The following is a 45,172-nucleotide window of genomic DNA, read 5'->3' as shown; positions in this document are numbered from 1 at the left end:
CAAAACCTTCGCGTTATAAGCCAAGCGACAAGCTCCTCGCATTCCTCGAAACACTCTGATTATGCCGAACAGGATGCGCCGGAATTCGTTGCAAACGTCGGCGCATTCCCACCCTTATCGGCATAATCCGGCGGTCGGCATTATGCGCCATCTCGTGACTGAGGACAGCGACGTAAGCAGCATGATCCTTGAACGTGGCGAGATGCGGCATCTGTATATAGTCGTGAGCTGCTGCATAGTAGGCAGATGATCCGCCGTGGCGGATAAGTGCCCCTGTGTTGGCGAAGAAGCGACCGGCGGTACCGATGCGATCGAGGGGATCTGAAAAATCGGCATCGCGCTGAATGCGACCATCGAGGCCATTGATCTGGTCGGCGTTGAAGACGGTATAGGCCTTGATGAAGGGGATCGTGCGCTCGACGTCGTCACCGGCCCCGGTTAGTTCGGTGCGAATGATGGCGCTGGCAAAGACCACGGTGGTTCCGGTCTCACCCTTGCGCACGGCCCCCCCGAGTTCGAGTGCCTGGCGAAAGGTCATCCAGGCTGAGGAGCAGAAGCCTCGCGCGATGGCTTCGGACCAGAGGAGAAGAACGTTGATCCCACTATAGGGCTCGCCATTGTGGCGAAGCGGACGGGAAACCGGCTCTGTAGAACAGGCATTCTGCCAGGGTTGGACCCAGGGGCGCACGCCCTGTCGGAGTTCGGCGATGATTTTGTCGGTGATACGGCTGTAGATGTCGGATCGCTGGCTGGTTTGCTCTCTGGTCATGTGGGCCTCCGCTTGAGGTCGCGACAATCGCGACCTGCTACGGCGGTCCGAAAGCCGGGCTAGGAGTGCCGGCCAGCACCCACAGGGCCGCAACGAAGTGTAGGGCGGCAAAGCCGTTGCGGACGGCGCGAGCCTGGCAGGACAAAAGCCGGGGCAGGCCGCAGTGTCGTCTCTGCAGGGGCGTGGACAGATCGAGAGAACGCGCGCGACCCTTGCCAACGTTCAAGGAGGCGCGAGATTGCCTCTCGCTCGCCAAAAAAGCGCGGAGAAACTGCTGACCCTCCCGCGTGTCAGTGCATTGGTATCGGTGCTGGTACCAATCGCGACGTTACCAACCTAGGGGGAGCGCCCGAAACCATCCCGGCTACGATTGCGGCGGAGGTGGCAAGGGGTTAAAATTCGGGGCCGATAGACAGGCTGGCAGCCTCCATCATTTCGCATCGGTGCGGAAAAACGCGCGAAAATGAGCCCTGATATCCTCGGCGCGCGCCGGTGGCTTTATCGACCGTATCGAGTGGCCATGCATGACGCCGGCGGATTTTCCGAGCGAGGCATCAATCGCGGGCGTACCTGGTTTGAGAGTCATAGGTTCGAACGGAACGCGTCGGTCGCGTTCGTGGTGAAAGGGGACACCATCGCCATCCTGCGCATCCTGGCACGCCGCATGGACGGTCCTTCGGACCGGACGGAGCAATAAAGGAATTGCCCCGTGGCCTTGTCATGTAGAGGCGCTGGGGGTGCTCGCAGCCGTGAAGATGGCCCATGGCATAGCAATCGCCAAGCACACTTGTGTAAAATCGGATTCCGACGATTAAAGATTGTCCCTCAAGTGGCTACCCATGAAGACGGCCGATATAGTATCAGAAAGTCCAGGTGAACGCGCGGGACGGCTCTGCCAATGCCACTCATTTCAGTTCACAAGTTTACAGCCACTGCCGGGGCGTTCCATGCTCCAAGCTTGGCCGCGAGCCCATCGTGAGGCCCTGTCGAACCGCCCGCTCCCGGCAATGATCGAGCTTTTTGAAGACGCTTTGACATTCAGCTGTGCATCCTGATTATCAGCATCCGTGACGGGCGATTGGAACCCCCAAAACGTGCATAGGAGCACCGCCATGCAGGGTGAGCGAGAACCGTTGCCTGTCGAGACGCTGGAACAAGATCGAGGGCGCGATGCCAACTCCCCAACGGAGATCCCGGCCAAGGGGCTTCGCGATGTCTTCTGGCGTGTCGTCCACTCGGTGATGGCCGACCGCGTGACGTTGATTGCAGCAGGGGTGACATACTTTTTGCTTTTGTCATTATTTCCCGGCCTGGGTGCACTGGTCGCCCTTTATGGTTTTGTGGCCGACCCGACGACCATTATGGGTCATATAGGCTTTGTCGCCGGCGTTTTTCCGCCTGGATCGTTCGATCTCATTCTCAACCAGTTGACCGCGCTGACCCAACAGAAGACATCGACGTTGAGCTTCGCCTTTGTCACCGGTTTGGTGGTTGCGATCTGGAGCGCCAATAGCGGGATGAAAGCTCTGTTCGACGCGATGAATGTCGCCTATCAAGAAGACGAAAAACGCAGTCTTGTCCGCCTCAACCTATTGTCTCTCGCCTTCACCTTCGGGGCTTTAGTGATTGCCATCATCCTCATCGCCGCCATTGGCATCCTGCCGGCAGCTCTCGCCTACCTGTGGCTTGACCGGTGGCAGGAGCTTCTTGCGCGCTTCGCGCGTTGGCCCTTTATTCTGATCTTTGTCGGCTGCGGAAACGCTGTCATCTACCGCTACGGCCCTAGTCGAGAGCAGGCAAAGCTCAGATGGTTAAGCTGGGGTGTCGTATTCAGCACAGCGCTGTGGCTTGCGGCGTCGGTTATGTTTTCCTTCTATATCGACAACTTCGCCAACTACAACGCCACCTATGGCACGCTCGGCGCCCTTATGGGTATGATGGTCTGGGTATGGATCTCGGTGGTTATCCTCATCGTCGGCGCAGAGATCAATGCAGAGCTGGAGCGTCAGACCGTTCGTGATTCAACGACTGGACCGCCAAAGCCGATGGGCGAGCGCGGCGCGTTTGTCGCCGACACAGTCGGGAAGGCAGCGGACTGAAATCGAAGACGAACAGAGCTCGCTCGTAGGCCATCGGCTGCAATCGCTGGTTCTCCGTCAGATGGATGACTTTCGACGCGAAGCCAATATAATCTAAGGTTGCGCGCACAATATCATGCGCGTAAAAGGCAATGGTGCGAAACAGCAGCGGAGCCACTACGATGGATGAGGCGATTCACAGCGAAGGCTTCGATGCAGCTTTGACCTTGACTGATCCACTCGATCATCTGCCGGCGAACAAACGCCGCGAGCTTGCACGTGTGCTGGAGATCATCTTCTTCGAGGCCGAACGGTTCCGTGCGACCAAGCTGTCGGCCAAGCGGGCGGATGGCAAGATCCTCAAGGTCATCCTCTATGGTTCCTATGCCAGAGGAGACTGGGTGGAAGACCGGGTGAGCGGTTACCGTTCCGACTACGACCTGATGGTCGTCGTCAACTCGCAAAGCTTTGCGGATGAGGACGAACTATGGCTTGCACTCGATGAGCGTCTAATCCAGGAACAGATCGCCAACCGCATCAAGACTCCTGTGCTGCCGGTCGTTCATTCCCTTCACGACTTCAATGACCAGCTCTCTCGCGGCCGGCCGTTCTTTGTTGATATCGCCCGCGATGGCATCGTTCTCTACGAAGAGCCCGGCCATCCGTTGGCGCAGCCGAAGCCGCTATCAGAAGCGGAGAAGCACGCGGAGGCACAGCGGCATTTCGATCAGTGGTTCAAGCTGTCGAAGGAAGCGTTGACAGGCGCGCGGCTGATGATTGAGCGCGATATCTTTCGCCACGGCGCCTTCATGCTGCATCAAGCGACAGAGGAAGCCTATCACTGCCTGCTTCTCACCCTCACCCTTTATAGCCCGAAGTCACACCGCATCAAAAATCTCCGATCGAAAGCTGAAGATCTCGACACCCGGCTGGTCGAGGCCTGGCCGCGTGATGGCCGCGTTGCCCGACGCCACTTCGAGCTGCTATCGCGTGCCTATGTCGAGGCACGGTATTCTGCGAGCTACGAGATCACGGCCGAGGAGCTCAACTGGCTGATCCAGCGCGTGAACGTTCTGCAGGATCTGGTAGGGGTGATCTGCCGGGAGCGGTTGGGTCAAAAGAAGGACAGCTGATGCCCGCCGGCACTTTCAGGCGCGTTTGAGCCCGGGAACGCTCGTCACAGTGGCTCACTGCTTCGATTCCGGCAACGCCTCCACACCACTGCCTCTACGCGTCTCTCGATTATGCCTTGCCCTTTTTGCCGACTGCAAAGTAGCTGAAGCCGTTCTTGCTGACTTCGGCGGCTGGATAGATGTTGCGCAGGTCGACGATCGTGGGCGTCTTGACCGTGGTCTTCAGGCGCTTGAAATCGAGGGCGCGGAACTCATCCCATTCGGTGACGATGACGATCGCGTCGGCACCCTCGGCGATCTCGTAGGGATCCTTGCCGTAGGTGACAGGTCCGAGCATGCCCTTGGCGTCTTCCATACCTTCCGGGTCATAGGCATGGACTTCGGCGCCGCCATCGAGCAACGCCTGGATGATGGTGATTGACGGGGCGTCGCGCATGTCGTCGGTATTCGGCTTGAAGGTCAGGCCGAGGACGGCGATCTTCTTGCCGCGCACGGTGCCGTCGCAGGCGGCGATGACCTTGCGGCCCATGGCGCGCTTGCGGTTGTCGTTGATGGCGACCGTCGTCTCGATCAACCGCATCGGGCTGTCATAGTCCTGGGCGGTCTTGACCAGCGCCAGCGTATCCTTCGGAAAGCAGGAGCCGCCATAGCCGGGACCTGCATGCAGGAACTTGTCGCCGATGCGCTTGTCCATGCCGATACCCTTTGCGACCTTCTGCACGTCGGCGCCGATCTGCTCGCAGAGGTCGGCGATCTCGTTGATGAAGGTGATCTTCATCGCCAGGAAGGCGTTGGCGGCGTATTTGATCAGCTCGGAGGTGCGGCGTTCGCAGAAATAGAGCGGCGCTTCGTTGAGATAGAGCGGACGATAGACTTCACGCATGACTTCCACGGCGCGCGGCTCTTCGGTGCCGATGACAATACGGTCAGGGCGCTTGAAGCCGGTGATCGCGGCGCCTTCACGCAGGAACTCCGGATTGGAGACGACGGCGATATCCTTACCCGGGAACTCGTCGCGGAAGATCCGCTCGATCTCGTCGCCGGTGCCGACGGGCACGGTGGATTTGGTGACGATGACGGTGAAGCCAGTGACGGCAGCGGCGATCTCGCGGGCTGCGGCGTAGACGTAGGTCAGGTCGGCATGACCGTCGCCACGGCGCGACGGTGTGCCGACGGCAATGAAGACGACGTCGGCAGCGGCGATCTCGCGGGCTGCGAGGTCCTTGGAAAAATCAAGGCGGCCAGCCGCCCGGTTGTGCTCGATGATCGCATCGAGGCCCGGCTCGAAGATCGGCACTTCGCCGCGCTCCAGGGCATCGATCTTGGCTTCGGACTTGTCCACGCAGGTGATGTGGTGGCCGAAATCCGCAAGGCAGGCGCCGGACACCAGGCCGACGTAACCAGAACCGATCATAACAATACGCATGGGTTCAATCCGTAAAATAGCAATCGCAGTCCAACCGAGCGGCAGGGCTGCGATGGTGTTACAGGGGTAATTTTATAAGTTCAATACAACCAGTAATCGGGCTGCGGCGCATGCGTGAAATAAAACTGAACCGCAGTCGGCGATAGACTGGCGCGCAAGCCTCGCATGCTCGTCGCGATCGCCCTCGCCAACAAAATGGCTCGATCCATCTGGGCAATGATGACCAAGAACGAAGTTTATGAGGATTCTGTTCTACCTGCAGCATACCAAGTGATCCGCTACAGTTAGGACGGATCGTCGGCGTGTGAGGAGGTCAGCGAACGGTAAGGACGATAATCGGTGAGAGTGGGTCTGGTAATGCATCCGGGTCAATGAGCTAAGAGCTCGTAGAGTTGATTTTGCACCAGGTCCGCGTAGCTCCATACCGGCCAGCGGTCGTACTCAAGCCGCACAACAGGCCTGATACATGACCGCGCCCGATCACACGTTCAAAATCGCTTGAAGAACTGCTTGCATGAGCGGGGGCATCCATACATGACCCGGCGGCTACACTTCGGGTTGCCGTTAGGTTTTATAAAGCTTGCCACGCCACGGCGATGCGGCTTATTTGCATGACGACTGATGCTGGGCGATGCGTCTCCAGCTCTTGAATATTGGCATGTGAGGCGGCGATGTTTTCCAAGGTGCGGGCGGTTCTGGACGATGGGTTCATCGTCGGATTGGTATTCGCGCTTTTCCTTGCCGGCAAGATAGTCCCATATCTAGTCGTCGTCGGTGTCGTGCCGATTATGCTCTTCTGGAACAAATCGGACTACGCAAAATCGCGGAGTGCGATCCTGCGGTTTGCGCTGCCGACAGCGGGTTATTTTGCTCTGTGCCTCTTGCTTCTAGTTTTCTACCCAGGTCTTGAGCCCGGTGAGAAGCCGCCGCGAAACCCCGATCTAGAACTCTATGTAGTGGCCGTTGCCATGCTGGCGATCGGTTTTCTGCGCGGCCAGCAGATCAAGAATCTATATGTTCGGTTTCAGGCGATCGCACCATGGGCGCTTACCGCTGCTTTCGCCGTGCTCAGTGGCTACATGTTTCTCGGCATCCGCGATGACTGCCGCGTGCGTGCGGAAGCTGCTTGGCCATTCATCCCTGCCGTTATCTTCACGACGCTGGCCTTCTTGCTACTCCTTGGCTGGGAGAACTTGTCGAAACGTGCACGTTTTCTACGCCTTGCGCTGCTCTCTCTTAGCGTCGTTGTCGTGCTTGGATACACGGGCTCGCGCGGTGTCGCCGTCGCACAGTTTGGAGTACTCGCAGCCTTTATCCTGCTACGGTTGTCGCGCAAGTTTCGAGCTGCACTGCCAACGGCAATTGAGCTTTTCGCATCGGCGGCTATCGGCGCGTTGCTTTGCTTGCCAGTCCAAGCCGCAACCGGATGCAATAATTTTGGCAGGCTTCCGGCCGTTCTCGATATTTTCAAGAATGCTTATGCGATCGATACGCAAGTGTCGGCGAACGATGCCAAGCCTGGGGTCGTAGTTCAAGTCGGAGCCAACCAGGGCGACGGGGTTGCTTTACGTGCTGAGGCCGAGCGCAATGCAGCCCAGCGGCCCGGGGATCCTTCAATAACGCTGCGTCTGGATATGTGGGCTGCGTCGATCGAGGCCATTCGGAAGGCGCCTTTGTTTGGTCATGGTGCGCTGTCACTTCGGCCGATCATTCAAGATAGGTTTGGCTTCGAGCACAATCATAACCAGTATCTGTCGTGGCTGGTAACCGGCGGCGTTGTCTTCTTATGTTTTGGCCTGCTGTTTCTATTTACGCCATATTTGGTCTCTTACGGTCTCCCACCCGCTAATCGTGCGGTTTTGACATTGTCAGTCACTGGGCTTTGGGGCATAGCGATGGTCTTCGATTCTTTTCTAAGTCTCGATTTCTACCTGCATTATTTCAGTTTGCTGCTCGGCTTCTTGTTCGCTCTGACAAGCGATATGGTCCGAGCAAAACGCCCGCACAACGAGCGCACCTGATGCTGAAAGATACCGTTTTCTTCGATGTTACAGAAGCTTTGCTGTCTGCTTCGGCCCGGAGCATCCAAAATTATGGCATATGCCACTGCATAATGGTGCAACAAAGCGGTTCCGTCCTTTCGACCGCAATTTCTTGCCGCACAACCGCTTCGTTATCGAGCGGTCGAGACTGATCCTCGCCAATTCCGAATTCACAAGGGACGAACTGGGACGCTTTGCTGCGGCAAGAACGCTACCGAAACCGGGGCCGGTCGCGGTCGTCCGGCTGCTTTACCATTTTCCTGATGGTGTCGAGCTCAGCGCGTTGATCACCAGCGCTCGTTCGCAAGCCAGCTCCAGCCGATCGGGTCGGTATCGGAGCACTCGAGAAAGAACGCCTTGAGGAGGATCTCGTGGCTCGATTGATCGATGCCTGGCCGCGCGACAACCGTTTTGCCCGGCGCCACTTCGAGCTGCTGTTGCGTGCCTATGTCGAGGCGCGATATTCGGCGAGTTACGAGATCACGGCCGAGGAGCTCAACTGGCTGATCCAGCGCGTGAAAGTTCTACAGGATCTGGTAGAGGTGATCTGCCGGGAGCGGTTGGGTCAAGGCAAGCCCAGCTGATGCCCGCTGGCAATTTCAGGCGCGTTTGAGCCCGGGAACCTCGTCCCAGTCGGATATCAGCAAGCTCATTTCGCTACTGCGGCATGTCCATGGCCATCGGCTGGCTGCAGCCTCCGCAGGTCAGATCGTCCCTCGCTTAGGCCAGTAGCCACGCCATCTTTCCCGACCCCGACCCGGGCGCGAGTGTTGGCAAGGAAGGCTCTGACGCAGGAAGTTGTTGAATCTAGGTACGATCAACTGGCTGCCCCGAAGTATCACACTTGCCTGCGGCGTAAGAGCGCGGACTATTTCCGCGCGGCGTCGCCTTTTCCCTTGCCCATGACTGAACCGAGGATCATGGCGATGTCGTGCCAGAGGTTGGCCGTCTTGACGTATTCGGCATCAGCGGCTGCAAGCTTCTCCGGCGTCGACATGTCGATGCCCGCAATCTGCGCGAGACCGGTTATCCCTGGGCGAACAGTAAAAACTCCCTTAGCTCTACGCGCGGCGATGACATCGGATTGCGTGGGCAAGCATGGTCGCGGCCCGACCAGGCTCATCTCGCCCTTCAACACGTTGACGAGCTGCGGCAGTTCATCGAGCTTGTAGGCGCGAAGTGTCTTGCCTATCGGCGTTATCCAGGCTTCCGCCGCATCATGTGAGCCGACATCAGGCGTTCCGGCCGCCATCGTCCGGAACTTCAGGCAAGTGAAGGGGACCTCATTTCGCCCTACCCTTAACTGCTGGAAAAAAGCGCCGCCGGCCGATGAGCGCCGGACCATGATGGTGAGCACAAGCAGCACGGGAGACAGAACAATCAGCCCCGCCAACGCGGCGCAAAAATCAAACGCTCTCTTTATTCCCTGGTTCAGCGCCGATGTCATGTCAGTCTTTCGGGGATCTTGTCGTGCCGAGTGCGCGCGACAGACCCTCGCGCATCTCGAATGGAGGCGTCCAGCCGAGGCAACGGCTGGTTTCGGCGATGTCCACTTCGAGTGATCGCGTCAGACGATTGACCAATTCCCGCTTTCCGGTGAGGCCTCCAGCAAGCTCCAAGAGCGCTGGTGGAAACGGCAGCAGCAAGGTCGATGATCCAGTCGCTGAAGCAATCAAGCGTATCAGCTCCGGCGTCGATGGGCTCCTCGAGTCGGCAACCATGAACGTCCCGCCTGCCGCGTCCGGGTGACTTGCAGCGGTTACGATCAGATCAGTCAGGTTTTCGAGATAGACCATCGATCGGCGGTTATCGATCGAGGCGAAAGGCAAAGGCAAGCTGCGCTGAGCAAGCCGTACCAAGGCCGGGAAGCTCCCACGCATGCCGGGGCCGTAAACGAGCGGAGACCTGATAGTGACGACGTCCATTTCAGTGCCATCGGACAACTCTTGAAGCCCCTGCTCTGCGGCAAACTTTGTCCGGCCATAGTCGGTTTCCGGCGCCGGCGCGTCCGTATTTCTGAAGGGCTTGCCCTTCGCGGTCGCCTCGCCGTTCACCTTAATCGAACTCACGAATATGAACCGCTTGACGCCGGCCGCCGCAGCCTGCCGCGCCAGATTAAGCGTCCCATCGACGTTCACAGATCGATACTCCGCGAGAACGGCCGTCGAACCCTCGACAACGTTCTGGTTGACCGCCGCCAGATGGACGACGGTATCGATGCCGGCGAGAGCGGCCGACCAATCTGTGCGACCGTTAATATCTCCTACGGCAACGAGCCCGTCCCCGCCATGTCTGCTCGTTGCCCGAAACGGAATTTCGCGCTGGCGAAGGGTCTGCATGAGACCCCGCCCCACAAAGCCCGAGGCGCCGGTTACAAGAAGCATGTAAGTCTCCAGTTGAAAGCGCTTTTTTGCGAAGCAAATAACGTCATTGCGATACTTCCTGCCTGAGAGCGACAAGATCCACGACGCGATCCATCGGGCTATATCCCGCCACGAGATCGCTCAACGCTGCCTTCAGACGCTTTGCGTCGCCATCGCGTGCGAGCTCGGCGAGTTCATCGAGCCTGGCCGACAGTTGCGGCCAGCCAAGAAATTGTTCGCGGGCGCGCCTGATCTTTGGATGGTCAGTCACTTCAGGATTGTCGTTGATCAACAGCTCTTCGTAAAGCTTCTCACCCGGGCGCAGGCCAGTTGTTACGATGCTGATGTCTCCGCTCGGGTTCTGCTCGTCCTGGACCGTGAGACCCGATAGTTCGACCATGCGGCGCGCGAGATCAATGATCTTTACCGGCTCGCCCATGTCGAGCAGATAAACATCGCCGCCGGTCGCCATCGCGCCAGCCTGGATCACGAGTTGCGCGGCCTCTGGCACGGTCATGAAGAACCGTGTGATCTCCTCATGCGTCAGCGTGATCGGACCACCCCGACTGATCTGCTGGCGAAAAAGCGGAACGACCGAGCCGGATGATCCGAGCACGTTGCCAAACCGGACCATCGAGAAAGCCGTCCTCGTGCGCTCCTCGGCGAGCGCCTGCAGAATCATTTCAGCCAACCGCTTTGTGGCACCCATAACATTGGTTGGGCGAACGGCTTTATCGGTGCTGACAAGGATCATGCGCTCAACACCGGCCGACAAGGCAGCCTTGGACACAGTTAGCGTTCCGAAGACATTGGTTTTCACGCCTTCAGCCGGGTTCTGCTCGACGAGCGGCACGTGCTTGTAAGCTGCCGCATGATAGATGGTGGCGGGCTTCCAGGTCTGGATAATCGTGTTAATGCGATATACGTCGCAGACATTGGCAAGTAGTGGGACAATCGGAAATGGCGGCTCCGCATCTTCGCCAGCCAATTCGCTCTGCAGGGCGTAGATGCCGAACTCGTTCTGATCCAACAGCAAGAGCGCCTTGGGTTGCAGCTTCGCGATCTCACGACACAGCTGACTCCCGATTGAGCCGGCCGCACCGGTTACGAGCACGATACGATCGCGAACGTTTTGCTCCAGCAACGCGATGTTTGGCAGCACCGCAGTGCGGCCCAAAAGGTCCTCGACATCGAGGTCCTGAAGGTCGGTCAGCTGCGCCTGGCCAGTTGCCAATGCGCTGATATCGGGAACTGTACGCACCGCGACCTTTGCCGAGCGTAGACGCTCGATAATCTCATTTCGTCGAGCACGATCGATTTTTGGCAGGGCGAGAAGAACGGTCTTGACCTCAAGATCCGCGCAGACCTTCTCAATGGTGAGAGGGCTGTAGATCTTCACACCGTTCAGCGACATGCCCTTCAGGCCGTGATCGTCATCAAGGAAGCCCACAACCTTAAACTCGGCCGAATGACCCAGGGCACTGACCAATTGCCTCCCTTGGGTGCCGGCGCCGTAGACGAGCGTTCGGATCGACGCAGCCTCACTGAGAATTTCGCTATAGGCATCGTAAAGGAAGTAGCGCGCCACGAAGCGCGACAGACCGACGGCAAGCAAGAGCAGCATCGGCTGCAGAATCCCGACAGTGCGCGGGATGGTCGGCACGCTGATGACCGTGAAGATCACCATGTACACCACCCCGTAGATCAAAACGCACTTGATTATTGTCGAAAAGGCCGCCCAGCCCATAAAACGGAAGATGGCTCGATAAAGCCCGAAAGTGATGAACAGCGGCAGCGCGATGACGAGCGATACCGGAATCGTTAAGAACTGGATGTCCGTGAGCAGGTACCAGTCGTTGAAGCGAAAGCAGAAAGCAAACCATACCGTCAGGATGCAAAGACAAGCATCGAAGAGCAGCGCGATGACCCGCTTCGCTGGCCGAGGTAAGGCAAGTACGCGTTGAGCGTGTCTATCAAACATCCGTACGCCCTGTCGCAAAACCTTGAGGGTCACGAAAAGTCACAAGGACGAAAAGGCATCCATAGAGATAACGGCATCCGTATGCCGATACCGGACATCGGGTGTCAGGGGACTTCAACATCATTCACCGCCTGATTCCCATTATCGACCGAATACTTCCCCGTAAAAATGCACACTCGACAGCAAACTACTGAGATAGCATCACGGACGCATACTCAAGGCAGCTTGCAAAAACAACCGTAAAGCATGCGGTGTCAACCGCGGTCGAAACTCATTCCTCCGAGTTCCAAAAGGAATGCTCGATTTTTGCGAGCCCCTCAGCAACGGCGATCTCCGGATTACGACGTGGCGAAGCCCGCCACTATGCCGGAATCGTCGCCGCAACCGGCTCCAACGCTACGCAATGGGAAAGGTCCGCGTTTTCGCCGGTTGCTCCCATCGCGCCATTTGGCGTATCAAAAACCACCGAGGCTCTGATCGCAGCCGGATGAAACTTTAGTGGCAGGTCAGGGGCACGTCACGATCTCGCTTACCCCGTTTTCCTTTCACACGTCATGGCAGGCGGAATTCTTCGAATTCTGGCACCATCCATGGACCGCTCCAGCGTGGAATTTCTTGTGCTGATGCTTGCGATCTGCTTGGTCCTGTCAGGGCTCTGGATATGGTTCTAGCGCGTCCATATCGCGCCAATAAGGGATCACGTCCGGGGTCTGAGGCCCCGGCGTGATAGGGCGGAACACAGTCCTAGAAGCTGAAGTTCTTCTCCCTGTCATCGGGCGTAGTCGTCCTACGTGAAATGGCAGTGCGGTCACCTCGGCCGATCTGCCATCACATGGTGACTGCTGCTTTCGATCGTTCGGCGGATATTGGTAAAGCCGGCTCGCTGTAGCCAAAGCTGGATTTCGTAAAATGAATAGGTGTCGTTGATTTCCGGCGATACGGCGTCGAACCAACCTCCCGCATCGTCGCCCTTCATCCGTTGCAGGTACTGCATCCGTTCATCGAAGCTCATGCTCACCGTATGACGGCGCAACTTCTCTACGTCATGGTAGTAGACGAATTCGCCCGGCTCCGCTCCTGTAGGCTCACCATAGAGCATCAGGAAAATGCTGCCGCCCGGCTTAACCAGTTTTTGAACATTGGAGAAAGCGCCGAACGTATTGCCGGTGTGATGGAGGACGCCGAATGACCAGACCAGATCGAAATCGCTTTCAAGTTCGATCGGCTGGGTAAGATCCTGTTGCCGGCCGGTGACCCGACCGCCAAACTCGGAGCATGCGTCCAGCGTATTCTGCAATCCCGCAGGAGATTGATCCAGGGCAACAACGGTTGCGCCCATGGACGCCATTGCCCAGGAAAAACGTCCGGAACCGCAGCCGGCATCCAGAACCTTTTTGCCGGCAAACCACTCCTTGGGCAGGCCCGTATACTTGCAGACAAGCGCGGGCTCGCGCTCCCTTATTTCCGGATGGTTCACCATCCAGTTTCCGTCTGAACTGCTCGCCCACTGAAAGTCGAAACTTTGCTTCGTCTGGCGCTGCATGGGCAGATCGTGAATGACATCCGCCACAAGGTATCGAACGAGCGACCTCAGGCGACTGACCTCGAGTTGGAGATAGTTGCTTTCATACCGCAGCCGGCGCAACTCCTCCTCCATCCAGGAGGGAGGAGGATTGCGGTTCAGCAGCTTCAAAATCAAGCTTTTCGGCGACATTACCTACCTCAAATCCGAGTGAATCCCCGCACCCGCCGCAATGTTGAGAATACGGTCCATCTTGTCTGAAAGTCCTAGAGCCTGCCGTCCACCGAGTCCGCCGGCAATATGCCCTTCACGTCGTAAAGCACGGCATCTGGTTCGCCAAAAGCTCTGACGCCATGAACGCCGAGTTCGATGAACTCACGGTGACCGACAGCCAGGATGATGGCTGCATATTGGCCCTGGTCCGGCGGCGAACTCAGGCAATCGAGGCCGTATTCGTGGCGCGCTTCCTCGACATCGATCCATGGGTCATAGACATCGACCTGCGTGTGGTAAGCCTTGAGCGTGGCGATGAGATCGACAACCTTCGTGTTGCGCAGGTCGGGGCAGTTTTCCTTGAAGGTCAGCCCCAGAACGAGAACACGCTGGTTCAGCACCGGCTTGCCCTTGCGCAACATGAGCTTGACCGTATCGTCGGCGACGTGACTGGCCATGAAGTCGTTGATGCGGCGGCCCGCCAGAATGACTTCCGGATGGTAGCCGACCTCCTGCGCCTTGTGCGTCAGGTAGTAGGGGTCCACACCAATGCAATGGCCGCCGACAAGTCCTGGGCGGAACGGCAGGAAATTCCACTTCGTTCCTGCTGCCTCGAGCACCTCAAGCGTATCGATCCCGAGCCGGTGAAAGATCAGGCTCAGTTCATTCATCAATGCGATATTGAGGTCGCGTTGGGTGTTTTCGATGACCTTCGCCGCTTCGGCAACGCGAATGCTCGCTGTCTTGTAGGTGCCGGCGACGATGATTTCCGAATAGAGCTGATCGAGTTCCTCGGCTATCTCCGGCGTGCTTCCACTCGTGACCTTCCGGATGTTCGGAAGGCGCCGCTCGGTGTCGCCCGGGTTGATGCGCTCCGGGCTGTAGCCGCAGAAGAAGTCCTCGTTGAACTTGAGCCCGCTGGTTGCCTCGAGGACCGGCACGCAGACCTCTTCTGTCGCGCCGGGATAGACCGTCGATTCGTAAACGACGATGTCGCCACGCTTCAGGACGCTTCCAACCGTTTCGCTGGCCTTCACGAGCGGTCGCAGATCAGGGCGCTTCGCCTGGTCGATGGGCGTCGGCACGGTCACGATGAAGATCTGACATTCGGCAAGCGCGGATTTCTCATTGGCGAAACTGAGCCCTTTAGCCGCCTGCAATTCGTCGGCAGGCACTTCCAGTGTCGTATCGTTGCCTGAAGTCAATTCCTTGATGCGCCGGTCGCTGATGTCAAAGCCGACAACATCTCGTTTACGTCCGAATTCGACTGCCAGCGGAAGCCCAACATAACCCAGGCCGATCACGGCAATCTTTTTTTTCGCCTGCTCCACTAACAACCCCTATGTCCATCCCAAGCCGTATCAACCCGGCAATGGCCCAATTGCGCGGCCCAGGTCTACAAATCATAGATTGCTGAAGGGGCCACCTGTTCATCCTGCACGGATATAGCAGTTCAGATCGAACCGTAAACTCCAAAAGTGCACCCGACACCCCCGGCCGCTGCCGAAGACGCTTCAGTTCGAGGTGGTGACATCGCACTATTGGCTGTCAAGCCAGGCCTCGAACATCAGCACATCCCAGAGATGATAGGCCCAGTTCCTTTCGCCGCTCAGATGCTCGCTCCATTTCCTGACAATAGGGGCGGGATCGAAAAAGCCGCCCTGCCGCAGCCTGTTTTCGTCGAGAAGGTGGCTTGCCCAATCGCGCAGCGGGCCTCGTAGCCAGCTGTCGATCGGCACTCCGAAGCCGACCTTCGGACGCTCAATCAGCTGGCGCGGCACATATCGGTCCAGAACTTCGCGCAACACCCATTTTCCACGCCCGTCCCTGAGCTTCAGTGAAAGAGGCAGCCCCCAGGCGTATTCTATCACCCGGTGGTCGAGCATCGGCACTCGCGTTTCGAGACTTACCGCCATGGCGGCCCGATCGACCTTGGTGAGGATGTCGTCTGTCATGTAACTCAGGAAATCGAGCGCCATCATCTGCTCGATCGGGTCGAGCGCGGCGATGTCCGGCCTGTTTCCGGTGAGGAAGGTCGGCGGTTCCCGGCTTCCGAGTACCACGCTTGCTGGATCGTCCCAATGAGAAACGAGGCCGGTATAGAGACCATCGATCGTCGCGCTGCCGAGCACATTCGCTCCCTTATGCAGCCTGTCGCCAAATGCTCTTTCCGAATCCTCCCGACGAAGGGCCTTGTGTATCCTTGTCCAGGCCTGGGGGCTGATCGATGTCATCGCGCGAGCTGCGGCCCAGCGCATGGGCCGCGGGATTCGTGCAATACGAGCCCACATCGACTGTGCCGTGGTATAGCGGGAATAGCCGCCGAAAAGCTCGTCTCCCGCATCACCGGAAAGCGATACGGTAACGCTCTGACGTGCAAGCTGCGCGACGAGGAAGGTCGGTATCTGCGAAGAATCGGAGAAGGGCTCGTCATATATGGTCGGCAGCTTTGGGATGACGGCCATCGCTTCATTGGCGGTGACATAGAGTTCCGTATGATCCGTGCCCAGATGCGCCGCGACGGCCTTGGCATAGTGAGCTTCGTTGTATCCGTCCTCATTGAAGCCGATGGAAAACGTGCGCACCGGCCGATCGCTTTGGGTCTGCATGAGAGCAACGATCGTCGAGGAATCGACGCCGCCGGACAGGAAGGCGCCCAGAGGTACATCCGAGACCATCTGCTGGCGAACGGCATGCGAAAGCACTGCCTCGAGTCCGTCCACCGCTTCCTTCGGCGTGAAAGGCCCGGCGCGTGATTTTTCCGGCTTCAGCTGCTCCTGGAAGGACCAGTAGCTTTCCTCGCGCATTTCGCCTGATTGATCGATGCGAAGGAACGTTCCCGGCATCAGCTTCATCACACCCCGAAAGATCGTGTAGGGCGCTGGGATATAGTTATGGCGCATATACAGCGCGAGAGCATTGCGATCGATCTCGGTGGTCATGCTTGGATGCGCTCTCAACGCCTTCAGTTCCGAGCCGAATGCCAGAACGCCATCCAACCGTCCGTAGTAAAGCGGCTTTTCACCGGCGCGGTCGCGTGCCAGATAAAGCGCGTGCTCACGTCGATCCCAAAGTCCGAGCGCAAACATGCCCACCATTCGCTGAAGTGTGGCCTTGACACCCCAAAGACCGAATGCGGCAAGAATGACCTCCGTATCCGAGTGGCCGCGCCAGTTGCCGATCACCTCGGCGAAATAGCGGTCCGCTTCGATCTCGGCACGGATATCCTGGTAATTGTAGATTTCACCGTTGAATACAATGACGTAACGCCCACAACCCGATTCCATCGGCTGGGCGCCGGCAGGGGACAGATCGATGATGGCCAGGCGTCTGTGCCCGAAAGCGACCGGACCTTCATGCCAGCTTGCGTGGGAATCGGGACCGCGATGCGCTATGGCCTGCGCCATGGATGTCACGACATCAGCGGAAGCCCCGCCCTTGAAGTTGAGAAACCCTACAATCCCACACATTTTGCTTTAGAACCCTGTTGATGGAAGTGCTTGAGCACAGGTGGCGCATCGTGCGCGGATTCAGGCCGAAGGTTTGCGGAGCTCGCATGAGATTGCGATGTTCAAATCGACAGGTCGAACCTGCCCTCACAGCCTTTCCCCCGAGGACGCGCCGTCAGGCGCGGTAGTATTCCCGGTACCACTTTACAAATGCTTTGACACCTGTTGCGACGTCTGTCTGGGGCCGGTAACCCGTGAGCGCCTCAAGCAGTTCGGCGGCTGCCACGGTTTCCCTCACATCTCCCTTTTGCATCTCCATCATGTTCCGGATGGCTGGTTTGCCCAATTCCTTTTCCATTTGCTCGATGAATTCGAGCAGGCCGACAGGCATCCCACCGCCGATATTGACCACCCGGTAAGGTGCAACGGGAGACAAGGAATCTTCGGCCCCCTGGACTGGCAGCCCTGTCTGCGGGACCGCCTGGGTCAGACGTGCGATGCTTTCGACGAGATCGTCGATATAAGTGAAATCCCTGCGCATCTGGCCCTGCCCATAGACGTCGATCGGCTCGCCGGCGAGGGTTGCCTTCACGAACTTGAAGAGAGCCATGTCCGGACGACCCCAGGGGCCGTAAACGGTGAAGAAACGGAAAACGGTCGTGGGTAGACTCCACAAGTGAGCGTAGGAATGCAGCATGGACTCATTGGCTTTCTTCGTTGCTGCATACAACGTCAATACATGATCCGTGCGCTGGTTTTCGGTAAATGGCATAACCGTATTGCCGCCATAAACAGAGCTTGTCGAGGCAGCGAGAAAATGCTGGGGTCTGAACTCCCGCACACCTTCCATCAGATTGAAGGTGCCCACCAGATTTGCATCGATGTAGGCCCGAGGGTTTTCCAGCGAATATCGGACGCCGGCCTGGGCGGCAAGATGGACGACGATATCCGGGCGAAACTCTCCGAATATCCGGACGATGCTGTCGGCATCCTCGAGCATGACCTGGTGGAACTGGAAGTTGTTCGACCCCGCGCCGCCTGCGCCACGAAGGATTGAGAGGCGATCGCGCTTCAGATTGACGTCGTAGTAGTCGGTGAGGCCATCGATGCCGGCAACGACCCAGCCAGCGTTCAACATGTATCTTGCAAGATGAAACCCGATGAATCCCGCAACGCCGGTTATGAGGATCTTGCGGGATGTCAGTTGCGCAGTTGCATCGGGAGTAGTCGAGGTCTGGCTCATCTATCTTTTTCTCGCAGGAAGTTGCCGACGCACGAGGCGTTTGCAAGCAAGTCTCTTTCAGCGCGTCGGGCCTGAATTGGTCTGCCGCACCTATTTTCACAACCGGCTTTAGCAGGAAAGAAGCAATAATGCCAATCGCGCCGGTTGAACATGTTACAGCAAATTCAGTGGCCCTCAGAGCCCGACTTCAAGAGCCCGATAGAGTGCCAGCGTTTCTGCAATGACGATCTCGTTGGCGAACCTTGCTTCTGCCAGGAGCCTGGCGTTCTTGCCGAATTGTGTTCGCATCGCGGGTGTCACCGCGAGCATTTCCAGCGCGTCGGCGAGAGCGACCGCGTTCTTGACCGGCACGAGTATTCCCGATTCTCCGGCTATGCAGATTTCCCGGCAGCCGGGCACATCCGTTGCGACGATCGGTCGACCGCAGGCAGCGGCTTCCAGAAGCGATTTGGGTAGACCTTCGCGATAGGACGGCAACACAGCGATGTGGGCCATGGAATACTCATCTGCGATCCGGCTAGAATGGCCGGCAATCTCGACCACGCCCTCGGCGGACCATTCGGCCATGGTCGCTGGGTCGATGCCGCTCGGGTTGAGGTCCGTGCCTCCGACCAGCCGTATCCGAATCGCTACGCCGCGCTGTTGCAGCAATCGAGCCGCTTCGACCAACTCTCGAATACCCTTGTCCTTCAGCATGCGTGAAACGCAGAGCGCCACAGGCACGCCGTCCGGTTCGGCACTTGCTGGATATTGACGCAGATCGACGCCCGAGCCTCTGATCAGCGAAACGCGGTGACCCGGCAGTCCTGCATCGATGAATATCTGCCTGTCGTCCCCGTTCTGGACAATCAGGTTGCGGCCACGGCTACGGCCGAGTGCAACAAGCATGCGCATGAACAGGGACCTGGCCACGCGGGTCTTGAAGCTGTCGTTGCTGAAAAGGAAGCCCATTCCGGCCATCGTGTTGACCACGACGGAAATCCTGCATAGCCATGCGGCGATCGTACCGTAGAGCACAGGCTTTGCTGCAATGTGGTGAACGAGACGAGGCTTCAGCCTTCGGTAGAGAAGGACAAGAGCAAGCAGCATCTTCATATCCCGCAGGGGATTGAGACCGGAACGATTGAACTCCAACTCATGAACCTGGAAGCCTTCGGCTTCAATCAGCGCCCGGTGACCCGTGATCCGGGTCGCGACATGCACCTGCCAACCCGCATCGCGCGCTGCCCTTGCGATTGGCAGCCGATGCGACCAGAAATACCAATCCTCCGTGACGACATAGAGAAGCGGTTTGAGCGTCGTCGAGTCGTGACTGCCCTTTTCCATGCTATAGGTCATTCCGAGGCGCCGTGGCGGTCGCGCGATCCAGACCGTAGATGAGAAGCGTTTCCGCGATCATCCGGTCAATGCCAAAGCGCTCACTCACGAAGTTCGGTCCGAGCCGCGCCGATCTGTTCTGCTGATCGCTGCCAAACATGGCCAGTATTGCTTCCGCAAGGCGATCAGGCGTCGCTTCTGCGACGACGGCGCCGGTCTTGCCGTCATCGATGGCCTCCGCTGCGCCGCCGACATTGACGGTCACCGCGGGCACACCCATCATCTGTGCTTCGAGCAGAACGTTCGGCAATCCTTCATGTATGGAAGTGAGGAGGAATGCCTGCATAGCCGAGAGAGCCAGCGCAACGTCTTCCATTCGTCCTGGCAGGCGGAATCTGTCGGTAAGACCATGTTGAGCGATCCGCGTCTCCGTTTCCTGTCGCATGGGACCGTCGCCGATGATCAGGAAGTGAGCTTCCGGACGCATTTTTGCTATGGCGGCGGCGGTATCCACCCACAGGAGAGGGCGCTTGAACTTGTAGATCGTGAATATCGTTCCCATGACCGGCGCATCGGTGGGTATTCCGAGCGATGCGCGGAATGCCGCCGTAGCTGCCTGCCCGGGCTTTTCAAGCTTGCCGAGATCGACGCCGTTGCGAATGACGTTGATCAGCTTGCGGTCTATACCGACCCAGTTTGAATAGTCATCAGCGCCGGTGGAACTGTTGTTCAGAATCGTGATCTCGGGCCGCGAGGCGAATGCCCGGTAGGCCGGGCGCTGATTGAGTTGGAAAAAGCCGAAATTGTATGGCGCGACGCTGCGTGTCGAAAGAACGATCTTTGGAATGCCGGACAGCAAACCCGCCAGGCCGCCGATGACATTGCAATGATCTTGCCAGCAATGCAGAATCTGCGGAGGCGCTTTCTCAAGCCAGGCACTCAATGCAACAGCCTCCATCAGGACCTCCCTTGGAAGATCTGACGCCCTTCGCAATTTCTCCACCGATAAGGCTGCAAGATGGTCGTTCGATCCGGTGGGATCACTGCCAACACTTTCGACCGGAATACCCGCGGCGTCCAGTACCGGCCGGTAGAAACCGTTGGCGTCACCTGCGCAGGCAACCCTGATTGGCCCTATGCCGAGTTCCTTGAGCGCGATGATCGTGTTCACCATCTGCCGTTCGGCCCCCCCGGAGCCGAGGGAACCCGTATAAAAGGCTAAGCCCTGCGATTGTGCGGGATTGGACTGAGACGGAAGGGAGGAAACGAAACCGGCTATGTTCCTTCCTCCGTTGAGCGCTTTTGCCAAGCCGCGGGCCAGGGGAAGGCGCGCGCCGTATTGGTCGAGTTTGTGCACGCCCATGCGGTAGGGTCCGTAAATCAGTCCGGCTCGCATGTGCCGCTCGGCCAAAAGCTTCCAGGTCGGCTGTAGCCTCCACGAGCCCCGGTTAAGCGAGGCGACGCGCTTCACGCCGCCACGCAGTGCCGACGTCAGCATGCCGTAGGGAATGCTCGAGGTAAAACCGATGAAAAGCAGCGAACTCGCGTTGCGCCATATGGCAGGATCAGGCTTTTCCACGGGAGAAAACGACGTGATCGGCTTCATGGCATCTTCCACCGACGTTTCCTGTCCCCGGATCGATACGATAAGGGCAGAGATTTCCGGTCGGGACGAAAGGTGACGAACAACGCCGCTATCGACGGCAAAGGGAATGCAGACGACATGGGGGCGGCCCGTCCGCATGAAAGGCGAGTTCAGCGCATCGGCAATCAGGGCGGGAATATTGTTAGGTGTCATATAATACACTTCCGTCGCAGGGAGTCGGCAACCCGCTCAGCCGTCCTGCCGTCCCAGAGCGCCGGTGGTTGGCGGGGGCTCCGGTTGGATGAGAGCGTATCGTCGAGTGCTGCCGGCAAACTTGAAAAATCGACCAGCCGGTTGGTACCCTCCGTGATCGTGATTGGCCTTTCGGTGTTCTCCCGCAAGGTGAGGCACGGTATGCCGAGATAGGTGGCTTCCTCCTGGATGCCGCCGGAATCGGTCAGCAGCACGCGGGCACGACTTACGAGCCCCATGAAATCGACATATCCGAGGGGCTCCGAGACATGCAGCGCGGGAATCCCTTGGATTCGATCGAAAAGATTGAATTGTTGCAGCATTTTCCTGGTTCGTGGATGCAGCGGGAAGACAATCGGCAGCTTCCTGGCGACATCTTCAAGCGCATCTATCATGGTCGACAGGCTGGAGGGTTCATCCACGTTGGAGGGGCGATGCAGGGTAACCACGGCGTAGGTGCTTGGCGACAGCCCGAACCGCCGATAGGTCGATGTCTCCTCGATGCGGCTGCGCATCATTTCGACCGTGTCGATCATGATGTTGCCGACCCGCTCGATCCGGGCTGGATCGATATTCTCACGCAGCAGATTGGCATCGCCATCCGGAGAAGGCGTCCACAGAAGGTCACAAATGGCATCGGTCAGTATTCGGTTGATTTCCTCCGGCATCCGTCTATCGAAAGACCGCAGCCCCGCTTCCAGATGCGCGGTCTTTATGCCGCGCTTGACACAGACCAGCGCGCAGGCAAGCGTCGCATTCACATCTCCCACGACGATGACCCAGGAAGGCTTTGCCGTATCGCAAATCCTGTCGTAGGCAAGCATGACCTGGGCCGTCTGTTCAGTGTTGGAACCGCCTCCTACGCCGAGATGGTGGTCGGGTGCCGGTAGGGACAGGTCGTTAAAAAAGGTATCCGACATATTCGGATCATAATGCTGTCCCGTGTGAACAAGGGCGACACGACACCAATCGGCTTTGCTCAGCACATGATAGAGGGGAGCGACTTTCATGAAGTTGGGACGCGCTGCCGCAATGATGTGAACGAGAGGCAGTTCCGTCGATTTCATTTGTTCATATCCTCCTGCCGGTCTGTCCTGAAGGCCGTTCGCCTTCATTAGCGGATATCGGGAATTTTAGCTACGGAATGACAACCGGACAGTCGGTCAACGGGGTTTGAGTGAGGGTGGTATGCCCTTTCCCGACAACAGGCTGCGATAGAGTTCGTCATAGTTCATCAGGCACTGCGCGTAGGAGAATCTGGACATAATCCGCTTCCGTCCGGCCAGGCCCATTTGCCGGCGCAGTTGCGGATCTGTGAGGCGTTGAATTGCTGCGGCCATCGCGCCTGGATCTCGTGAAGGTACCAGCCAGCCCGTCATCCCATCCTCCACCGCTTCACTGGCTCCGCCCACCGATGTGACGACGACCGGCAGTTCCGCGGCCATGTATTCCAATATGCTGTTGGAGAAGCCTTCCTCATGGGACGCAAGTACCCCGATGTCGGCAAGGTGAAGCAGGCGTCCGACATCGGTCCGCTGCCCGAGCCATACAATCCGGTCCGCGATGCCGGCCGACATGGCATGGGACTTCAGTCCAGCCAATATGCCGGAATCACTGCCGATGCAAAGCAGCCGCCATTCCACGCTCCTGTCCACGAGCGCAAGCGCATCGATGAGGTCGCGGTGCCCTTTGTAGGCGATGAGATTTGCGACCTTGACGAGGATCAAGGCGTCGTCTGGCAGGTCGAGCATGGCGCGGTTGATCGTGGTGTCCTGGGCCGCCGCCACTTCGTCTGGAGCCAGCGCGTTATAGATGAGCGCCAGCTTGTCTTCGCCAACCTGCTCATCGCGCAGGTCGCCGATCACTTCCCTCGAATTGCCAAGCACGGCCGTCATGAACCGGTGCAGAATGCGCTCGATTTTAGCGGTAAGAGGATATTTGGCCTGATAGAAATTGCGGCTTCGCCGGCTCATTACATGAATTCGAATTCCCGTCAGCAGTGCGCAGGGCGCCGCTACCATATAGGCTTGGGGCAGAAAATAGTGGACAATACGCGGACGCGCCGTCACGAGATGGAACAGCAGCGCCAGCGCTGCGCAGACCTGACGAAAAACGCGGAAAAGAATGCCGCCGTGCGGCCGCGGGCCTACCCAGCTCGAGTGAACCTTGACACCCTTTGCCCGTAGCTCCTCTGCCTGCGCACCGGGGTGCGAGAGGGTGAACACGGAGACGTCCCAATCCCTGGCGAGGCCCGGCAGGACTCTCACAAGATGCCGTTCGGCACCGCCGTAATCCAGGCTTCCTATGACAAAAAGCAGCCGATGCCTCATCCGGCCACTCCGTCGGCGCTGCCGATCTGCAGCAGCCGCTCGTGGCAGATTGCGGCGACGTTGTGCAGATTGTAGCGCTCCCGATCAATGGCATTGCTAGGCTGCTGCGGAAAACCATTCTGCCATGCCTCAAAAGCATCGCGGAAAACGGTATATACACCGTCCTCATCGTTTGGCGCAGCGATACGGTGACCGAATTGCCGCAGAAACCCGGCCGAAGCGCCTGCCGCAGGCGTGATGCCGAGAATAGGTTTGTCGAACATCAGATAATCGACGATCTTGCTGGGCAGAAAGACGCTGACATCCGCAGCAGCATCGATGAGAAGCAGAGCACTGGCCTGCGATGCTGCGGCAAGCGCGGTCATGTAACCGGCATTTCCCAGGAACCTCACCTGTCCGAACAAGCCCATTCCTTCCAGCATGGCGGGATATTCCGCCGGTACATATCCGATGAAGTCGAATGCGACCCGATCCCTCGCTCCCGGTATTTCATTCAGGCGGGCAAGAGCGCGCAGCGCAATGTCGGGTGTCCGTTTTCCGGGATAGATGCTGCCTGTATAGACGATACGCATCTGATCGACCGGTGCCGGATAAGGTGGAAGCGCATGGCGCAGATCGTCGTCGAAGGCGTGCGGCAGCACAAATGACTTCCGTTCGGTTTCGGAATCATATTTGCTCAAGACAAGGCTGGAGGTTTCCTGCGATACAAACGCGACAGCATCGGCCGCAGCGATGACTGAAGCTTCGTCGCGCACCGCAGCCAGACGTGCGGCCTCCTCCCCGCCATCGAACGGGTTGTCCGCCCACGGGTCGCTGAAATGCGCCAGCCAGGGCAAATCCGGCCGCGCCTTCTTGACGGCCAGACCCAGAAGATGATCAACCCAGGGCTGGGCGAATGTGACGATTGCGGCGTAGTCGGTTTTCCCGGTCATCTCCAGAATCTGCGCCAGGGCGCGTCGCATGAAATTGTCGATTGCGTAATCGGCCGGCGGATTCAGGCGTCGCTTGATGCGTTGTGCAAGGGGCGTGACGACGACATCTTCACCGGTTCGCACATAATGCAATTTGTAATAGTCTTCATAAAGTGCTGCAAACGCAAGGTCCGAGGTCCCCTTCACATCCGCGGGATGAACCGTGATGACGTCGATCTCCCAGCCGCGCGCGGCCAGTCCCTTCAGGAGACGCGAAATCTGAAGGGAACGGGGAAACACCAGGGGTGGCATCGTCCAGGAAACGGCGATGATGCGACGGATCATCTCCAACGCCTCGCCCAGAATTCCAGGATGATCAAATTCCACAGCCGATGGCGATCTATCATTGACGCGTCCGTCCGTGTGCCGGCAGCCAGAAGGGCATCCAGAGCGCCAGGCTTGCACCATTCGGTGAGATGTGACTGGGCACTGGCAAGCATGTCGTGGGCCCAACCCTTCAACTCGCCAGAAAGCCAGCCGTATACCGGAACCGGAAATCCTTGCTTGGGTCTGTCAATGATTTCGCGGGGCAGACGCTTTTCGGCAAAACGTCGCAATATGAGCTTGGTCTTCCACGACCCGTTGTCGTCCACTCCGACCCGAAGCGAATCGGGCAGGCGCGCAGCGAATTCGACGAGGCGATAGTCCAGGAAAGGCGTCCGCAGCTCGAGCGAAACACCCATCGACATGCGATCGGCTTTCATCAGGAGATCTTCGACCAGCCAGTCGCCGCAATATCCGTAGAGCGCTTGAGCCAGCGGCGTGCCGTGCCCGAAGGCCTTGAAGCGCTCGCGGGCGATATCCAGGCTGTCGCCTCGCTGTGAAGGATCGCGCAAAAGGACCCTTTTCTCATCACTCGTCATGTAGTTCGTCATGACGAGAGGATAGGGCTCCTTGCGGAGGTCCACCCCAGAAAGTCCGTTGCCGGTGATACTATTCATGAGGCGGCGCAGCGGGCTTTGCGATCGGCGCCTCGTCTCCCAGTTCTGCATGACGCCATCGAAGGAATAACCACCGAGAATCTCGTCGCTGCCTTCGCCGGAAAGGACAACCTTGACGTCCTGGCGCGCCAATTTGCAAACGTAATACAGCGGCACGGACGCCAGATCGGCGAGTGGCTCGTCGGTCAGGGCAACGAGTTCCGGCAGGAAATCGATGAACTCCTCGGGCCCGATCTCCACCTCGTGATGGTCGCATCCCAGATGGCCGGCAACCGCGCGGGCATAAGGTCTTTCGTCAATTTCGGGTGCGTCGCGGAACGCTACGGAATAGGTTTTCAGGCTATGGCCCGCTTCCCGGGCGGCGGCGGCCACGCAACTCGAATCGAGGCCGCCGCTCAACATTACGCCAACAGGTACGTCAGCCATCATGCGTATAGAGGTCGCATCGATCAGCAGTTCGTCGAATTGCCGCTGTAACAGGCCGTTGGCACGCGATACCGCGCGCGCGGGACGCGGAATGTCCCAGTATCTCTCGACGACCGGCAAGCCACCGAGACGTAGCGTCAGCCGGTGCCCGGGGGGCAACTTGGAAATTCCCTCCCAGATCGTTCCCGGTCCGGGCACGAAACGGTAGGTGAGGTAGTTCCAAACCGCTTCGCTGGCTACCTTTTGCGGGCGTTCGGGGTAGGCGGCCAGGATTGCCTTGATCTCCGAGGCAAAGACGATCTCTCCATCTTCAAAGCGCCAATAAAGCGGCTTTACGCCCAGGCGATCGCGTACGAGGTGGAGTTGCTGCTGGCGCCCGTCCCAGATGGCGATTGCGAACATGCCGTTCAACATGTCGATGCAGGCAAGGCCAAATCGTTCAAAGAGGCGTAGTATGACTTCCGTGTCGCTTCGCGACAGGAACTTTCCACCTCTGCCGATTTCCGCTTCGCGGAGATCCGAGTGATTGAAAATTTCGCCGTTGAAGACGATCTGGATCTGCCCGTCCGACGAGGACATCGGCTGGTGGCCACCGGCGATATCGACGATGCTGAGGCGCTGCATTCCGAGTGCAATGCCGTCGGCAATGAATTGGCCCCGGTCGTCCGGCCCACGATGCAGGATCGTGTCGCACATCGCGTTCAGCCGTTTCGAAGCATCTTGTTCGCCCGTGCCGCGTCCGAACCATCCAGCAATTCCACACATCAGCGCTCTTTCCCGGCGGGCCCGAAGGAATAGAGTGCGGGGGAGGCCGCGAGCCTGGAGGCTTCAAGTCCGCTGAGCGACGGTATTGCGCATTTGGCAATGTGGCGCATAGCGCGCTCGAAGGGCTCCTGGCCGGCGACATGACAGGGGTCGACGTACCAGGAAAGTATCCCGCTCATCTGCATCGACTGCATGACGTCAACCGTTTCGACCATGAGGTCGCCGTAGACGGTACCCAAAGCGTAGTGCCGGCGGTCGGTCAGATGGCTCCAGGAATCGAGAATGCTCTCTGGAGACTGGACCGAACCGAAAGTTGGAAGTTCCACAATGCCGCCCATGTCCACGACGGGACCATAGCGGTGACCCAAGGCGGGAGAGGTGGTCGAGCAATAGGTGTATTTCAGCTTGCGGGCCACGTCGTATATGAGCTTCAACTGTTCAGGCGCCTGGAAAGTCCCGAAATGCGGCGCGCGAAATCCAAGTGGAGCCTTGCCGCAGACGGCCGTCACGGTTTCATGTGCCTTGGTGATATCGGCTATTACGTCGGCTTCCGTCATCTCGTTGTAGAAGGTGGTACTGACGAACTGGTCGTTCTCCCATTTTGCATGGGGGAGTTGCCCATGGTTGATAAACTCCACCCCCTTTGCCGCCAATGCCGCGTATGTCTCCGCTCCGTTGGACAGTTGCGTGCCGGGGACGGCAAGTGTCATCTGGATTCCGAGCGACGAAAGGAAGCCATGCAGTTCGCTCGACGCGGCGATGTCCAGATCCGTATCGCTGTCGAAAGACAGGAACAGGTAGAGGGCCCTGATGCCGCTCTGCTCGGCCGACCGAGAGAAATTCCTGAGCTTGTCGAGGTGTGGGCTCACCTGGGTATGGGGTTGCGCATTCAATCGACGTGAGATGGTTCCCAAGGGATCGCGAAGCAGACGTCCAAGGCGTGGCAGTGTTCCGGATGGCGTCACCAAGATGGCTTTTCTCCCGTCATCCAGAGGCTCCATCCCCAGCGGCGGGCAAGAGACTTGATCATCGTCTCCGTCATCGCCCACCTTGTCAGGCCGGGAAGCCAGGTGTTCAGAGCCTCGGGCACATCGGTTCCGAGTGTCTTGATCTGCAGGTCACCGAACTGCGGCATGAGATCGCGGCGTATTTCACGTTTCGTCACAGGCCACGTATGCGGATTGCCCTCCTGTCGCGCACCGTCGCCGTAGCGGCTGGAAAGTTCGAGTGCGTCGAGCGAAAGGTTCTCCATATTGACGAATCCCTCCGCCCAGCCGACGAGAATCTTGGACAGTACGGAGTGTCGATTGTACAGCATGAGCCCGGCGCGGCCGCCTGGTTTCAGAACCCGGTACATTTCCGCGATGGCTGCCCGGATGTTGGTCGTATGATGCACGACCCCCCACGAATAAACATGGTCGAAGGTGTCGTCCGGGAATGGCAGCCGCTCGGCGTCGGCTTCCTGTATGTCGCCGGTGAGGCCGAACACCTCGAAGCGGCGGCGTGTCTGTGCAATGGAGACCGGATTGAGGTCGACACTTGTCATGACAGCACCCTGGCGAGCCCAGTTCATTGACATGCAACCCATCCCGCATCCAACTTCCAGAACTCGTTTCCCCCTATACCTGTCGTATTCGAAAAGCTTTGCAAAAGGGATGCCGTCGCGATGCAAAGGCTCGTTCCAGCGATAGAACACCGCGTCGGCCAGTTCGAAGAATCTCGGCGATCCAAGCTCCACCTGTTCGACGCTGCCATCCGCCAGGGTGTAGGTTGCCCGCCCGTGATCTTCGCCGTAGGTCATGGGAGCGCCTGCCCACCAATTCCTGATAGCATCCTTCTGCGGCTCGTCGGCGGCGTTTTCCATGTAAAATCCTGTCACTGTAACGCTTGGTGGATCAAGCCCGTCCACGCGCAAAATCGAAGGCCGCCAGAAGGGCAGTGGCCGGTATGACCAAAATACCCCATATCAACTCGATCAGTCGCGTGTTCGACAGGAAACGCCGCACCGCCAGAGATCGCGCCATCTGCCGATCCCAGGTGAAGACCCGGCGCCTGCCATTCGCGATGACAAGGTTCGACGATCTTTTCGCCGCCAGACGCTCTAAACCGCCCCATGTCAAACCCAGGGCATCGGGATATACCAGCACGACAGTCTCAAAGTTGCTTTGACCATCCAGATATCGGCGATCGAGGTGGCCGATGGACACCTCCCGCCCTTCTGGTGTTGCCAGCCCGCCAGACGCCGCCAGACGCTCGTCGGCGACGATCGTTACATCACGGAAGGCTGAATGAGCGACAATGGTGTCGGCTATCGCCAACTGGTAGTGGACATCACGCGGATTGGCAAAATGGTCGCGCATCGCTGCGATGAAACGGCGCAGCCGCAGAAGGGTCAGGACGTTCAGAAGCCGCCATAGAAGGGGGATGCGATATGCCTTGGGTTCGGCATTGCCGTTTCCGCCACGATAGCTGCATAGCACGATCAGACCGGATCCCGTCAAGCGAGGAGGTCCGTTCACCCGGGCAGTTAGTTTCATTGCAGCGTCCATTTCGATCTGTACAACTAGGCGTTTTTAGTCGCTACGATGTACAGCGATGACGCTTGGCGTGGCAAGAGGGTCCTCCCCACGACCTCGAACAAATCATCAAGCATCTTGTATTGGCGCAGCTTGCCGTCCAGGCGAAAGTCGGGAGGACCCCAGCCAAGATGTTTCACTTCGGTGACAGTGAAACCCGCGTCGCGTGTCCGGGCTGCGATCGTCTCGCCGGTGTAGAAATGCACGTGATCGGTGGAAGCCAGGATGTCCGGGGCGCGCTTGTAGGCGAGCTGCCACCACCACGATCCTTCGTTGGGCGTGCCGAGGATCATGAAGCCGCCGGGCGCCAGAATCCGATAGGCTTCCGCGAGCGCGCGCTCATCATCGGGAATGTGCTCGATGACATGATTGAAGAAGACGACGTCAAAGCTGTTGTCTTCCGCCGGATAGTCGAGAATGTTGGCCAGGAACAGGTTGGCTTCCGGAAACCGCTTGCGCGCGCGCGCAAGACGAACAGCGTTGTAGTCGCTGCCGTAGAGCCGCCCTGCAAAAGGCGAAAGCCAGTGCATCGTTGTGCCGTCGCCACAGCCAAGGTCCAGCACGGACCCTGCCTTCGCCACCCCGCGCGCTGCCAATTCACGCCGAAACACCTGCTCGACATAGTCCTTTCGCTTCTTGATATGGTGACGCCATGGAGATGCCTCCATCATCGGTTGTTCAGTCAGGTACCAGTCCGGATTGACGTCCCGAGCGCGAGCAATGTCCGCTTCCAGCGTGGTGGCGTCCGCTACCAGGATTGCTACATTATCCTCGTTTGGAAATGCTGCACCGCAATGTGAGCAAATCAAGAGTGGTACGCTTCTATCGGAGGAGGCCAACGGTTGGCCCAGATGGCACTTCGGGCACCGAAGCCGCGGGGAGGTATCCATGGTCATGCTCAGCCCCTGGTCTTTTCTCGATCATGTTTTGCAAGCATATCGCGATAGATGCCACCAAATTTAGCTTCTGTTTTTGCCGGTGACCAATTGGCCTGGGCGTGGGCGAAGGCGCGTTGTCCCAGCGCTGCGCGGGCGGCGTGGTCTTCCAGCAGATGCGAAAGCGCCGCGTGATAGGCCTCGGTCGTATTTTCGACCAGAGAAAGAAATGCATCCTTCTTCTCTTCAGCAAATTCCGGAACCGGCTCACCAATGCGCCTGTTCACGATCACCGGCAGCCCGGTGAGCAGTGCCTCGAGCAGCGACTTGCTTATTTCCCAGTATTCCGTGTGTATCGCGAAGATGTCCGCCTTCACCAGCAACTCGCAGAGTTCATCGTTGGGGACGGCGGGCAGAAGCTTCACCCGATCACCGACTCCAAGCTCGGCAATCAGGGCCGCAATAACTTCGCGATGCGGTCCATCGCCAACGATGGTGTAACGCAGGCCTTGAATGGAGGCGACTGCACGAATGATATTGCTTGGATCCTTGTCGGTGAAAAGCCGGCCGACATAGATGACATGCGGTGGCGAGGAAAGATCGTAATCGATCTTTTGCCGCAAAAAATCCCGATTGAGCACATTGTAGCAGACTTCCGCCCTCGTCACGCCCATGCGGGCGAGATAGGGCAGGATAGGCTTGTATACGGGCATGACCAGATCTGCGTTCCGCAGGGCCTCGCCTTCGAGATAATCATAGAAGGCGTTGTGGCGGCTCTCAGCAGGTGTTTTCGGGGCGATTATCCGGCGGACGGGATTGATGTCCGGATTGATGTGAAGCGAAACCACATAGGGGATGCCAAGTTCGCTCCTTATGCGGCTGGCGAGATAGGTGTTCCAGTCAGAGCCATGGCACCTGATCATATCCGGCGCGATACGCCGAGCCATTTCGACGCCTTGTCTTGCCCATGACCTCAGGCGGCGGCCCTTCAGGAAACTCCAGCGCTGCGTGGACATTCCCGTCTGATCGGGATAATTGTGAAGGACGAGCCGGGCACGGCCAACCGTACGCTGCAGCGCAGCCGGATCGGGGGCATCGTCGTTCGTCATCAGGATATGAACTTCATCGAAAACGTCGCCCGGATTGTAGTATCCGGGTTGGTATTCGCCTTTTTCGATGATCTGCGAGATGCGGTCTGGAACGATGACAAGTAGTCGAGGCATAGGTTACATCCGGCCGGCGGGCTTGCGCGCCACGAGCGTAATTGATTCCCTTCCGGGATTGTGGAATTTGCGAAATCTTCCGGGGTGCCGCAGCATGGCAAAAAAGTTTCGGGCGGTCAGCGCCATGGAAGCTTCGTCGGATACGTCCAGCGGCTCGAAGCCGATATCCTTCAGCAGACCCAGAACCTCGGCGTTCGTGCGGCAAAATATCGAGGTCAGAAAGTAGGTCGGGTCTCTGCCCTGCGAGCGAAGATAATCCGCCGCCTTTGCTCGATCATGACGCAGCTCGGGATTCCAAGGGACGTGATAATGCGCCTCCAGCCGCTGGGCGGCATAGTTGGGACATTCGATATACGCACGGCCACCCGGTTTCAACATCCGCCAGGCAGCTCGAAGCATCGAGCCGCAGCCCTCTATATGCTCAAGCACGTTCCAAAAGGCGACGGCATCCAGGCTGCCATCCGCCTGGTCGAGACGCGTCGCGTCGCCGAGCTTGAAAACAGCCTGCGGATCGTCCTGGGGCCTCATGCGCGCAAGACGACGCTGGGCAAATTCCACCTCGAAAGACGCAATTTCCACGCCGCTGGCATCGATACCTGCGTTGCGCGCCGCAATCACCGTGCTGCCGAAGCCGCAGCCTATATCCAGGAGTTTTGCTCCAGCCGGGAGATGCGCCGTCACCACGGCTGTCGTATACTCGGCATAGGCGAAGCCGACATAATTGCCGAAATGCTGTCGAATGCTCTCCTCGGTGAAGGCGCCCTGATAGAGGCTGTGGAGGTAGGCAACGACCGCATCGACGTCGGAATCAAGATATGGTTTTTCGTCGCGATCGGTCATGTTCCCTCGTTCATGGGCCGCATTATGACGCACATCCCGTTCGCAATGGCTGAGACGCGGCTGCCCAACGCGAGCCGTTTCGCTATCGGCAGGCGGTCTATCACCGCAAGGCCGTTCAAGCCGTAGCCGAACTCGTGGGTGACGGCGAAGCCGTATTTTCTGGCGAGCGAGCGCATTTCCTTGAAACTGTATTCGTGGAAGTGCTGAGGATCCAGCAGGACCGCCGGCTGGCCCTTGAGCCGCCGTATCAGGTTCGGGAGCCGGTTTGTGTTGGGCATCACAATGGCAATGCTGCCCTGCGGAGCACAGGCTGTCCGGCAGAACCGGAAATAACTCTCCGTCGCTTCGAGATGTTCAAATACCTGGAAGCTGACGACGAGGTCGTACCGCCGGACCGGATTGTCGCGCTCGAGGTCGGAAACCCAACGGCTTACCTTGGGATGGGCATATTCTACATTCGCCTTTTCGACGCTCTTCAGCGAATAGTCGATACCGTCGACATGTTCGACGAAGTCATAGGATGCCATAGCCCTGTCGTGGAAGCCGCAGCCGCAACCGATGTCCAGCACGGTTTTCGGTCGGACCCGGTCGAAGATCCCCTTGATCTCGAATTCCCGGATCTGATCCCATTCCGCCGATTCATAGCTGTCCCATTCCTCTTCGATCAGATCGTCGAAGAAGGCACGTTGATCGCGCTGATAGGTTTGGTAACGCTCATGGACAGACATCACGGCCTCCCTTTCATGCCGGTCGAGGAATTCTCTGCGTATCTGGGTTTCTCACAAATAATGAGGTGCCTGAAAGCAAAATTTCGCAGAAGTGGCAAGGAGCTCAGTCGTTCGTCCAATAGTTTTCCACCCAGATACATCTTCATGATCTTCTGCCAGCGCGGATGCAGCAACGGAGCGAGCCAAGACGGCTTGTTGGCCCACAAAGGTAGAAGCTGGAAGCAGCGATGCTCTACAACAGCTAGTCCGGCGTCGGCTAGGCCCCTTTTCATCCGCGAGACCGGGATCATGGAGGTCGGCGGGATATCCGGGTAGGCACGGATGACGAGCTGGTTGAGGGATCGAGAATTTCCAAGATCCAGTACACAGCGTCCGCCCGGCTTGAGCACCCTCGCCACATCGGCAAACACCGCCTCGACGTCGGGAATGGCGTACAGCGCAGAGAACGAGAAGAGCATGTCGACACTGTCGTTTTCCAGCGGCATCGCCTTTGCATCGCCCACAATGAAGCGTATGCGCTCGTCGTTCCCCAGCCGCGCATCTCTGTTGGCATGGTCGATGAAATTCTCGCTGAAATCGATGCCGACGCAGTCAGTGAAGGAACCGCTGAGGGAAAAGACGTGCTCCCCCGTGCCGCAGCAGAGATCGACCAGGCGACCGCCGGTGGCGTTGCGCAGTACCGTTTCGAGTTTCTCCAAGAGCAGCCGATCCGCATATCCGGATCCGGATCCGGGCTTGAGGCAGATCGTCTCCCGACGGTAGACCGAATTCTCTTCATATGCGCGTTTTATCCGATCCGAGATATCGTCAGTCATGTTGGACCGCTCCTCGAGTTCTGGTGTGGCCATGCCAGCAGCCTCCTTGCCAACCGGCTCACGCTCGCCCGTGAAAATCTCGCGCCGCTTACACAATCCGCAGGATTGGCGCTCGCCGTGTCAATGTCGAATTTCAGCTTCATGCTCGATCGGAAGGCCCTATGAGGCTCCCCGCCGAACCGTGTCTTGAAGAAGGTAAGCCCCTGCTGCTTCCTGTCCGACGATGTGGGGAAGATCGGCCCGACCTCGTAGTGACACTTTCCGGCCGCCTTCGCAGCAACGATCGCCTTCCACAGCAGAAGATAATTCGCACCCGTGTCCTGCGCATCGTCCAACGAACAGCCGGTGTGATAAAGCGCTCCTGCGCCGAACCAGGCATCATTGTGATAGGCGATCACCCTACCGCCAGCATCATAGGCGGCGATCAGGGCGGCATGATCGGCAGGTGCCATCTTTTCCGCAATGCCCGCGAAATACGCTATCGGATGCGGTGTTACGCCTGTGCGATTGTAGGTTTCGCAATGCAGCTCGTAGTAGCGGTGCAGATGGTCGCGCCAATCGACCCGCTCGGCGCGGATGCCGGACTTTTCAGCCCTCCGGATGATGTTTCGCGCATTCTTGGCGAGATTCGCCCAAAGCCCGTCGTCGCCGCTGCTCAGATCAATCACCTGGGTCAGTCCCGACAGATCGTCGAAGCCGTCGAAAACTGCAGGGTTGACGCCCCGCGAGCTGCCGAGCGAGGAACGGGTGACGGCCATCTGCTGGAACTCTATGGCACCCGCACCGCATTCGGCCCCGACCGTCCGGCACCGCTTATAAATCTCCGCCAGGAGACGCGCCCTTTCGGCGGATGAGATGTCGCCGCGCAAGACCGGCCCGCAGCCGCCCCAGGCCGACAGTCCCAGCATTTCTGTGCCCGGGTTGAACTGAAGCGGCACGACGGCAACCAGATCGCCGTTGTCCAGGACGCCGAAACTGAAATCGGCAAGCCTCCACTCTTCTACCGAAAGGATGAGCTCCTGCCAGCCGTAGAGCGCGAAAACCCAGCCGTCCGGCGACCCACGCACAAGCCGGTCCCAGTGGTCACCCTGAATCTTTCCACGATCGATGAAGGATAACGTCACGCACGCAGTCTTTCGCTTTCGAACGGCCGGGCGGAGCACCCGGGCTGCGCAAGCCACCGCGCCAGCATGAAACCGCTTATCATGGTACCTGCGTAGGAAGACCATGCGCGGCCGGATTCATAGTCCTGGCCATAGGCGTCCAATGCCGCCTGCAACTCCCCGACCTCGATTCCGAAGCCTGCAAGAGACAAAATGCTCGATTTGTATGTGGAAAGAAAATTCTCGTCACGGGCAAACATCACGTCGTAGCGCAGGTTGCCCGCCATCCCGATCTTTTTGGCCGTGGCGATCTCCGTGCCGACGTATTGCGCATAGATTGCCTTCAAAATCCGTTTGTTATGTTGCGGGCTGCGGCTGTCGATCTTGTGCCGGGTCGGTAGGCCGGCGGAGAATTCAGCGACCCTGTAATCCAGGAAGGGGCTTCGCAATTCGAGCTGCGACGTCAACCCCGAGATGTCCGGAATGACGAAGTTCGGGTCGCGGGTGTAGTAGTTTAGCGACATCCAGGTATAGAGGTCGGCCTGGGTCTCGATGCCCGCCTCCTCGATCTCGGCGACCAGCCGCTGCACCAGCGGCTCGGCGCGCTCCCGGTCTTCAGAAGTGGACATGATTCCCCTCACGAAATCGCCCTGATCCCTGGAGACGGGTGTCGGAAAGGCGAAGCCAAGCCGCGCAGCCAAACGGGCTGGCAGCATGGAGCCGATTCGGGCGCGCTTCAGCTGCGCCGCCCTGGCGCTATCGTTGGCGGCGAATAGCTCGTTGCCGGAATATCCAAGGAAAAGCTCATCGGCCCCGTTTCCCGTCAAGGCGACCTTGGCGACCTTTGCAATTTCGGCATAGAGCCGATGGGAATAGCTTATGGCGATGTGGCTGCAGGGCTGATCGACATAGGTCAGGGAATCGTCGATGGCTCCCATCAGGTCCCGATAGTAATCGAAATTCTTAAATTCCCAATCGAGATCGAGTATCCGCGCCACCTTTTCCGCGGTCACCCGTTCCTGGCTCGGCTCGGAGGGCGAATCGTAGTCGAGCGTCCAGCATTTCAGGTTTCTTCCGAGACGGCGGGTGGCGATCGCAGCCACCAGGCCGGAATCGACCCCGCCTGAAAATGTCAGACACACGGGAACGTCGGCACGAAGCCGCATGTCGATCGCATCGGTTATAAGATCGTGCAGTTCTTCGGCGGCGGCATCGAAGGACACCTGCCGCTTTTCGGCAAAGTTCAGCCGCCAGTACCGCACTGAAGCGACCGTCTGCTTCTCTGGATCGACAAAAGCATGGGAGGCCGGTGGCAAGGCGAAGACGTTTTCGAAGGCCGTTTCTCCTATCGGAACGGCGGCCAGCTTCATGTACCAGCGGACATTCACCGCGTTCAGGCGTCCCTGCCAGCCCCGAAGCTTGACGAATGCGTTGATGCTTGAAGCAAAATACAGACGGCCGTTTGACCGGTACCAGAAGAGGGGTTTCTTGCCGAGCCTGTCACGTGCAACGAAAAGAATTTTCTCGCGATCGTCCCATATGGCAAGCGCGAACATGCCGTTGAGGTCGGCACAGACCTTTTCCCTTTTTAGAATGAAGCCGGCCAGAATGACTTCCGTATCGCTGCTGGACCGGAATTCATAGCCGGCTTCGGCGTATTTCTTCTTGAGCTCGACATAGTTGTAGATCTCGCCATTGAATATGATGGTGTAGCGGCCGGACGGGTCGCTCATGGGTTGTGAGCCGCCTTCGATGTCGATGATGCTCAGTCGGGTGTGAAAAAACCGAACCGTGTCGGATTCGAATTTTCCCTCTCCATCCCGACCACGGTACCGGATCGCCTCGAGTATCGACGCATTCGAAGCATCCGCCTCGTTCAGGCCCGGGCCTATGTATCCGGCGATCCCGCACATCAGCGGTCGTATCCGAAGAAGGGATGCAGTTCGCTGCCGATCCGCTCCAGGTATCGATCATGTTCCGACGAGGGAATCTCTTCACGCCAGCCGCCGACTTTACCGCGCCGAACATGATGCGCGTTAGGGTTTTCGAAATCGCCTGTCGAGAATATCGACAATCCGGAAGATTTGTAACGCAGCGGCTCCTTGCCCTTTTCCAGAGACTGCATGTTCTCGAATGAGCCGAAAGCGACAGCATCGTTGATGCTTGCCGCAACAGGTTCCTCGCCGAGATATGTCAGCACCGCACCCAGTGTCTCCGCCGGCCGGGTTTTTGCGTCTTCGAAACGCCATAGCCGAACAGCCCCGGGAGTGGCCAGATTGTCATGCCACAGGTTGTAGAAGCGGATATATTTTTCCAGCCCGAAAACCGGATCATCGATAAGATCGACGACAGAGCCCTGGTAGCTATTTGAAGGGTTCATGTATTTTTCGTGCATGAAAAGTGACACGAGAGTATCCAGCGGATGCCGGCAGAGAAGGATCACCCGTTTGCCGGAAAACGGCTGGACCACATTTTCGACCGTCAGATCGGTCGCGGTCTGTCCGTCCCATTCCAGCGGGTGGTGGGTAAAGTTTCCCGCCGCAGAAATGCCGTGGCTTTTCAGTTCTGCAATTTCCCCGAGATCCATCAACGGCGTAGCGGGCAAATCGTACCTGGACTGCAAATAGTGGCCAAGGCTGACGCGAAGCCATGTGTTTCCCACCTTGGGATAACCGACGGCAACGAACGAGGGTTCGGCATCTGGTGCGCGCTTTGAGGAAAACAGCTGTCGCAGGTTGGTAAACATGATGTCCTTAGTGATTTGTGCCGGCTTTCGACTATTTTTCCAAATATTTCCAGGTCGAGCGAATAGCAGCGCCCTGAAAGGCGTCAAGTCCGACGCCTGATAGCCAATCCTGCAATCTTACAGATACGCGAGCTGCATTGGGAACGCAATCGTAGGAAAAGGTTGCTGCCCGCGAGCCGCCGAAGTGACCGTGGTCGATCATAAGCCAGTAGTCACCTTCGCCGATTCGCAAATCCTCGATCGTGCATTCGATTACGCCTTCGACCTTCGGCGGCAAGGTGTCTCCAGGATGGGTGGAATGAATGGTAGCGACGCGTTCGGCGAACTCGTTCATCAGCAGGACGGAGAAATATGGTTTCTGCGCCTGGGCGTTCCTGAAGCCGATGCGGATGGTCGCCTTCTCGCCGGTGCGAAGTACGGCGCTTGGATGACCGGAGGCATCAAGTATCTCGACCCATTGTACGACGGGACTGGTTTCGGACAGGCGCGGCGCGTCGGCGACTTCCGAATAGGGTTGTGGTTCGCCCATCCTTTCGCCGATATTATGCAGGCTTCTCATATAGCTGGTTATCGCGTCATCGGCGGTGCCTTCGAAGGTCAGCCGTCCGCTCTGAAGTATCATACCGGACTTGCAGATGGACTTGATCGCTCTTGCGTTGTGGCTGACGAACAGAATCGTCCGGCCGTCATTGGCGATGCTTTCGATATTCTTCTGGCTTTTTTCCAGAAAAGCGGCGTCGCCCACCGCCATGACCTCGTCTAGGATCAAGATATCGGAACGTAGCATGGATGCGACGGAATATGCCAGGCGAACGTACATACCGCTGGAATAGCGCTTCACGGGCATGTCGATGAATTTTTCGATGCCTGAGAAATCGACGATTTCGTCGAACTTGGCACGGATCTCGCTTTGTTTCAGGCCAAGAAGCGCGCCCGCCATGAAGACGTTTTCCCGGCCAGTCAGATCTGGGTGAAAGCCGGTTCCCACCTCCAGCAGCGATCCCAGCCGGCCGCGCAGCTCGGCTCTCCCGGTGGTGGGCTGGGCTACTCCTGCGAGAATCTTCAGCAGAGTACTCTTGCCCGAACCGTTCCGGCCGAGAATACCGAGAATATCGCCCTGTTTAACCGTGAAATCGACATCCTTCAGCGCCCAGAAATTGTCCTCGTTGCTGCGTGCGATCCATGGCGCGAATTCCGAAAGGTGGGTTTTCAGCCGCATAATTCTTCCACCGGCCGGACGCTTCGCTATGTGGTACTGCTTTCCAAGATTTTGAACCTTGATCGCGTGCGACGTGCTCAACATTGACGAGGCGTTTCCTATGTAAAGGATTGCGACATTGCTTGCCGTACCTTGTTGCAGGGCGTCTGAACCCGGCATTTTTATGCGTTAACCTATGAAATCCCATTAGGGCATGCGATCGCGCTTTCCATCCGGGACGTTCGGTTTAGCGCGATATACACTGAATTTTTATGCCGGCTGCGTTTTTTTGCTGGCTGCGGTCCTCAATTCTCTCTCCTGCGCAATTCCGCGAGGATGAGATGCGCAAGCTCTTCTGGATCGCGTCCGATCGTGGTCAGGTGCAGTTCTGGATTCCGAGGCTGCTCATAGGGCGAACTGATTCCCGTGAAGTTTTGCAGCAGGCCGGACTGCGCCTTGCGATAAAGGCCCTTTGGATCCCTGCGGGCACACTCCTCAAGGGGAGTATCGACGAAAATCTCGAGAAATTCTCCTTCGCCCATCAACTCCCTGCACATCTGCCGTTCCGATTCGAATGGAGAGATAAACGATACGAGAACGATCAGCCCGGCATCGGCCATCAGCTTGGCGACTTCCGCTACGCGGCGGATGTTTTCCACCCGATCGCCCTCGGTAAAGCCCAGATCGCGATTGAGCCCGTGACGTACGTTGTCGCCGTCCAGAAGATAGGTGTGCCTGTGTTCCAGATGAAGCATACTTTCGAGCGTGTTGGCGATCGTCGATTTGCCCGAGCCGGACAGTCCGGTGAACCAGAGCACCCGGGGGGTCTGCCCCTTTATGGCTGCTCGAGCCTGCTTGCTCACCTCGGTCGCCTGCCAGTGGACATTTTCCGCACGACGGAGCGCGAAATCGATCAGTCCTGCGCCGACGGTGGCATTGGTTAACCGATCAATGACGACAAAGTTGCCGGTGGTGCGGTTCTGCCGATACGCATCGAAGGCGATGGGCGATTGCAGGGAAAAATTGCAGACGCCGACCTCGTTCATCTTGAGGGACTTGGCCGCCTCCCTCAGGAAGGTGTTGACGTCGATCTCGTATTTCAACGCCGATATGGTGCAGTTGATCGCCTGCGTCTCGGTTCGGAGAATGTAGCTGCGGCCGGGAAGCAGGGGGCGCTGATCGAACCAGATCACGTGCGCCTGGAATTGGTCGGCGACCTGAGGACGGTCGTCCGGAGAGACAAGTATCGTCCCCCGCGAGACATCGATTTCGTCCCTGAGAACGACCGTAACGGCCTGCCCTTCCATGGCCGTTTCCAACTTGCCGTCATATGTCAGAATTTCGCGCACTTCGGTTGACTGACCTGACTGGGCGGCGACGATCCGGTCTCCGACCCTGATAGTTCCAGACGCGATCTGTCCCGAAAAACCGCGGAAGCTGGAATCCGGCCGGCTTACCAACTGGATTGGAAGGCGGAAAGACGTTTGAGAGCGCAGACGCGCCGGTTCGATCGTTTCCAGCTTTTCCATGAGGGTCGGCCCGTCATGCCACGGCGTGCGCGAGGAGTGCGAGTTGACGTTGTCGCCATACCTTGCCGACATCGGAATCGCGGTGACGGTCGAGATATCGAGGCTAGAGATGAACGTCTGGTAGTCGCTGACGATCTTGCGGAAGACCGTTTCGTCGTAATTCACGAGATCGATCTTGTTGACCGCTAAAATGACGTCGCGGATACCGAGGAGCGAAGCGATGAAGGAATGGCGTCGGCTCTGCTTGAGTACACCCTTCTGCGCATCGACCAGAACGACGGCCACTTCCGCCGTGGAGGCGCCGGTCGCCATATTCCGGGTGTATTCCTCGTGGCCAGGGGTATCGGCAACGATGAACTTGCGCTTTTCCGTAGCGAAGTACCGATAGGCCACGTCGATGGTGATGCCCTGCTCGCGCTCGGCTTCCAGTCCATCGACGAGAAGCGAGAAGTCGAGATTATCCCCCTCGAAACCTTGTTTGACGCTGTCGATTGTCAACGTCGACAATTGATCCTGATAGATTAGCTTGCTGTCGTAGAGCAGGCGCCCGATTAGCGTCGATTTTCCATCGTCGACCGAGCCGCAGGTGATGAACCGCAAGATAGATTTGCTTTCCTGCATCTTCAGAAAATCCTGAATGCTGCTATCGGTGCGATCCAAAGCCTGCGGTTTCATCAGAAATATCCCTCGCGTTTCTTTTTTTCCATCGAAGCCGCTTCATCCTTGTCGATCGCCCGACCTTGGCGTTCGGACGATTGCGCACCCAACGTCTCCAATAAGACCTTTTCTAAAGAGTCTGCAGTGGACAGCACGGCACCGGTTAACGGATAGCAGCCGAGGGTGCGGAACCGGACCGATTTTTCCTCTGCCCGTTCGCCCGGACCGAACTGGAACCGGTCGTCGTCGACAGCGATCAACATGCCGTCGCGTTCGACGACTGGCATCTTCCGGGCCAGATACAAGCCCACGACCGGAATTTTCTCGCGCAAGATGTACATCCAGACATCCATTTCCGTCCAGTTGGAAAGCGGGAAGACCCGGATGGATTCCTTGTCCTTCACCTGCGTGTTGTAGGTTTTCCACATCTCCGGTCTTTGCGCTTTCGGATCCCAGCTGTGTTGCTTGTTTCTGAACGAGAATATGCGCTCCTTGGCGCGGGATTTTTCCTCGTCACGACGCGCGCCGCCGAAGGCGGCGTCGAAACCGTGCTTGTCGAGCGCCTCGCGCAGTGCCACTGTCTTCATAGTATGCGTGTAATAGTTGGACCCATGCGTGAAAGGACTTACCTTTTCCGCCACGCCGGCCGCATTGACGTGCACGAGAAGATTCAATCCCAGCCTTTGCGCGGTCTGATCTCTGAATTCAATCATTTCCCTGAACTTCCAGGTCGTATCGATGTGCAGCAGCGGGAAAGGAAGCTTGGCTGGGTAAAATGCCTTGAGAGCGAGATGCAGCATGACCGACGAGTCTTTGCCGATCGAATAGAGCATCACGGGATTGCGGAATGTCGCGGCAACCTCGCGAAAAATATGGATCGATTCAGCCTCTAATCGATCGAGATGGGAAAGTGACATGCCTTGGCTCCTGGTGGATCAGTTCGGTTTCGCAACACTATCCGTAGCCGGACGCCTGTGCGGACCGCCGTATGGCCCGTGCTACTGAACGTCAACGGTCATTTTTTCATAGGCTGAAAATATCCACAGGCCCGCCAGCAGGACGCATGCGGTTGCACCAATGGCCGGATACAATATTGGCGTGATCGTCATTGGCTGGCCGAGCAGGATCCAGCGGAAGAATTCCACGGCCCAGAACATCGGATTGAGTTGATAGTAGGGCATCAACCAGCGTGGGACGAAGGATGAGGGATAGAAGATCGGCGTTGAGTACATTCCGGCCTGCAGACCGATCGTCAGAAGCGGCCGGACATCCCGGAATTTCACCATCAGCGCGGCAAACCATAGGCCTACGCCCAGAGCGGCCATCAGGACGAGGACAAGACCGGGAAGCAGAAAAACATATCGCCATGTCGGCCAGAAGCCGAAACACACGGCGAGAACGATCAAGATCAGGACCGTGATGAAGCTGTCGAAGAGCTCGCGGCAGGCACTTGCGACGGGCAGTATGAGCCGCGGAAAGTAGACCTTCGATATCAGCCCCATATTTTCCTGCAAGGAGGAAGCGACCGCCAATGTCGCCTTGTTGAACAGGAACCAGGGAATCAAGGCCGCAAAGGCGTAGACCGGATAGGGGTAGCCGGACGTATCGACGCGCAGCAGAAAGCCGAAGACAATCGACATCATAGCCAGCGTTGCCAGTGGCTCCAGCACTGCCCACAATCCGCCGAGCAGCATTTGGCGGTAACGGCTGGCGACCTGTCTCTTGATGAAAAGAATCACCAGCTCCCGGTGCGCCCAAAGTTCCCCAAGGCCTATGCCGCTGCGTTGATGCTCGGCATCTATGATTTTAATACTCAATATCGATGTCCATCCGGGTTGAAGACGAGCGGATGCCGATCCCCGCCGTTGTGGGCCACTCATAGTGGAGTTTCCTTTGCGGATCAATTCAGCGAGGACCGTTTTGAACACCACATGGTGGCCGACACCGGCGCCGCTGACTTCAGGTCGCGCCTGGTCGGCCAAAGCGGCATTAATCGATCTTATACTTTCACATTCGCCTGCAGATGTCCTGAGCTGCGCCGTGCCTTCAGGTAGAGGCCATGCCAAAGCGACTTGATGGAGGTCCGCCCCGGACCTGCCAGCAACGCCCCAAGGATGAACCAGAATATGCCCTGATAGGCGACTTCGTGTGCCAGGCTGAACACGCAGAACAGCATCACGTGCAGGAAGATCGCGCTGTCATTTTTATCGAGACCGCCTAGCGTGCGCTTCGGCCGATGCCACCATGTCGACCAAATCCGTTTGATCTGCATCATTGGAATCCGGCCTGTCAGGAGCGATCCCAGAATGCCCACCTCGGCAATGATCCAGACATAGGTCGAATGGATGATGAGCGGTGTGCCTGTCTTCGATATCTGGGTCGAAATGAACGATCCGAGGCCTGCACCGATAAAGGTGTGGCTGAGCCACAGCGCGAAACCGCCGCGGAGACATTCCAGCCGTTCCGTCATCGAGGAGTCTTCGCTGCCAACCATGCGTTCCGTCGGCAGTTGCTGGAACACTTCCCTGAAATTGGCAACGCTCGGCGGCTTCAGCGACCCAATCTCACCGGTAGGCCAGAGGCTCTGCTCGAGCCAGAACCTGCAGAGCTGCACGTAATATGGCGTGTAGCGGATCATGTCCAACACGTAAGGGAAGGCACACATACAGCGCTGCCCCGAGTGCGGCCACGATAAAGCACCGGATCAGTAGGTCTTTTCGCGCTGTGGCGATAACTACAGCAAGGCAGGCAAGGCGGACGTAAGCCGTCAGCGAATTGGTCGCGACGACGGCGAACACCATCATGGCCAAGGCCGGCCCCAGCTTGCGCCAGTCGATGGTCCTGAGCGGCAGGAGATAGCAGATAGCCAGCCCGAGGGTCAGCAGCAGCTGAAACGCGAGGGCGTTCCGATTTGCCGAGTAGCCTTCGAAATTCGGGGTGGGCGCCAGCGCGATGAAATCCAAGGCAAACAGGATGCGATGCAGGAGATGGACGGTAGCTACCGTCACCGCCGTCAGCAGAAGCACCTCAGCCAGTCGCCGCACGCCCTGACGGCCGAACTGACCGACGAAAAGTGCGCCCGAGCCGAAATAGCCGAGCACCACAAGCCAGCCGATACCCCGGTTTCCGACCGCCCAGAGAATGACCCCATAGCGAACTAGAGCACATCCATTGAACGCGGAATCGCGTTGAGGATTCCCCTGGCTGTGGGGAGAAATCGGGCGTGCCGGCGCCGGTGTAGAAACACGGCAGCCGGCCAGCCTTGCAGCAAAGAGCCGCCGTGAGAGCGCAAAGGCCGGCGCGATCACGACGACCAGCGTGTTTAGCAGCCCTACCGCGATGGACAGGGCAGTGGCGCTGGAAGCATCGCTCCCCAGAAGCCCGTACGCGTAGATGGGCGAGATTTCTCGCAAGCCCCATCCGTTGACGCTGATCGGAACGCTGGCTGCGAAGCTGACCATGGCAGCTGCGGCCGTGACTTTCCAGAAAGGCAGATCGAAGCCCCTTGAGGAAAGCAAAACCCAATATATGTAAATGTTGATCAATTGCGATAACGATGAAATCCGGACGATTTCCGAAACCTCCATGATTGTCTGGGGATTGCGAAGCCGCTGCAGCATGTCCTTTTCGAATGATGATCTCGAGGATTGCAGCACGCCGACGCCGACGCCGACGCCGACGAGAATCAGCGCTACGATCATGGGCGGCAACCCCTTAAACAGGTCGTCCAGCAGATGACCGCCTGCCAGGAACATTCCTCCCCAGAGAGGCAGCAATCCGCCGATGAGCGCCAATATCAGCCTTTCATAGCCCGAAACGAATGTCGAAAGCGCAGCGCTTACTCCCATTGCCCGAAGCACCACCTGGCGGCCGAGCACCGAGCCGACGACGTTGATCAGAAACAGGCTGGCTATAAGGCCGCTCAAGCGTAAGCGCGAATTTCTATGCGCCTTCTGAAGCGCAGTGCTCTGATGCATGAAGTGTCCACCAAAAACAGGTGGACACCAAATCATGGACGATGCTCCTAAACTGCAGGTGCGGCTTGTTGGCCGCGACGGCCGCCGTCGATATGACCC

Annotated in this window: 37 protein-coding genes and 1 pseudogene; 6 read left to right on the top strand and 32 right to left on the bottom strand. The window is 58.1% G+C overall.

The window, feature by feature from the left end:
- Nucleotides 1-13: 13 nt before the first annotated feature.
- Complete coding sequence (locus AC1DNK_RS29100; protein WP_477944659.1) at nucleotides 14-769, bottom strand: ArdC family protein; 756 nt, start codon at nucleotides 767-769, stop codon at nucleotides 14-16.
- A gap of 463 nt (nucleotides 770-1,232) precedes the next feature.
- Between AC1DNK_RS29100 and AC1DNK_RS29095 the strand changes: the two genes are divergently transcribed.
- The 3 genes from AC1DNK_RS29095 (at nucleotide 1,233) to AC1DNK_RS29085 (ending at nucleotide 3,980) form a co-directional block, all read left to right on the top strand.
- Nucleotides 1,233-1,466 carry a hypothetical protein gene (locus AC1DNK_RS29095; RefSeq protein ID WP_477944657.1) on the top strand — a complete coding sequence of 78 codons (234 nt, stop codon included), beginning with the start codon at nucleotides 1,233-1,235 and terminating at the stop codon, nucleotides 1,464-1,466.
- 415 nt (nucleotides 1,467-1,881) lie between these two features.
- Nucleotides 1,882-2,868 (top strand): YihY/virulence factor BrkB family protein, encoded by a 987-nt coding sequence (locus AC1DNK_RS29090; protein WP_477944655.1) that lies wholly within the window; start codon nucleotides 1,882-1,884, stop codon nucleotides 2,866-2,868.
- Nucleotides 2,869-3,029: 161 nt separating this feature from the next.
- Entirely contained in the window at nucleotides 3,030-3,980 is a 951-nt protein-coding gene (locus AC1DNK_RS29085; protein WP_477944653.1) for a HEPN domain-containing protein, read from the top strand.
- A 109-nt stretch (nucleotides 3,981-4,089) separates the two neighbouring features.
- On the opposite strand, the gene AC1DNK_RS29080 is transcribed toward AC1DNK_RS29085, so the two are convergent.
- Nucleotides 4,090-5,406 carry a UDP-glucose dehydrogenase family protein gene (locus tag AC1DNK_RS29080; protein ID WP_477944651.1) on the bottom strand — a complete coding sequence of 439 codons (1,317 nt, stop codon included), beginning with the start codon at nucleotides 5,404-5,406 and terminating at the stop codon, nucleotides 4,090-4,092.
- 671 nt (nucleotides 5,407-6,077) lie between these two features.
- On the opposite strand from AC1DNK_RS29080, the gene AC1DNK_RS29075 reads away from it, so the two are divergent.
- On the top strand, nucleotides 6,078-7,427 hold the full coding sequence (locus tag AC1DNK_RS29075) for an O-antigen ligase family protein (protein WP_477944649.1): 1,350 nt from the start codon (nucleotides 6,078-6,080) through the stop codon (nucleotides 7,425-7,427).
- Nucleotides 7,428-7,819: 392 nt separating this feature from the next.
- A complete protein-coding gene (locus AC1DNK_RS29070; protein ID WP_477944647.1) occupies nucleotides 7,820-8,032 on the top strand; it encodes a HEPN domain-containing protein in 213 nt (70 codons plus the stop codon).
- Between the two features lie 284 nt (nucleotides 8,033-8,316).
- On the opposite strand, the gene AC1DNK_RS29065 is transcribed toward AC1DNK_RS29070, so the two are convergent.
- The 3 genes from AC1DNK_RS29065 to AC1DNK_RS29055 are packed head-to-tail and all read right to left on the bottom strand — an operon-like array spanning nucleotide 8,317 to nucleotide 11,792.
- Nucleotides 8,317-8,895 (bottom strand): sugar transferase, encoded by a 579-nt coding sequence (locus AC1DNK_RS29065; RefSeq protein WP_477944645.1) that lies wholly within the window; start codon nucleotides 8,893-8,895, stop codon nucleotides 8,317-8,319.
- A 1-nt stretch (nucleotide 8,896) separates the two neighbouring features.
- Nucleotides 8,897-9,832 carry an NAD-dependent epimerase/dehydratase family protein gene (locus tag AC1DNK_RS29060; RefSeq protein WP_477944664.1) on the bottom strand — a complete coding sequence of 312 codons (936 nt, stop codon included), beginning with the start codon at nucleotides 9,830-9,832 and terminating at the stop codon, nucleotides 8,897-8,899.
- A 43-nt stretch (nucleotides 9,833-9,875) separates the two neighbouring features.
- On the bottom strand, nucleotides 9,876-11,792 hold the full coding sequence (locus AC1DNK_RS29055; RefSeq protein WP_477944644.1) for a polysaccharide biosynthesis protein: 1,917 nt from the start codon (nucleotides 11,790-11,792) through the stop codon (nucleotides 9,876-9,878).
- Between the two features lie 362 nt (nucleotides 11,793-12,154).
- Between AC1DNK_RS29055 and AC1DNK_RS29050 the strand changes: the two are divergent.
- Nucleotides 12,155-12,283 (top strand): annotated as a pseudogene (locus tag AC1DNK_RS29050) (IS3 family transposase); the annotation flags it as partial.
- Between the two features lie 317 nt (nucleotides 12,284-12,600).
- Here the strand turns inward: AC1DNK_RS29050 and AC1DNK_RS29045 are convergent.
- The 27 genes from AC1DNK_RS29045 to AC1DNK_RS28915 all read right to left on the bottom strand — a co-directional run bounded on the left by AC1DNK_RS29045 (nucleotide 12,601) and on the right by AC1DNK_RS28915 (nucleotide 45,073).
- Entirely contained in the window at nucleotides 12,601-13,506 is a 906-nt protein-coding gene (locus tag AC1DNK_RS29045; RefSeq protein WP_477944642.1) for a class I SAM-dependent methyltransferase, read from the bottom strand.
- A 74-nt stretch (nucleotides 13,507-13,580) separates the two neighbouring features.
- Nucleotides 13,581-14,858, bottom strand: a complete 1,278-nt coding sequence (gene tviB / locus AC1DNK_RS29040; RefSeq protein ID WP_477944640.1) for a Vi polysaccharide biosynthesis UDP-N-acetylglucosamine C-6 dehydrogenase TviB — start codon at nucleotides 14,856-14,858, stop codon at nucleotides 13,581-13,583.
- A gap of 207 nt (nucleotides 14,859-15,065) precedes the next feature.
- Nucleotides 15,066-16,997 carry an asparagine synthase (glutamine-hydrolyzing) gene (gene asnB, locus AC1DNK_RS29035; RefSeq protein WP_477944638.1) on the bottom strand — a complete coding sequence of 644 codons (1,932 nt, stop codon included), beginning with the start codon at nucleotides 16,995-16,997 and terminating at the stop codon, nucleotides 15,066-15,068.
- A gap of 154 nt (nucleotides 16,998-17,151) precedes the next feature.
- Nucleotides 17,152-18,219 carry an NAD-dependent epimerase/dehydratase family protein gene (locus tag AC1DNK_RS29030; protein WP_477944636.1) on the bottom strand — a complete coding sequence of 356 codons (1,068 nt, stop codon included), beginning with the start codon at nucleotides 18,217-18,219 and terminating at the stop codon, nucleotides 17,152-17,154.
- Between the two features lie 174 nt (nucleotides 18,220-18,393).
- Complete coding sequence (locus AC1DNK_RS29025) at nucleotides 18,394-19,557, bottom strand: glycosyltransferase family 4 protein (RefSeq protein ID WP_477944634.1); 1,164 nt, start codon at nucleotides 19,555-19,557, stop codon at nucleotides 18,394-18,396.
- Nucleotides 19,547-21,334 carry a glycosyltransferase gene (locus AC1DNK_RS29020; RefSeq protein WP_477944633.1) on the bottom strand — a complete coding sequence of 596 codons (1,788 nt, stop codon included), beginning with the start codon at nucleotides 21,332-21,334 and terminating at the stop codon, nucleotides 19,547-19,549. Before AC1DNK_RS29020 ends, AC1DNK_RS29025 begins: the two co-directional genes overlap by 11 nt.
- Nucleotides 21,331-22,440 carry a non-hydrolyzing UDP-N-acetylglucosamine 2-epimerase gene (gene wecB, locus AC1DNK_RS29015; protein ID WP_477944631.1) on the bottom strand — a complete coding sequence of 370 codons (1,110 nt, stop codon included), beginning with the start codon at nucleotides 22,438-22,440 and terminating at the stop codon, nucleotides 21,331-21,333. Before wecB ends, AC1DNK_RS29020 begins: the two co-directional genes overlap by 4 nt.
- A gap of 96 nt (nucleotides 22,441-22,536) precedes the next feature.
- On the bottom strand, nucleotides 22,537-23,703 hold the full coding sequence (locus AC1DNK_RS29010) for a glycosyltransferase (RefSeq protein WP_477944630.1): 1,167 nt from the start codon (nucleotides 23,701-23,703) through the stop codon (nucleotides 22,537-22,539).
- The gene (locus AC1DNK_RS29005; protein WP_477944662.1) at nucleotides 23,700-24,926 is read right to left on the bottom strand and encodes a glycosyltransferase; all 1,227 of its coding nucleotides are present in this window, start codon (nucleotides 24,924-24,926) and stop codon (nucleotides 23,700-23,702) included. The genes AC1DNK_RS29010 and AC1DNK_RS29005 overlap by 4 nt, the downstream gene beginning before the upstream one ends.
- Before the next feature lie 29 nt (nucleotides 24,927-24,955).
- A complete protein-coding gene (gene asnB / locus AC1DNK_RS29000) occupies nucleotides 24,956-26,806 on the bottom strand; it encodes an asparagine synthase (glutamine-hydrolyzing) (RefSeq protein ID WP_477944629.1) in 1,851 nt (616 codons plus the stop codon).
- Nucleotides 26,806-27,771: a polysaccharide deacetylase family protein gene (locus AC1DNK_RS28995; RefSeq protein ID WP_477944660.1), complete on the bottom strand. Its 966-nt coding sequence runs from the start codon at nucleotides 27,769-27,771 to the stop codon at nucleotides 26,806-26,808. Before AC1DNK_RS28995 ends, asnB (AC1DNK_RS29000) begins: the two co-directional genes overlap by 1 nt.
- Nucleotides 27,768-28,670, bottom strand: a complete 903-nt coding sequence (locus tag AC1DNK_RS28990) for a class I SAM-dependent methyltransferase (protein WP_477944628.1) — start codon at nucleotides 28,668-28,670, stop codon at nucleotides 27,768-27,770. The genes AC1DNK_RS28995 and AC1DNK_RS28990 overlap by 4 nt, the downstream gene beginning before the upstream one ends.
- A 31-nt stretch (nucleotides 28,671-28,701) precedes the next feature.
- Nucleotides 28,702-29,343 (bottom strand): hypothetical protein, encoded by a 642-nt coding sequence (locus AC1DNK_RS28985; protein ID WP_477944626.1) that lies wholly within the window; start codon nucleotides 29,341-29,343, stop codon nucleotides 28,702-28,704.
- Nucleotides 29,344-29,369: 26 nt separating this feature from the next.
- On the bottom strand, nucleotides 29,370-30,278 hold the full coding sequence (locus AC1DNK_RS28980) for a methyltransferase domain-containing protein (protein WP_477944624.1): 909 nt from the start codon (nucleotides 30,276-30,278) through the stop codon (nucleotides 29,370-29,372).
- 2 nt (nucleotides 30,279-30,280) lie between these two features.
- Complete coding sequence (locus AC1DNK_RS28975) at nucleotides 30,281-31,480, bottom strand: glycosyltransferase (RefSeq protein ID WP_477944623.1); 1,200 nt, start codon at nucleotides 31,478-31,480, stop codon at nucleotides 30,281-30,283.
- A 3-nt stretch (nucleotides 31,481-31,483) separates the two neighbouring features.
- Nucleotides 31,484-32,320, bottom strand: a complete 837-nt coding sequence (locus tag AC1DNK_RS28970; RefSeq protein WP_477944621.1) for a class I SAM-dependent methyltransferase — start codon at nucleotides 32,318-32,320, stop codon at nucleotides 31,484-31,486.
- On the bottom strand, nucleotides 32,317-33,048 hold the full coding sequence (locus tag AC1DNK_RS28965; RefSeq protein ID WP_477944619.1) for a class I SAM-dependent methyltransferase: 732 nt from the start codon (nucleotides 33,046-33,048) through the stop codon (nucleotides 32,317-32,319). Before AC1DNK_RS28965 ends, AC1DNK_RS28970 begins: the two co-directional genes overlap by 4 nt.
- Nucleotides 33,048-33,863 carry a class I SAM-dependent methyltransferase gene (locus AC1DNK_RS28960; RefSeq protein WP_477944618.1) on the bottom strand — a complete coding sequence of 272 codons (816 nt, stop codon included), beginning with the start codon at nucleotides 33,861-33,863 and terminating at the stop codon, nucleotides 33,048-33,050. The genes AC1DNK_RS28965 and AC1DNK_RS28960 overlap by 1 nt, the downstream gene beginning before the upstream one ends.
- On the bottom strand, nucleotides 33,860-34,987 hold the full coding sequence (locus AC1DNK_RS28955) for a lipid II:glycine glycyltransferase FemX (protein ID WP_477944616.1): 1,128 nt from the start codon (nucleotides 34,985-34,987) through the stop codon (nucleotides 33,860-33,862). Before AC1DNK_RS28955 ends, AC1DNK_RS28960 begins: the two co-directional genes overlap by 4 nt.
- On the bottom strand, nucleotides 34,984-36,879 hold the full coding sequence (asnB, locus tag AC1DNK_RS28950; protein WP_477944615.1) for an asparagine synthase (glutamine-hydrolyzing): 1,896 nt from the start codon (nucleotides 36,877-36,879) through the stop codon (nucleotides 34,984-34,986). The genes AC1DNK_RS28955 and asnB (AC1DNK_RS28950) overlap by 4 nt, the downstream gene beginning before the upstream one ends.
- Nucleotides 36,879-37,712, bottom strand: a complete 834-nt coding sequence (locus AC1DNK_RS28945) for a sulfotransferase domain-containing protein (RefSeq protein WP_477944613.1) — start codon at nucleotides 37,710-37,712, stop codon at nucleotides 36,879-36,881. Before AC1DNK_RS28945 ends, asnB (AC1DNK_RS28950) begins: the two co-directional genes overlap by 1 nt.
- A gap of 31 nt (nucleotides 37,713-37,743) precedes the next feature.
- Nucleotides 37,744-39,090, bottom strand: coding sequence for an ABC transporter ATP-binding protein (locus AC1DNK_RS28940; RefSeq protein WP_477944611.1), 1,347 nt, complete (start codon nucleotides 39,088-39,090; stop codon nucleotides 37,744-37,746).
- Nucleotides 39,091-39,215: 125 nt separating this feature from the next.
- On the bottom strand, nucleotides 39,216-41,114 hold the full coding sequence (cysN, locus tag AC1DNK_RS28935; RefSeq protein WP_477944609.1) for a sulfate adenylyltransferase subunit CysN: 1,899 nt from the start codon (nucleotides 41,112-41,114) through the stop codon (nucleotides 39,216-39,218).
- Nucleotides 41,114-42,013 (bottom strand): sulfate adenylyltransferase subunit CysD, encoded by a 900-nt coding sequence (cysD, locus tag AC1DNK_RS28930; RefSeq protein WP_477944607.1) that lies wholly within the window; start codon nucleotides 42,011-42,013, stop codon nucleotides 41,114-41,116. The genes cysN and cysD overlap by 1 nt, the downstream gene beginning before the upstream one ends.
- 81 nt (nucleotides 42,014-42,094) lie before the next feature.
- On the bottom strand, nucleotides 42,095-43,078 hold the full coding sequence (locus AC1DNK_RS28925) for an ABC transporter permease (protein WP_477944605.1): 984 nt from the start codon (nucleotides 43,076-43,078) through the stop codon (nucleotides 42,095-42,097).
- 17 nt (nucleotides 43,079-43,095) lie between these two features.
- Nucleotides 43,096-43,734 carry a hypothetical protein gene (locus AC1DNK_RS28920; RefSeq protein ID WP_477944604.1) on the bottom strand — a complete coding sequence of 213 codons (639 nt, stop codon included), beginning with the start codon at nucleotides 43,732-43,734 and terminating at the stop codon, nucleotides 43,096-43,098.
- Nucleotides 43,661-45,073 carry a lysylphosphatidylglycerol synthase domain-containing protein gene (locus AC1DNK_RS28915; RefSeq protein ID WP_477944602.1) on the bottom strand — a complete coding sequence of 471 codons (1,413 nt, stop codon included), beginning with the start codon at nucleotides 45,071-45,073 and terminating at the stop codon, nucleotides 43,661-43,663. Before AC1DNK_RS28915 ends, AC1DNK_RS28920 begins: the two co-directional genes overlap by 74 nt.
- Between the last annotated feature and the right edge of the window lie 99 nt (nucleotides 45,074-45,172).

The sequence above is a fragment of the Rhizobium sp. 01N424 genome (assembly GCF_056399485.1).
This window is presented reverse-complemented; position numbering and strand designations above follow the sequence as displayed.

What these genes read in the sequence shown, in the direction of transcription:
- AC1DNK_RS29065 (WP_477944645.1), bottom strand. Translation starts at nt 8,895, where the DNA reads ATGACATCGGCGCTGAACCAGGGAATAAAGAGAGCGTTTGATTTTTGC.
- AC1DNK_RS29025 (WP_477944634.1), bottom strand. Translation starts at nt 19,557, where the DNA reads ATGACCTATAGCATGGAAAAGGGCAGTCACGACTCGACGACGCTCAAA.
- AC1DNK_RS28960 (WP_477944618.1), bottom strand. Translation starts at nt 33,863, where the DNA reads ATGACTGACGATATCTCGGATCGGATAAAACGCGCATATGAAGAGAAT.
- asnB (WP_477944629.1), bottom strand. Translation starts at nt 26,806, where the DNA reads ATGTGTGGAATTGCTGGATGGTTCGGACGCGGCACGGGCGAACAAGAT.
- AC1DNK_RS29085 (WP_477944653.1), top strand. Translation starts at nt 3,030, where the DNA reads ATGGATGAGGCGATTCACAGCGAAGGCTTCGATGCAGCTTTGACCTTG.
- AC1DNK_RS29090 (WP_477944655.1), top strand. Translation starts at nt 1,882, where the DNA reads ATGCAGGGTGAGCGAGAACCGTTGCCTGTCGAGACGCTGGAACAAGAT.
- asnB (WP_477944638.1), bottom strand. Translation starts at nt 16,997, where the DNA reads ATGTGTGGGATTGTAGGGTTTCTCAACTTCAAGGGCGGGGCTTCCGCT.
- AC1DNK_RS28965 (WP_477944619.1), bottom strand. Translation starts at nt 33,048, where the DNA reads ATGTCTGTCCATGAGCGTTACCAAACCTATCAGCGCGATCAACGTGCC.
- AC1DNK_RS29030 (WP_477944636.1), bottom strand. Translation starts at nt 18,219, where the DNA reads ATGAGCCAGACCTCGACTACTCCCGATGCAACTGCGCAACTGACATCC.
- AC1DNK_RS28920 (WP_477944604.1), bottom strand. Translation starts at nt 43,734, where the DNA reads ATGATCCGCTACACGCCATATTACGTGCAGCTCTGCAGGTTCTGGCTC.
- cysN (WP_477944609.1), bottom strand. Translation starts at nt 41,114, where the DNA reads ATGAAACCGCAGGCTTTGGATCGCACCGATAGCAGCATTCAGGATTTT.
- AC1DNK_RS29045 (WP_477944642.1), bottom strand. Translation starts at nt 13,506, where the DNA reads ATGTCGCCGAAAAGCTTGATTTTGAAGCTGCTGAACCGCAATCCTCCT.
- wecB (WP_477944631.1), bottom strand. Translation starts at nt 22,440, where the DNA reads ATGAAATCGACGGAACTGCCTCTCGTTCACATCATTGCGGCAGCGCGT.
- AC1DNK_RS29020 (WP_477944633.1), bottom strand. Translation starts at nt 21,334, where the DNA reads ATGACACCTAACAATATTCCCGCCCTGATTGCCGATGCGCTGAACTCG.
- AC1DNK_RS28980 (WP_477944624.1), bottom strand. Translation starts at nt 30,278, where the DNA reads ATGACCATGGATACCTCCCCGCGGCTTCGGTGCCCGAAGTGCCATCTG.
- AC1DNK_RS29100 (WP_477944659.1), bottom strand. Translation starts at nt 769, where the DNA reads ATGACCAGAGAGCAAACCAGCCAGCGATCCGACATCTACAGCCGTATC.
- AC1DNK_RS28945 (WP_477944613.1), bottom strand. Translation starts at nt 37,712, where the DNA reads ATGTTTACCAACCTGCGACAGCTGTTTTCCTCAAAGCGCGCACCAGAT.
- AC1DNK_RS29005 (WP_477944662.1), bottom strand. Translation starts at nt 24,926, where the DNA reads ATGCCACCCCTGGTGTTTCCCCGTTCCCTTCAGATTTCGCGTCTCCTG.
- AC1DNK_RS28940 (WP_477944611.1), bottom strand. Translation starts at nt 39,090, where the DNA reads ATGCCGGGTTCAGACGCCCTGCAACAAGGTACGGCAAGCAATGTCGCA.
- AC1DNK_RS29080 (WP_477944651.1), bottom strand. Translation starts at nt 5,406, where the DNA reads ATGCGTATTGTTATGATCGGTTCTGGTTACGTCGGCCTGGTGTCCGGC.
- AC1DNK_RS29075 (WP_477944649.1), top strand. Translation starts at nt 6,078, where the DNA reads ATGTTTTCCAAGGTGCGGGCGGTTCTGGACGATGGGTTCATCGTCGGA.
- AC1DNK_RS28990 (WP_477944628.1), bottom strand. Translation starts at nt 28,670, where the DNA reads ATGGAAAACGCCGCCGACGAGCCGCAGAAGGATGCTATCAGGAATTGG.
- AC1DNK_RS29060 (WP_477944664.1), bottom strand. Translation starts at nt 9,832, where the DNA reads ATGCTTCTTGTAACCGGCGCCTCGGGCTTTGTGGGGCGGGGTCTCATG.
- AC1DNK_RS29010 (WP_477944630.1), bottom strand. Translation starts at nt 23,703, where the DNA reads ATGAGGCATCGGCTGCTTTTTGTCATAGGAAGCCTGGATTACGGCGGT.
- AC1DNK_RS28985 (WP_477944626.1), bottom strand. Translation starts at nt 29,343, where the DNA reads ATGAAACTAACTGCCCGGGTGAACGGACCTCCTCGCTTGACGGGATCC.
- AC1DNK_RS28975 (WP_477944623.1), bottom strand. Translation starts at nt 31,480, where the DNA reads ATGCCTCGACTACTTGTCATCGTTCCAGACCGCATCTCGCAGATCATC.
- asnB (WP_477944615.1), bottom strand. Translation starts at nt 36,879, where the DNA reads ATGTGCGGGATCGCCGGATACATAGGCCCGGGCCTGAACGAGGCGGAT.
- cysD (WP_477944607.1), bottom strand. Translation starts at nt 42,013, where the DNA reads ATGTCACTTTCCCATCTCGATCGATTAGAGGCTGAATCGATCCATATT.
- AC1DNK_RS29055 (WP_477944644.1), bottom strand. Translation starts at nt 11,792, where the DNA reads ATGTTTGATAGACACGCTCAACGCGTACTTGCCTTACCTCGGCCAGCG.
- AC1DNK_RS28915 (WP_477944602.1), bottom strand. Translation starts at nt 45,073, where the DNA reads ATGCATCAGAGCACTGCGCTTCAGAAGGCGCATAGAAATTCGCGCTTA.
- AC1DNK_RS28970 (WP_477944621.1), bottom strand. Translation starts at nt 32,320, where the DNA reads ATGACCGATCGCGACGAAAAACCATATCTTGATTCCGACGTCGATGCG.
- AC1DNK_RS29095 (WP_477944657.1), top strand. Translation starts at nt 1,233, where the DNA reads ATGAGCCCTGATATCCTCGGCGCGCGCCGGTGGCTTTATCGACCGTAT.